This is a genomic window from Thermogemmatispora sp., from assembly GCF_042408735.1.
In the GTDB taxonomy this organism is placed as follows: domain Bacteria; phylum Chloroflexota; class Ktedonobacteria; order Ktedonobacterales; family Ktedonobacteraceae; genus Thermogemmatispora.
This window is the reverse complement of sequence record NZ_JBHOQV010000135.1, coordinates 1-57671: the sequence shown is the minus strand read 5'-3', so window position 1 is coordinate 57671 and position 57671 is coordinate 1. Positions and strand designations below refer to the sequence as shown.

Below are 57671 nucleotides of genomic sequence, written 5' to 3'. Positions count from 1 at the left end.
TCAAGCAGGACAATCTGCTCTCAGTGATCTCACAGGAAGAAATGGCCTGGGGCGACGCCGCGCTCTCCACGGCTATCCCCGGTCCCGGGCTGGCCGCGCCGCCCATTCTGGCCCAGGGCACTCCGGAGCAGCAGGCGCGCTTTCTGGGCCTCTATATGGATGGCCAGCTCCATTGGGGCGCCCTGGCGCTGACTGAGCCGGGCATCGGCTCCGACGTGGCTGGCATGTCTACCACGGCTGTGCTCGATGGCGATGAGTGGGTCATCAATGGCCATAAGCACTATATCACTAACGGAGCCCGCGCCGACCTGATCGTCACCTTCGCAACGATTGATAAGAATCTGGGTCGCGAGGGGATTCGCCCCTTCGTGGTTCCAAAGGGAACGCCTGGCCTGATCGTGGGACGCATCGAGCAGAAGATGGGCCTGCGTGCCTCGCAGACGGCAGAGCTGATCTTTGAGAATTGTCGCATTCCTAAAGATCATCTGCTGGCCGGGCGCGGCCAGTCGAAGAAAGAGGGCTTCAAGGCGGCCATGGGCACGCTCGACGCCACCCGGCCAATGGTGGGTTCGCTGGCGGTGGGCATCGCCCGCGCCGCCTACGAAACGACCTGCGAGTGGCTGCGCGAGGAACTCCCCGCTGGCTATCCGGCTCATAAACGCCGCGCTATGGAGGAGGAACTGGAGGAGATTCGTCAGGAGATCGAGATGGCTCGCTTTCTGGTCTGGCGTGCTGCCTGGATGGCCGATCGGCGCATCCCGAACTCGAAAGAGGCCTCGATGAGCAAAGCTTATGCTGGCGCCCTGGTCATGAAGGCCACGGCCACGGCTGTGCGCATCACTGCCCCTGGCGAGAACAGCGAACGCCGCCAGTTTCTCCAGAAATGGTTCCGTGACGCCAAGGTCTTTGATATCTTTGAGGGAACGGCACAGATCCAGCGTCTCGTGATCGCCCGCCGCCTCTTCCCGCAGATCGATATCCCCTGAGCGTCACTCGTCGCCCCCTGCGCTGCTGAGGGGAGCCTCGCCGGCGTCCAGATCATTCGGTCTGCCTGGTCTGGCTCCCCTCAATTACGTGGCAAGCAGCAGCCTAGCGCCCGGTCACCTTGCCGTCGAAGAGCTGATCGCTTTCGTCCGACAGGTCCAGGGTCCCGTCATCAAGCTGCTCGTCCAGCCACTCGCCCAGACCGCGCTGCTCGCGTCTGGGAAGGCGCCGCCGCCCTTCAAGCTCTCGCTTGAACTTGAAGCGGTCTCGCTTCATATCTGCACGCTTGTCCCGCAGCTTTCCTCGCACGTTCTCACCTCCTCTCTGCACGGGATTGAGATGCGGGGGTCCAGCCTCCTCTCCAGCACGGCGGGACGCCACACGATATGCAATCAATTTCATATACTGCACAAAATGCACCTTAGAACAGGATAGAGCTATTCCCCGGTCAGAGCGGGAGCCGAGGGATCGCTAAAGACGGCGCATGGTTGGCTGATATGGCTCATACAGTCCTCGCAAAACCAGGCCTGCGATACCTTCTGTATCTTGAGGAGATGGAGCGCAACGGGAGGAAAACATGGGGTAAAAGCCAGCGCCCGGAGCAAGCAAGATCCGGGCAGCAACGCCCAGCGGCATAGAACTAACCTCTACTATGCTCTCGTGTCGGGAACCAGGTGAGTCCTGCCACGCTGCGCCTTGCGCGCAATCTCTTTTCGCCTTTGCATGAGACTCACCTCCCTCTGATAGCATGTGTACAACTGTAGTGCACGGTTCCTGGAACCGCAACGGAAATCTGAGAATGAGTGTACCCACAGCGTTTCTAAAAGTCAAGAGCCTGTTATTAAAATTTCCTGCACAATAGTAGCTATTCAAAAAAACGCCACTCCGGTTGGATTGAGGCCGCGCACGTGGGGCTGCTCACCACCAAAAAGGAGAGCGTGCCGCTCTGCAGGTGGCGCAGACACACTCTCCGGGGATCTGGCAGCGAAGCGTTCTCAGGCACGGTAATTGCCAGCATCCGTCAAGAAAATCTTGAGCAATCCTCTGGCAATCAGGGCGGCAATCGCCACCTCAATCACAATCATGACGATCCAGAGCCAGCCCAGCGGAATACCCAGACGCGAGACGGCTGAGCTGGTATTGAGCGAGGTGGTGGCGAGTAAGGTGATGAGCAGGACCAGCGGCACGACAAAGAGGGCCGCTGAGGCCACAACCACAAAAGCCGGAATCACTATACGCCACCAGCCGGAGTCGCGCAGACTCTCCGTTTTGGCCGTGCCAAAGGCGCGTCGCTCCTCATTGGCCACAGCAGGCCGCTGGGCAACGCTCTCAGACTGCGCCCCGCTGGTGATAGATGACTGGGTATGGCTCTGCGTGTTGCTCTGTGTATCGCTCATGGGAACGACCCCTCTCTCCATAAGGCTTGATGATAACTAGCTTCAGTATACCATATAGAAGCCTCACGAAGGAGCTACCAGACATCACAGCGCCTGCCTCTTGCAAATCACCTCGATGCAGGGTATGCTGGGAAGACCCCAGTCGGGTAGAGAAAGCCAGGTGTGTGAAGCCACATGAAGCCATCGACAACCGTCGAGCATACTGCGGCGCCAGTGAGCTGGTGGAGCTGGCGGCCGGGGATCAGCCCACAGCGAGCCTTGCTGATTGCCTTGCCTCTGGTGCTGCTCGCTTCCCTGCTGATAGGAATCGGGCTGATCAGTCTGCTCGCCGCTCTGCTGGATAGCCAGACAGCTCCGCTAACGATCAACGGCACCGTGGTGGGGCATAGCACCGGCTCGCTGGACCGCCTACCACGTCTGGAGATCCGCCTCCAGGCCGCCGGGTTTCCCCCACTGGTGACGCCAGTGGTGCCCGCAGAGGCTTTTGCGCAGCTACACGATGGCGAACAGGTGCAGCTGCTCTTCTCGCCACACCTGCATGCCCTCCGTGCTCTGCGGACCACAGAACACTCCTATCAGCTCTCTGAAGGCTCTGCTGGCAGCAACCTGGCCGGGTCGCTCGCGCTGCTGGGTCTAGGGCTGCTGCTCATGCCCTATCCGGCGACTCTCCTCTTCTGGGGCTGGCGCGACCTCTACAGCCCACGCTGCCAGATGTACGCTCGCGTGGTGGCTCGACGCGCCGTCGAGCGGCAACGGAGCGGGCGGGCTGGGGCGACTCCTCATAGCAGCACGGCGCCCTGGTACGGTCTGGCGCTGCTGCCCGTGGAGGGGACGATGGGCACCACCGCGCGGCCACTGACCTTCAGTGTCAGCCCGACCCTCTACCAGCGGGCGTGCGCGGCTGAGAGTGTCCTGCTGACCTACTCGCCACACCTGCACTATGTCTATACTCTGGAGCCGCTTGCATGAAACGCAGTGCCAGCGAGCACTACAGGCAACGCCTGCTTGACCTGCTCTTTCCTCCACGCTGCGCCGGCTGCGGTGCCAGCGGCCATCTCCTCTGCCCGGCCTGCCTGGCGCAAATCCGCCGCCTGCAGCAGCCACGCTGTCCGAGCTGCGCTCTGCCTTTCGATGGCCAGATCTGCCGGAGCTGCTGCCAGCCGCCTCATCCGCAGCGCGCCCTGCATGCGTTCCAGGCCGTCGCTGCCTACAGGGAGCCTCTGCGCACCTGCATCCACCAGTTCAAATACCGCGGAGCGATCCGCCTCGCTGAGCCGCTCGGACTGCTGCTGGCCGAAACCTACCGCACCTGCAACCTGCGCAGTGAGATTCTCGTGGCGGTCCCCCTGCACACAGACCGGGAGCGGCAGCGCGGCTACAATCATGCCGCACTGCTGGCGCGCGTCTGCGCACGCACGCTGGGCCTCCCGCTCTGCGAGCAGTCCCTGGAGCGCCAGCGTCCGACAACAGCACAGGCGGGCCTGCAGCCAGCAGAACGCCGACAGAACGTCGCGGGAGCCTTCCGCTGTCGCCCAGATCCGACAGATGTTTCACTGCGGGGGCGCACCGTGCTGCTCATCGACGATGTCTGTACGACCGGCGCCACGCTGGAGGCCTGCGCGCTGGCGCTCCTGGCTGGCGGCGCAGCGACGGTGGGTGCCCTGGTGCTGGCACAACCGATCTAGGAGGTGATGGCGATCACAATTGCACCGGGATTCTCGACGCCGCTTGCTCCCACAGAGAAGATTGCGTAGGTCACCCCTTTCATGGAGTGCAGATTCTGAATCGCCTCGGGAGAGCTGTCCGTATAGGAGGTTGTCTTCACCATCGCCAGTGGCTGAAACTCCTGATCGTGATCAGAGATCTGGCGGTAGACCTCATAGGCTACGGCGTGCTGACCCGCCTCCCAGGAGAGAACAATTGCCCCGCTCCCCGTCAGATGATAGCTGCCCTGGCGAGGCGCAGCCGGAATCTCGCTGGCTGTGACCCAGCGGATCTGTGTCGTGAAGTCCGCCACCACATCTGTTGTTGTGGCATTGATAAAGGCCGAGGGGTTATACAGCTGCTCATAGTTCACTCGCAAGGTGTTCTTCGAGAGCAACCCCTCAAAGGTGATTGAGACAGTTCCGGCTTCTGAATCCACGTTCTGCGTATAGCTGAGCACCGTGCCCTGGTCCCCATCCAGACTGACGTGCGCGATCGTCGGCGTGACTCCCGGGCTGTAGACGTGAACGTTGCCACTGGCATCAATCACGAAGAGCATGTGTTTCAACTCTTGCTCAATCTGTGCCTCAATGGTGCCGCTATCGATCTGTGTGGTAGCTCCGCTATCATCCACCATGACCCCTCTGGCGCTGTCAAAGTGCAGGGGGAGGGTGAGCACAAAATTTCCAGGCACGCGCAGATCTGGCGAAGGCCGCAGCGCCGGCGCGGGGGTCAGCTCTGGCGTCGCCGTCGTTGGCGCGGCTGTGGGTGTCGTGGGAGCCGTCACCATCGCTGACGAGGGACTGTTCGCAGGCGCGTCACAGGCCGTGATCAGGGTCAGCAGACAGACAACGATGATCCAGCCAGCAATCCACTGTCGAGGGGAACAGGCGCGCTCTCTGCTACGCATGGCTTCTTACTCGCTCCTGAGTGAGTAGAACAACACAGGTTACTGTACTCACGTGCAGGATCTTCCACCAGAGCATCTGCTAGACAGTTAGCAGGCAGATGGCAGCGATCTCTCTGCGGGGAGGCCCTGGCTTTTCAGGAAGCAGGTGGGAGAGGAGCCTTCCAGGAGAGGCGCGCTTTCTACCTGCTCACAGGCTGCCTAGTAGCTGCCGTTGTCCCTGGCCCGCAGACCCCCTACAATACAGGTACTGCAAGTTCTTCCATTGTTTTGTTCTTTTTTATTACCCCTGGCCGTAACCGGTCACGTAAGCGGTTGCGGCCAGGCCTCAGGACAATGGGCAGAGAGCAAAGCAGAACAGAGCAGAGCAAAGCAGAGCAGACAGGCGGGAAACTCGTCCGTCAGCAGGCAGACCGGGCGACGATCTCCTGAAAGGAGGTGACGCAAGAGCAGGCATGCTGCTCGCGGCTTTAGAGAGGAATCCACAGCCGTTTTCTGCGCACGTGCGCATGTTTGTCGAAACGCTGACTCCGCGAGCAGAAGGGCAGCAGGCAGACCTGCATACCAATCACGTTTGAGGTTCGACAACAAGGAGGTTAGTGTGATCAGCAAGAGGAACGTTCGGCTGGCATCCCTGGGAGCCATCATCCTCGCGCTGGTGATCTCAGGAGCATTCGGCATTCAGCAGCTCTCGGTCACTCGCGCCAACCAGAGTGCCTCCCAGGCCACCACCGTCTATACCCAGCGCTTTCTGACGCTTTACAATAAGATTAAGAATCCGACCAACGGGTACTTTAGTTCGCTGGGCATTCCCTACCATTCCGTAGAGACTTTGATCGTCGAAGCCCCCGACTACGGGCACGAGACGACCTCAGAGACCTTCAGTTTCTGGATCTGGCTGGAGGCCACATACGGCGAGGTCACAGGCAACTGGCAGCCCTTCATTAACGCCTGGCAAACGATGGATAAGTACATGATCCCATCGCATGCCGACCAACCGACCAACAGTGGTTATAACCCCAACAGCCCAGCGCAGTATGCGCCAGAGTCGCCCAACATCACCGATTATCCCACGCAGCTTGATTCGAGCGTGGCGGTCGGTCAGGACCCGCTCTACAATGAGCTGGTACAGACCTACGGCACATCCGACATCTACGGCATGCCCTGGCTGCTGGACACGGATAACTGGTACGGCTATGGCCATTGCGGCGATGGCACCACCAAGCCTTCGTTCATCAATTCCTACCAGCGTGGCTCCTCGGAGTCGGTCTGGAAGACCGTGGTGCATCCAGAGTGCGAAACCTTTACCTGGGGCAGCAGCAATGGCACCGGTTTTCTGAGCCTCTTCAACAAGCCGGCCCCCGGCGGTAGCTACTCGCAGCAGTGGCGCTATACCGATGCCCCCGACGCCGATGCTCGCACCGTCCAGGCGGCCTTCTGGGCCTACACCTGGGCCACTGCGCAGGGCCAGCAGAGTACGATCGCTCCCGAAATTGCCGAAGCGGCCAAGCTGGGCGACTATCTGCGCTACGGCATGTACGATAAATACTTTAAGACGATGGGGTGTCAGAGTCCGAGCTGCCCTGCCGGCACCGGCAAGAACAGCGCAACCTATCTACTCGACTGGTACTACGCCTGGGGCGGTGCCCTGCCCTCCGCAGGGAGCTGGGCCTGGCGCATTGGGGCCAGCGCCGCTCATCAGGGCTACCAGAACCCGCTGGCAGCCTGGGCTCTGAGCAGCGTCCCTGCCCTTGAGCCAAAATCTCCGACCGCACCGAGCGACTGGGCGACCAGCCTGCAGCGGCAGCTTCAGTTCTACCAGTGGTTGCAATCAGCTGAGGGCGCCATTGCCGGAGGCGCGACCAACAGCTGGAACGGCCAGTACGGCACGCCACCGGCGGGTGATCCCACCTTCTACGGTATGTCCTACGACTGGGAGCCGGTCTACCATGATCCGCCGAGCAACAACTGGTTCGGCTTCCAGGCCTGGTCGATGGAGCGCGTCGCCGAGTACTACTACGAGACTGGCAACACCACCGCCAAGTCGATCCTCGACAAGTGGGTCGCCTGGGCCAAGTCGGTGACGACGGTCAACTCGAACGGCACCTATTCGATCCCCTCGACGCTGAACTGGAGCGGGCAGCCGTCGCAGAACTGGACCTCCAGCTCGACTCCTGTGACTAATAGCAACCTCCACGTGACAGTGGTGGACAAGACCAGCGACGTCGGCGTGACGGCGGCCCTGGCGAAGACCCTGCTCTTCTACGCCGCCAAGTCCGGTGACACGGCTTCACGCACGTTGGCACAGACCCTGCTGGACGACATGTGGAACGATTACTCGGACAGCATCGGCATCTCCAACCCGGAGACTCGCACCGATTACAACCAGTTCAACGATTCTGTGTACATTCCCGCTGGCTGGACTGGCAAGAATGCTCAGGGGGCGACACTGAATTCGTCGACGACCTTCATCACAGAGCGGCCCAAGTACCTCCAGGATCCCAACTGGTCCAAGGTGCAGGCCTATCTGAACGGCGGTGCGGCCCCGACCTTCAACTACCATCGCTTCTGGGCCCAGGCCGACATCGCTATGGCGATGGCCGATGTCGATATCCTCTTCCCCTCGTCCTCTGGGACGCCGACGCCAACAGCGACCGCGACGACGCCAACAGCCACCAGCACGCCAACAGCGACGCCGAGTCCGACACCGCGGCCGACGGTGACGCCAACAGCGACGCCGAGTCCGACACCGCGACCGACGGTGACGCCAACAGCGACGCCGAGTCCGACGCCCAGCCCGACGCCGGTGAGTGGAGCGAGCTGCCGGGTGCAGTACGTGATCACGGGCCAGTGGCCTGGCGGCTTTGGTGCGACGATCAACATCACGAACACGGGGTCGACCGCGATCAACGGCTGGACGCTGAAGTTTACCTTCCCCAACGGGCAGACGGTCTCGCAGGGGTGGAATGGGAGCTTCAGCCAGCAGGGGAGCACGGTGACGGTGACGAACCTGTCGTACAACGGATCGATCCCGCCGGGGACGACGCTGAGCAATGCGCCGGGCTTCAACGGGACGTGGACGGGGACGAATTCGCCGCCGACCAGCTTCACGCTCAACGGCGTTCCCTGCAGTACCAGTTGAGCCGGGACCGCTTGAGTCTGCTCGATGCTAACACAGTGAAGGCGGCGGAGCGCTCCGCCGCCTTCACCCATTTTTAAGGTCAACAATTCAAGACAGAAAAGGAGAGGACATTCGCCTATGATGGGAGAACAACGTCCGCCCTATACTTCTTCTGTTCCACAGACACCTCCGCCTTTCCCAGATAGCAGGCCGCCCAGCGAGAGCAAGGAGGAGCGACACCGCGGACTTCCAGGCCGCGTTAAGCTCCTCACCATCTTGCTTGTGGTCCTCTGTCTGCTCGCCGGGGGCGTCTTCTTTCTCCTGCAGAGCTGGCACGGCTCCAATTCTGGCTCCAGCTCCCAGGGCGCAGCTCAAGCTCCCTCCAAGCCGTGGTGTGCCGCCCCGCAAGGACTCTCGACCGACTTCTCAGGCTTTGGCATCGCGGGCCACTCCTCTCACGATGTTTGGAGTATCGGGGCCGGCATCATGCACTGGGACGGTCAAAAGTGGAGAGTGGCCTTCCGCCCTATCTCGTCTCAGCTCGTGCTGCGCGATATCGTCGAGATCGCGCCCGACAACGTTTGGGCCGTCGGTGAGCAACTGACAAATGGTTTCGCCTCCCATCCCCTGACGGTCCACTACGACGGTAAAAACTGGAGCGTTGTGTCCGCTCCCGATGGGACCGCTGGCGGCAAGAATACCCTCGTGGCCGTCTCAGGAAGCGCCAGCGATAACGTATGGGCCGTTGGCTTCCAGGTGCCTGCGCGCGGACCGCTCACCTCGCTGATCGAGCATTGGGATGGCCAGCACTGGACTATTGTGAAGCATCCTGAGCCACTGAGTGGCCTGCAGTTCACCAGCGTCAAAGCCTTCACGAGTAACGACGTCTGGGCTGTCGGCTATGGCAGCGTGATCCGCGGAGGCAAAAGCTTGAATCAGCCTGTGATCGAGCACTGGAACGGCCAAAGTTGGAGTCCCGTAGCCAGTCCCGACCTGACCCCTTCCGGCGGTGGCACGCTCTACGCCCTCGATGGCACCAGCAGTGACAACCTGTGGGCAGTCGGCAGCGCCAGCAACCGGCTGCTTAGCGAGCACTGGGACGGCCAGAGCTGGAAGATCATCGATACGCCAGCCGTTCCACCAGATAGCAGCAACTGGCTGGCCAGCGTGGCCGTCAGCAGCTCTGGTGGCGTCTGGGTCGTCGGGCGTGTCCGCGATGGCAGCAATGCCTTCCAGCCCTTCATCGCCCATTGGGACGGCCACCAATGGCAGGTGCTACAGGATAGCGCGGACAACGCCGGCGAACTTGACCAGATCACCTCAATCGATGGTCAATACTGGATCGTGGGTATCCCACGCAGCAGCGGCGGTCATGCCTTCATCCACGTGCTCTGCCCCTAGCCTGGGCAGAGAAGGGAGACCATACTCTGGCATCCCTTGCCGCGGAGAGCTACCAAGCTCTCCTTAGCTAGCTCCCTTCTGCTTCTGCCCCTTGCATGACTGGTCACAGACGGCCAGCGAAGGAAGAGAGAGGAGCTGAAGCGGAACAGGAAACCGAGCGAGGGAGAAGAAGATCACCCAGATTTTGGGAAAGGTACCTCGCCAGTCAGACAAGCAAAAGGAAGGGGGAGAGTAGCCCTTGGGCTACCTCCCCCTTCCTTTGCAGCTAGAGGCGACGGGATAGAAGAGAGGAGGTTTATCTGCTTCGCTTGTGATCACCACAGGCAGGGTGTCAGCGCTCGCTCACTCCCTCTGCGGCCCTCCATCCAGCGAGTACCTCTCATCTTCTTCCTCCTGGCAGAGCGGTCTCAAGGCCACCAGAACCTCTCTCCAGGCATAGCTAGCTAGGAGGTACTGCAGGGAACGCCATTGAGCGTGAAGCTGGTCGGCGGCGAGTTCGTCCCTGTCCAGGTCCCATTGAAGCCCGGTGCATTGCTCAGCGTCGTCCCCGGCGGGATCGTCCCGTTGTAAGACAGGTTCGTCACCGTCACCGTGCTCCCCGACTGGCTGAAGCTCCCGTTCCAGCCCTGCGTCACCGTCTGCCCGTTGGGGAAGGTGAACTTGAGCGTCCAGCCGTTGATCGTTGTCGTCCCCGTATTAGTGATGTTGATCATTGCTCCGAAGCCACCTGGCCACTGCCCCGTGATGACGTACTGCACCCGGCAGCTCAGACCCGCCACCGGCGTCGGACTCGGTGTCGGACTCGGCGTCGGGCTGGGCGTCGGGCTGGGCGTCGGCGTCACGGTCGGCCGCGGGGTCGGCGTCGGCGTCGGCGTGCTGGTAGCGGTAGCCGTCGGCGTCACAGTGGGCCGTGGGGTCGGCGTCGCTGTGGCCGTCGGCGTCACACCTGGAGTGCTGGTAGCGGTGGCCGTCGGTGTTGGTGTACCGGAGGACGAGGGTGGGAAGAGGATATCAACATCGGCCATCGCCATCGCGATGTCGGCCTGCGCCCAGAAGCGATGGTAATTGAAGGTCGGAGCGGGGCCGCCATTCAGGTAGGCCTGCACCTTGGGCCAGTTCGGGTCTTGTGTATACTTCGGGCGCTCCGTCAGGAAGGTCGTTGACGAGTTCAAGGTCGCGCCCTGGGCATTCTTACCGGTCCAGCCGGCAGGGATATACACAGAGTCGTTGAACTGGTTGTAATCGGTGCGCGTCTCGGGGTTGGAGATACCGATGCTATCCGAATAGTCGTTCCACATATCGTCTAGCAGCGTCTGGGCCAGCGTGCGCGAAGAGGTATCACCCGACTTCGCGGCGTAGAAGAGGAGGGTCTTGGCCAGAGCTGCCGTCACGCCCACATCCGAGGTCGTATCGACCACCGTCACATGCAAGTTGGTGTTGGGCACGGGGGTCGAATTGGCGGTCCAGTTCTGAGAGGGCTGGCCGCTCCAGTTCAGGGTTGAGGGGATCGAATAGGTGCCGTTCGAATTGACCGTAGTTACTGACTTGGCCCAGGCGACCCACTTATCGAGGATCGACTTGGCGGTCGCATTGCCGGTCACGTAGTAGTACTCGGCCAGGCGCTCCATCGACCAGGCCTGGAAGCCGAACCAGTTGTTGCTGGGAGGATCATGATAGACTGGCTCCCAGTCGTAGGCCATTCCATAGAAGGTTGGATCACCGGCGGGTGGTGTACCGTAATGGCCGTCCCAGCTATTGGTGGCGCCGCCGGCGATAGCGCCCTCGGCCGACTGCAGCCACTGGTAGAATTGTAGCTGGCGCTGCAGGCTGGTCGCCCAATCGCTGGGAGCGGTCGGCGATTTCGGCTCAAGCGCGGGGACGTTGCTCAAAGCCCAGGCGGCCAGGGGGTTCTGGTAGCCCTGATGAGCGGAGCTAGAGCCGATACGCCAGGCCCAGTTGCCAGCCGAAGGCAGCGCGCCGCCCCAGGCATAGTACCAGCCGAGCAGGTAGGTGGCGCTATTCTTGCCAGTGCCAGCCGGGCAGCTCGGGCTCTGGCAGCCCATCGTCTTAAAGTACTTATCGAAAAGGCTATAGCGCAGATAGTCGCCCATCTTGGCGGCCTCAGCGATCTGGGCCGAGATGGCGCTGGCCTGACCCTGAGCGCTGGCCCAGGTGTAGGCCCAGTAGGCGGCCTGGATCGTGCGCGCATCGGCATCAGGGGCATCGGTGTAGCGCCACTGCTGCTGATAGCTGCCGCCAGGTGCTGGCTTGTTGAAGAGGCTCAGGAAGCCGGTGCCGTCGTTGCTTCCCCAGGTGAAGGTCTCACACTCAGGATGGACCACCGTCTTCCAGACGGACTCGGATGAGCCGCGCTGGTAGGAGTTGATAAAGGATGGCTTGGTCGTGCCATCGCCGCAGTGGCCATAGCCGTACCAGTTATCGGTGTCCAACAGCCAGGGCATACCGTAGACGTCCGGCGTGCCATAGGTCTGCTGAAGCTCGTTGAAGAGGGGATCCTGTCCGACCGGCACGCTCGAATCGAGCTGGGTCGGATAGTCGGTAATATTGGGAGACTCCGGCGCATACTGAGCGGGGCTGCTGGGATTGTAGCCGCTGTTGGTCGGCTGATCAGCATGCGCTGGAATCATGTATTTGTCCATCGTCTGCCAGGCGTTGATGAAGGGCTGCCAGTTACCCGTCACCTCGCCGTAGGTCGCCTCCAGCCAGATCCAAAAGCTGAAGGTCTCCGAGGTCGTCTCGTGCCCGTAGTCGGGCGCCTCGACGATCAGCGTCTCAACTGAATGGTAGGGAATGCCCAGCGAGCTGAAGTAACCGTTCGCCGGGTTTTTGATCTCGTTGTAGAGCGTCAGAAAGCGTTGCGTGTAGACCGATGTGGCTTGGGCAGCACTGGCGCTCTGGTTGGCCGCTCGCGTCACTGCCAGCTGCTGGAGGCCAAGCACCCCTCCAACAAGCAGGGCGAGTAACACCAGCGCCAGCGACGCGGTGCGCAAAATCCTTTTACGATTCACACTAACCTCCTTGCTATCAGATCTGCACCGGAAATCTTCAATGGCAGGTCTTCTTGCTGCCCTCTTGCTCGCAAGTTACGGTGTGCATCGCTCGCTGCCTTCTGCTCGTTCTCCGAGACGAGAGCAGGCCGTTCCTTTCGGATCGGAAAAGCTCCGAGCAGCATACCTGCTCGCTCTCACCTCCTTTCGCACTCGAGACCCCCAGCCTCGCTGGTGGCCTCTCTGTTCCGTTGCTCCGTTTATCGGATCCTGCTGCTCTTCCCGCAACCGCTTACGTGACCGGTTACGGGAAGAGCGTATAAAAAAGGCAAACGACTACAGAGTGAACCTGTGGTACCCCTATTGTAGGAGAGTGGGCTGGTGGGGGACAACGGCAGCTACTAGGCAGCCTGTGAGCAGGTAGTAAGCGCCCCTGCTGCCGCGGCGGTTAGAGGGACGACCAGGGCCGTCGCCGGTGGTGAAGAAGGTCCCAATGGAGCAGGCAGTATGGAGGGAGCCGCTGCTATTCCCCATGTCTGGGGACAGGAACCTTTCTGGCACATAGGAGCTGGTTCTGTTCAGATCTGTTTAGTAGCTGTCTAGTAACTGCTCTGGTAGCGGAGGTCCCTGTCAGGTATAGTACTTTCTGTTCCCAAACTGTTCTATACAATACAAGGTCGGAAGGCGGCCCAGATCTCTCGCCGCCTATGGGCCGTGCCAGGGAGTGAACACGGCGTGCATGTTCAACACCAGTGGACTGTCCGATGAACGAAGAGTGACTGCTCCCCAGTTCTCTCACAGGCAGGTGCTCCGCTGCCTGGCGATGCTGGCGATCCTGAGCTGTCTGTTCATAACCGCGGCCTGTGGCGGTTCCGTCCAGGGGAGTACGGGAGGTTCGCAGGGCGCAGCCTCCGTCACGGCGACCAGCACCGCACCCGGTGCGACTCCGACCAGCGACGAGGCGACAGCGCCGCCTGCCCCGGCCTGGGATAGTGCTGACCTGCGTGTGCCTGGCAACTTTGTCCTGGTGCTTCCTCTTCAATTCACGCTCGCCCGAGGGGTGAGCATCAGCGATAGCGGCGTTACCCCCCTTGATGAGGGAACTATTCGCAATGAGATCACCGAGGAGCTGCGCCATCTGCTCTTTGTCATCGACAGTAGCAGCACCATGAAGATCTATAGTCCCGGGGTCACGCCGGTCACTGCCCACCTGGGGAGGGCCAGCAACGGTGGTCTGCAGATCAGCTACACGCAGAACGTCGATTCGCAGGCCGGTACTGTCTCCATTACCTTTGAGGGAACGCTGCTGAAAGACCAGCTCACCATTCACTACGAGCAATACTATAACCCCTCGGCCTTCATCAACGCCAATGCCAGCGACGTGGTTGTCACCCTCAGCGCGCACATCCGCTGGGTGGCGGCCTCCGAGATCCCAGCGGCTCCCAGAAATGGCGCCTATCATTTTGCCGCGGATGGGGCCATTGTTCTGACCTGGCAGAGTGGTCAACATGCGGTTGCCTACGAAATCTATCGCCAGATCTCCGATGTTGACCAGCAGTTCCGCCCCCTGGCGACTGTCAGCGCCACCTCCTACACTGATAGCTCCTCCCTGGCGCGCCAGAATCTCCATTCGATGAAAGGCATCGTCTATGCCATCTTCTCTGTTGGACCGACGGGCGTAGAGAATCCTGGTCCCATTGTGGTGGCCATTCCTGGCCAGGCTAGCCAGGGATAGCCAGGACCAGCGCCTGCACCTGCTTCGCCCCGGCCTGCAGAAGAGCCGAGGAGCAGGCTTCCAGCGTTGCTCCTGTCGTACAGACGTCGTCGATCAGCAGGACCGTGCGACCCCGCAGAACAGATTGGCTTTTCTGGGGCTGACAGCGGAAGGCGCCAGCCACATTCTGTTGGCGCTCGCTGGCCGAGAGCCTGGCCTGGGCGGCAGTGGCCCGTACGCGCTCTAGCAGTGAATGAGGAGAGGGCAAACCTAGCTCGCGGGCGCAGACGTCCGCCAGGAGACGAGCGTGATTGTAGCCTCGCTGGCACTCACGCTCGGCATGCAAAGGGACGGCGAGCACAAGGTCAGCCTGCAGATGGTGGCGACGATAGCTGGCGGCCAGCATCCTCCCGAGGAACGGGGCCAGGCGCGTGACCCCCTGATACTTCAGATGCTGGATGCAGGAGCGCAGCGGCTCCTCATAGAGTGCCACAGCCTGCAGCGCAAAGAGGCTGCTGGCGGAAGAACGGCAGTAACGGCAAAGGGAGATCCGGGAGGGAAGGGCACACCGGGCGCAGCGCTGCTCTTGCAGGTCGGCGATCGCTTGCAGACAGGCAGGGCAAAGAAGGCCCCCGCTGCGTCCGCAGCCGGCGCAGTCTGGCGGGAAAAGCAGATCGAGCAAGCGCTCTCTCCAATCAAGAAGGGACCATCGTTCTCGCAGGGGACCTCTCTCCTCTCCACAAAGGTGCCGACCGGTCGGGTCAGGCCGGGTTGCTGCCTGCCCTCCCTCTCCAGAGAGAGAAGGGCGCTGGCCACCTAGCCTCCAGAAAAGAGAGTAACCGCTCGGGCCGGATTGTGCAAGAAACGGGCGGCGTAAGAAGGTGGTGCTGGCGCTGCGATATGGTATACTGAAACCAGTCGTTATCATGCCTTATGGAAAGAGGGGTTTTGCTCGATGAGCGCACAGGAACAGCGGACTGCCACCACGGGCGCCGGCGCTCAGCCGACGTCAACGGCCGGGCAGCCGACGGAAGAGCGCCATGCTTTTGGCACGGCGAAGACCGAGAGCCTGCGAGATTCTGGCTGGTGGCGTCTTGCCATTCCGGCCTTTGTCATTCTGGCTTCTGTGGCCCTTTTCTTGGTGCCTCTCGTACTCTTGATCACCCTGTTGCTGACGACATCCTTCAGTTCAGACTCGGCGGCGGTGCACCAGGGGGTCCCTCTGGCCTGGCTCTGGATCACGATGATTGTGATCGAGGTTATAATCGCCGCCCTGATCGCCCGGGGACTGCTGAAGATCTTTCTCACCGATAGCTGGAACTATCGGGTCTGAAAGAGGGCGAACAACAATGGGCAGGAGCGTGTTCACTCGGCGCCCTGCCGGCGGTGGAGCGCCAGCCAGGAAGAAGCCGGAGTGCCCTCCTGCCCCGATGGTCCTCTTTGCCCTCCTGCCACCGTCCCACTGAGATCGGCGGGACTGCTTTCTTTCCCCCTTCGTCGCGCTCTGTGGCTGGGAGGGAGAAAGGTTCTCTTTTCTTCTCATTGCAGGAAAAGAAGGGCGAGGAGGCTCTTGACTTTTAGATGCGCTGTGGGTACACTCATTCTCAGACTTTCAGGCTTGCTGCAAAGGGTCAGGAAGCCCTGGCTCTTGAGGCTGGCCAGGTATGAATGGCCTGCACCTGCTCGACGTTGTGTCCTCCGCAATGAGGACATGATGTCTATTTGGCTAAGGTCGGCAGGCTGAAAGTCTCTTGGGGCGATTTGGACGCGCGGCTGAAATGCTCCCTCTGGGAAGCTGCCAGGAGGCGGGATATCCCGCTGCTCGGCTTGCAGCCTGTGATCTAGGTTCGATCGAGCGGACGCCCAGCCGCGCCGTCGATGGCGCCAGCAGAACCAGGCAGACATGCGCTGCAGGATCCGACGACTCTCGGCGGAGTAAGGTAGGTGGTAGCGGAGTGAACGAACGATCTGCAGGCCGTCTGAGTCGACTCGGCTTGTGAGTGCCTGCCCCTCTTTGGGAGCCGCGCCAGGTGAAGCGCAGGTGAAAGTCTCTGCCGCGGTGCCTGCCCTGAACCAAAACAGCAAGGTTCCAAGACAAGGATTGTATCGCCAGCTCGCTGGCGAAGAGTGTCGGCGCCTCCTGTTGGAGGCTGTCCCTGCCCTGAGTTGAACAGTATGGCCCAGACGCGGCCAGGCCCAAGGCGGCTGGAGCTAGCGGGTAAAGAAAACGCTCGATATGTCGGCTCAGGAGGCTTCTCACAGGAAGAGCCGCAGGCTCGCGGTTGAATCTGTCCCTGCGGCTATCTGCTCAGGGGGCCACGAGGCCAGCGAGCCGGATAAGCACAACAATGCAAAAGCTCCCTCCCTCGATGCGAGAGAGCGTCAATTTCAAGCCCAGTGCTGGAACCATGTACGGAAGTGACGCCTACGAGGAGGTCTACAGCAAGGAAGGCAACCCTCGTGAGGGTGCGCCAATGAGCAAGGTTCCCTCCTATCATCGATCACAGGGCCTGGCAGACCGGAAAACCCGGTGTCAGCTCTCTGTTTCCCCTGCTTTTTCTCCCGTTGTGACTTCTGTTTTTCTCCAGAAAGGCGAGGGTTCACTGTCTTGATGGTGTGAGGACGGTATGGGTCTGGCATTCACCATGCTGCTCGATTCCCCTGCCCCTATCTTTACTTTTACCAGGCTGGCTTTGGGTTCTGCTTTGAGAGGCGTTCTGTGCACAAGATGAAAGAGCCTGTGCTGACCGAGTGTCTTGTGTATTACACAGATAGCGTGCCAGGATCTCTAAGCGGCAGTCCCTGGCTCAATTCGTGCCAATCCCGTGTAGAGAGGAGGTGAGAGCGTGCGAGGAAAGCTGCGTGACAAGCGCGCTGACATGAAGCGCTCCCGCTTCAAATTCAAGCGGGAGCGCGAGCGCGAACTTGAGGGACGGCGTCGCCTCGTCAAGCGCGATTATCGCGATCTCGACGAGTGGCTGGACGAGGAGTTGGAAGAGGAGATGCTGGACCTGTCGGACGAAGAAGAGCAGTTCGACCAGGAAGGGGCCACGCGCTGAGATCGAAGAGGCGGCACTGGCCGGAATACAGCGACCTGTCTCTCCCCGAGGTGGAGTGCTGGCCGACTGACCTGACTGGAGGAAGAGAGAGAAACTGCCAGTGAGAAGGGAGAGGGATGAGCTGCATGCTGCTAAAGAGCATGAGGAACAGCTCTCTCTGCAAAGGCCTCTCCAGACAGACTCGGCTCGAGTCAGGCGGGGGCAGCGGCTCGCCCAGGATCGACTGCCGGCGGTGCCGTTTTTTTCTGGCTGTGCCGCGAGAGGGAGCGGGAACAAGCACAATCTGGCCGGCTGGTTGGCTGTGCTCCTGTCAGGCAGACGCCAAGGCGTCTTGATTGAAGCCAGGCTCGCTCAGGCGCTGACCAGCCTGTCCTGATCCCGCACAGTCCGCGCCCCTCTCGCGGCGGCTGAGGCTAGGGAATATCGATATTGGGGAAGAGACGCCGGGCGATGACCAGGCGCTGAATCTGGGCGGTACCCTCGAAGATGTCGAAGACCTTAGCGTCGCGGAACCATTTCTGAATCAGCAACTTCCGCTCGCTCTCCTCGCCCGGAGCCGTAATGCGCACCGCCGTGGCGGTGGCCTTCATCACCAGAGCGCCGGCGTAGGCCTTGCTCATGGAGGCCTCTTTTGAGTTAGGAATACGGCGGTCGGCCATCCAGGCAGCGCGCCAGACCAGGAAACGGGCCATCTCGATCTCCTGGCCCAGTTCCTGCAACTCTTCCTCCCAGGCGCGCCGTTTGTGGGCGGGATAGCCGGCAGGCAACTCCTCGCGGAGCCACTCGCAGGCCGCCTCGTAGGCAGCACGGGCGATGCCCACCGCCATAGCGCCCACCATTGGCCTGGTAGCGTCGAGGGTGCCCATCGCTGCTTTGAAGCCCTCCTTCTTTTCTCCACGTCCGGCGAGCAAGTTCTCCTTGGGAATACGACAGTTGTCGAAAATGAGTTCTGCCGTCTGGGAGGCGCGCAGACCCATCTTCTTCTCGATGCGACCCACGATCAGGCCCGGCGTACCTTTCGGGACCACGAAGGGGCGGATGCCTTCGCGCCCTAGCCGCTTATCGATTGTGGCGAAGGTCACGATCAGATCGGCGCGGGCACCGTTAGTAATGTAGTGCTTATGGCCGTTAATGACCCATTCATCGCCATCGAGGACGGCGGTGGTCGACATGCCGGCCACATCGGAACCGATGCCCGGCTCGGTCAGGGCCAGGGCGCCCCAGTGGAGCTGACCATCCAGATAGATGCCCAGGAAACGAGCCTGCTGTTCGGGTGTGCCCTGGGAGAGAATGGGGGGGGCTGCCAGGCCAGGTCCGGGGATAGCCGTGGCCAGAGCGGCATCGCCCCAGGCCATTTCCTCCTGCGAGATCACTGTCAGCAAGTTCTCCTGGCGAATGCCCTCATCCTGGCCGAAGGTCCGCGCCTGAGCTGCGGCGCCGCCCCAGTAACGGCGCTGCATATTCCAGAAAAACGACTCAGGAATCTCCTCGGTGCGGTCGCATTCCAGCGAGATCGGACGCATCTCCTCCAGAGCCACCTGGTGGGCGTAGTCGCGGGCCGCCTGTTGCGCTTTGCTCAGGGTAAAATCGATCATCGGGCATCACTCCATCGCGGCTGCATCGCGCATCCACATTTCGGCGGGGTGGTCCTGCATAAAGCCGGCGCCACCCATGACCTGAATCGCATCCGTTGTAGCTGCCTGAGCCATCTTAACAGCCTGTCTCTGAGCGCTCTCAGCCTCGCGGATCAGCCTCTCCTCGGCCTCCCCGCGGTCCCACGAGCAAGCGGCTCTCCAGGTGAGCAGGCGTGCGGCATCGAGCTTCATCGCCATCTCTGCAATGATAAAGGCGATGCCCTGGTAAGAGACGATGGGGCGGCCGAAGGCGATGCGTTCGCGAGCGTAGGCCGAGCAATATTCGAAGGCGGCGCGTGCTGTGCCGCAGGCGATAGCGGCGCGCAAGATCTGGTAGAGAGTCGCGGCGCGCACAACGCCTTGGCTGCCTGGCTCGCCAAGCAAGGAGCTGGCTGGTAGCTGGGCCTGATCGAAGCGATAGATGGCGCTGGGAGCGGCCTGGAGGCCAAGCTTCTCCTCTTCGGCCTGAGTACTCAGTCCCTCGAGAGAGCTGGGGAGCACGAAGGCGCAGAGCGTGCCCTCGGCGGCCCCCTCCTCATCCTCGCTCAGGCGGGCCAGCACCACGCGCAGATCGGCATGCTGGCCATGCACTACGTCGCGCTTGAGGCCGTTGAGAAGATAGCCCTCGTTGCTGCGGCGCGCTGGCAGGCGGACATCTGCCAGGGAATAGCCGCCGGTCTGCTCGGCGAAGGCCAGGCTGCCGCGCTGGAGGTAACCACTGGTGGCATCGCAGAAAGGAGGCAGGTAGCGCTCCTGTTGCTCGCGGTTGCCAGCCAGCCAGACCGTGAGCGGTCCCATCAGGGAGCCAATGATATTGAGCGCCAGCCCTGGATCGCCGTAAGCCAGCTCCTCGGCGATCAAGGTGTAGGTCACGGCTTCCAAAGGACCAGAGCCACCGTACTCTTCGGGAAAAGGTGAGGTCAGGCCAGTTTGCGCCAGGGCTAGCCGCAACTCTGTGCTACTGTCGTGCTCAGCCTCGGCCCGGCGGGCATGGGGCCGCAGGTAGTCGAGAGCGATGCTCTGTGCGAGCTTGCGAATCTCCTCCTGCTCTTCAGTTGGGGCGAAGTCGAGCATAGGCTAGATCCTTTCGATGATCGTGGCTGTCGCCATGCCATGACCAATGCACATGGTCTGCAGGCCGTAGCGTCCGCCGCGGCGCTGCAGCTCGTGAACGAGCGTGGTCATCAGGCGAGCGCCGCTGGCTCCCAGGGGATGACCCAGGGCGATGGCTCCGCCATTGACGTTGACGCGGCTCATATCGGGATCAAGCTCGCGGGCCCAGGCCAGTGGGACTGAGGCGAAGGCCTCGTTGATTTCCACGAGATCGATGTCGGCCAGGCGCAGACCAGCCTTCTTGAGGACCTTCTGAGTGGCAGGGATAGGGCCGCTGAGCATCAGCACAGGATCGACACCGGCTGTGGCCATAGCCACGATGCGCGCCAGGGGCTTGAGACCTAGCTCCTGAGCCTTGCTCTCGGACATCAGGAGGACAGCGGCGGCTCCATCGCTGATCTGGCTGGAGTTGCCGGCTGTGATGATGCCATCAGGCTTGAAGACGGTTTTTAGAGCGGCGAGCTGCTCTAGCGAGGTATTGGGGCGAATGCCCTGGTCGCTGGTCATGACCTCGCGGCTACCATCGGGCAGGGTCACCTCGATCGGCATGATCTCCTGCTTGAAGCGCCCCTCGGCCGTGGCGGCGGCGGCACGGCGATGGCTTTCCAGGGAGAAGGCGTCGGCCTCCTCGCGGGTGATGTGCCACTTCTCGGCCACCAGCTCGGCAGAAATGCCCTGGGGTACCAGCGGATAGCGCGAGATCAGCTTCTCGCTGAAGCTGGCGCCGGCTTTGTCTGAACCCATTGGGACGCGGCTCATGCTCTCGACGCCGGCAGCAATGGCGACATCGATCGTCCCCGCAATGATGGCCTGAGCGGCAAAGTGGATAGCCTGCTCGCTAGAACCGCACATGCGATTCACGCTGACGCCACAGGTCTCGACTGGGAAATCGGCGATGAGGGGAGCAACACGCCCAATGTTGAGGCCCTGCTCACCGATCTGGGTCACGCAGCCCATAATCACATCCTCGACAAGCCCTTTCTCTATCCCGGCTCGCCGCACAACCTCGGCCAGGGTCATTGCGGCCAGCTCGTCGGGACGAATGCCGGTGAGCTTCCCTCGGTCTGGCTTGCCGATGCCAATGGGCGTACGAACCGCTGCAACAATGACAGCTTCCTGGTGCTTCATGGTCCTTGCTCCTTTGCTTGCTGCCTCGTCTCTTGCCCGCTGCCCGCTGGGCAGTCGTCGCTGACGGTGGCAGTCGGGACAGACAATTACGCCTCCACTGGAGTTATTGTACGTGATCGGTGCGGATTTTTACTAGTAGCCAGCTAACAACAGCGCACCTGCTCTGGCCTGGCGCCCAAGAGCGGAGACGGAAGGGGGAGAGAGGAGCAGACAGGTGGCGGGACCTGGATGACTGATAGCGTGCTCTGGCCGGTCAGTCTGAGGCGAGCCTATTCCGAGAATGGCAGGCTCCACAGCCTTGCTGTCCGGGTCAGAAAAGGCTGCGGAGCCACTCCCTGCTCGGACTGGACTTTCTGCTGGCTGGCGGGCAGGCCCTGCAGTTGCAGTCAGAGGGCTGAGCTGCCCGCCTTGACCAGGCCTTCTTCGCTTGTGCCCTGGCCGGACGAGAGAGACCGCAGGCACGAAGGATGAAGAAGCCGGTTAGCTAAACTCGATCACGCCGCGGATGTTGCGCCCGGCAAGCAGATCCTCGTAAGCCTCGTTGATCTGGTCCAGCTTGTAAGTGCGCGTCACCAGCTCATCGAGCTTGATCTTGCCGCCCTCGTACATGCGCAGCAGCATAGGAATATCGTTGCGCGGCTGCGAATCCCCGAAGAGGGTTCCCATGAGGGTCTTCTGGTAGAGTACGAGGTTGAGGGGAGAGATGGGAATAGCCTGAGCCAGGAAGGGTGAGAGACCGGCCACAACCACGGTGCCGTTCTTGGCGGTGGCGTTGAATGCCTGGGCAATGGTCTCGGGCGTGGCAATGGCCTCGAAGGCGTAGTCGACGCCCACACCCCAGGTCAGTTCCAGAGCTTTATTGACGGGATCCTCCTGGCTGGCGTTGACGGTGTGGGTAGCGCCGAACTCCTTGGCCTTCTCCAGCTTGAAGTCGTGGATGTCGACCGCGATGATCATGCGGGCCCCGGCGATGGCCGCACCCTGGACGATGTTCATGCCAATACCGCCGCAGCCAATGACCATGACCGTGCTGCCGGGCCTGACGCGCGCCCGGTGGATGACGGAGCCGACCCCGGTGGGAACGCCGCAGCTCACAAGTACGGCCCTGTTCAAGGGATAGTAGTCGGCGATCTTGACCACCGACATGGCGGGCACAACGGTGTATTCGCTGAAGCTCCCGATGTAGCAGAATTGACCGATGTTGCCTTTCTCTCCATGCATGCGGAAGGTGCCGTCGAGCAAAGGCCCACTCAGCGTCCCCGCTCCCTTGTCGCAGAGGTTACTGTGGCCGGAAACGCAGGAAGGACAGCTACCACAGGCGGGAATGAAGCTCATCAGGACGTGGTCGCCCGGCTTCAGATCGCTGACACCAGGGCCGACTTGTTCGACGATGCCGGCCCCTTCATGGCCCAGGGCCATCGGCAGATAGGCTGGCAGGTCCCCTTTGACCACGTGGTAGTCAGAATGGCAGACGCCAGCGGCTACCATACGTATAAGCACTTCCTGCTCTTTGGGTGGGTCCAGTTCGATCTCTTCAACGCGAATGGGTGTCCCAGGTTCGTAGATGACGGCGGTTCTGGTTTTCATCGTTGAAGTCCTCTCCTCTCTTGGGAACGCTGAGAGCCTCGGGCCAGCACGACGCCCGGACTGGCTACCCAAGTCGGCAACAAATACAATCATCCATAAGTATACTGGAAAAGATGCTTGTTTCACAATGTAGCTTTGGCGCAATAGCTCGATAACTTTGGGCTTGCTCACAGCTGGCCCCTCTTTCTCGACTTGCACCCGGTCTCCGCATATTGTATACTGCTATGATCTCACTTGCTTTTATTTTGTAAGTAAGATAAGCCGGAAAGGAGAGAGGGGAGGGCGGGCCGAGCCGGGCCAGGATGCTACCGGCATGCTGATTGGTGCTCAAAAGACAGCGAGGCGGCAGTCTTATCTGGAGTTCAAGACAAGAGGAGAGAACGGCTCGAAAGGAGGAAAGGCACGGCGCAGCAGCTCGGGACCGTGCGCTAGTCATGAAGAAGCAAGAAGAGAATGGGCGCCCTGGCGGGCCTGTCCTGCCTGCCAGGACGCGCGTCGGTTTTTTGGCCTTGACGGTCGCTCATCTGGAGGAGGAAGAGCGCTTCTACGAAGAGGTGCTCGGTTTTCGCCTTCTCGACCGGAGCCAGCGGCGGGTCTGGCTGGGCGCTGCTGGCCCAGAGGATCAGGGGGAAAAGGCGAGGGTCCCCAGGCAGCCGCTGCTGCTCCTGATGGAACAGGCGGAGGCGCCACGGCCCCCCTCCTGGAGTACTGGTCTCTATCATTTCGCCATTCTGCTTCCCTCGCGACCGGCCCTCGCGCGCTCTCTGGCTCAGCTCGCGGCCAGCCGCTATCCCCTTGATGGCTATGCTGACCATCTCGTCAGTGAGGCTCTCTATCTCTCTGATCCCGAGGGCAATGGCATCGAGATCTATTGCGATCGCCCGCGCGAGACCTGGCGCTGGCAGAACGGACAGGTTGTGATGGCCAGCGATCCTATCGATCTGCGGGCCATGCTTACTGAGGGACAGAGGGAGCTGGAGCAGCATCCCTGGCAGGGCTTACCCGTGGGCACCACCCTGGGTCACGTGCACCTGCGGGTTGCCGATCTGCGTCAGGCTGAGAGCTTCTATCACCAGATACTTGGCTTTTCGATCACCGCCCGTATGCCGGGAGCGCTCTTTGTTGCGGCGGGCGGCTATCATCATCACCTTGGCCTGAATACCTGGGAGAGCCGCGGTGCTCCGCCACCATCCGAAGGCAGTCTTGGCCTGCGCCTCTTCTCGATTGAGTTGCCAACCCAGCAGGATGTTGAAAGGGTCGCTGAGCGGCTGGAAGATGCACGCTGGCCATTTGTGCGCCACGGTGAAGCGCTGGCGGTGCGTGATCCCTGGCGTCATCTGCTCCTGCTAGCGCGCCAGGGATGGTTCCGGCCCGAGAGGCTGGAGGGCTGGCTCTACTAGCAGCTCTGGGGGGCAAATCGATGGGAGAGAAAGCGCACATGCGCGTAGCCTACCCAGGCGTGGCGGAGCAGTCTATGAGATGGTCTGGCCTGTTACCGGTCCATATGCGGCCTGGCGCCTCGTCGAGACTCCCTGGCTCCTCTGCAACCAACGGTTAAACGTTAAACGAGCGGAGAGCACCTGGAAGGTCCCGCTTCCCGCTACCGGTCCACACTGGCGCACTTCGACCCAAGATGGGGGGAGTGCGCCTTGTGCTGTGGCAAGGCCTTAGAGCATCAAGGTCTATCCTGGGGCTTGACCTGATAGCTCTCTATGAGCTGCTGGTAAGGCTGCTGCGGTGACCGCCTTCGTGTTCGCTGTCTGCCCTGCCCGCGAGAAGGTCCCTCTCTGGAGAAGGGCAATAGCTGAGCTGATCGTGTCTAGCGAGTCAGATAGCCGGCGTCGACCGGTAGGGCGCAGCCCGTTAAATGCCGTGCCTCGTCGGAAGCCAACCAGAGCACGGCGGCACTGACATCCTCGGGTGGCAGCAAATTGCGGTCGCTAAAGAGATTCATCTGGTTCATCTGGCTCACCATGTGCTCGTACGTCGCCTGGGGACCGGGGCCGCCGGCGAAAAGATCATAGAGCGCCTGGTTGAGGCACATTGTGGTGGCAACGCTGGTGGGGCAGACTGCGTTGACATTGATATTGTAAGGAGCCAGCTCGCGGGCCAGGGTCTTCACCAGCCCGATCACGCCGTGCTTGGCGGCCACATAATGAGCCAGATGGTCCATGCCCCGAAAGCTGGCGGTTGAACCGATGCAGATAATCTTGCCCTGGCGGCGCTCCAACATCTGAGGGATAGCCACCTTGCAGGTAATCCAGACACCCTTGAGATCGACATTGATTGTCTCGTCCCACTGCTCTTCGGTCATCTGCCAGCTCAGAGCGAACGAATAGAGTCCGGCGTTGGCCACCACCACATCGATCGGTCCCAGCTCGCGGCGAGCGCGCTCGGCCAGGGCCTCCATCGCAGGGAGGTTCGTCACATCGACCTGAGCGGCAATGACAGGGCGTCCCAGGGCCTCGATCTCCCTTGCCAGGGCGCTCAGCTCCTCGGGGCTGGCCAGGGGGTAGGGGACTGTGCGATATTGCCGGCAGGCATCGCAGAGGACCAGGCGAGCCCCTTCACGCGCAAAGGCCAGAGCATGCGCGCGGCCCATACCGCGCGCCGCACCCGTGATCAGAACCACGCGCTCGGAGAAGCGCCTCCGGACTGCTGGGTTAGTAGACTCCGCAGATGCCATCGATCGTGAAGTCCTCGATGATCAGCTCTTCCTCAAACTCCTCCTCCTCTTCTCCCTCTGGCTCCATCTCCCTCTCGGCTGCAGTCTCCGCAGACCGCTCATGCTCATGGGAGAAAGCCAGGACTGGCTCCTCCTGCAGACCAGGGGCTTGCTCTGTCTGGAAGGGCCACCGATCATGCTCAAAAAGGGACTCCATAGTTGCTGTTGCTCCTTCCTGAGGTGGCTTGATGAGAGGTCGTAGTCCGAGGAAGATGAGAAGCGTCTGCTCGGTTGCCGAAGGCCACTGGCGACCTCTGTTTCTCCTTGTGGCCAGCCTGCTTCTCTCACCTCTGATAGTCAAGGATACCATCCTTGGGGGACGGCTGGCAAGGTCAGGCGGCCTCAAAAGTGCCGGCCACCGAGGCAGGTCTTCCGGCTTGCTGAAAGGAAGGCCCTGCGTCTGGTCGCGAGTTTTTCTCACCAGCCAGGCGCAGGGCCTCGCTGCGCTAGTCTACGTGCGGTGGGACCGCGGCCACGCGGCTAGGTCCACAACCCGTGCTGTGTGCAGTAGGGCACCGAAGGATCGGCGGGCGCCGGCTGTTGCAGCTTCAGGACGCTGGTATAGATGTCGTTGTACATGGCGGCCACCGCGGGACCATTAACGTTGGCTCCCTCGCCAGCGTTCTCGCGCATGCTCACGATTGTCAGGCGCGGGTCCTGATAAGGAGCCTGGGTCATGAGCCAGCCGTGGGCTCCCTTGCCGCCGCCTACCTGGCCGGTGCCGGTCTTGGCGATAATATTCCAGGGCGAGTTGTACAGCTCTGGGATAATCGAGCCGGAGCCGCAGCGCACCACCCCATACATCGCCTCGCGAGCGGCGCTGGCTGTCTGATCCGAAATCGGCGTTCCCAGCGTCTGAGACGACATAGATTTAATGATCGTGCCGTCCGGTGCCTGAATGCGCGAGACCAGCATCGGACGCATGAGCTGACCATTGTTAGCGATGGCGTCGTCGATCAGCGAAATGAGCATGGGCGTCACAAGGTCGACACCCTGGCCAAAGGAATTTTCCGCCAGCAAGTTTGGGGGCAGTTGCCCGTTGGCCGGAAGGACCGAGCTGCGGGCCACGGGCAGATCAAAGGGTATATCCTGGCCCACGTAGAAGCGTTTGTTGTATTCCAGCCAGGTGTCGGCCCCGAGCTTAGAGCCGATAACGGCGAACATCACGTTATCCGAGTGGGAGAAACCCATATTCATGCTCACCGGGAAGGTGCGCGCGTAGCTGGCATGGTAGATGTTGCTCAGCTGGGGGGCGAAAACCTCGCCACCGATGGTCACCGGGCCCACGGCGTGCTGGTAATCGAACGAAGGAGTATTGAGCTGGTAAGTGCCCGTGTCCAGGGCGGCCAGCAGGGTCAAGGCCTTATAGACCGAGCCAGGCACGTACTGACCCTGAATCGGGCGCTCTAGAAGCGGAGCATCGGGGTTGCGCAGCAACTGGTTATAGTAGGCCAGATCGCCAGCGGCCACACGGTTACTATCGTAGGTTGGGCGCGTCACCATGGCCAGGATCTCGCCCGTGTGCGGATCGGTGACAATCACGGCGCCGCGATTGGTGGCGAAGACATTCTCATTGTCGATCTTTAGCTCTGGCACCGCCGGGTTATAGCTTGGCGCATATTTGTCGAAATCGCGCTCGACGATCTTCTGAATGCGTGTATCGATTGTGAGGTAGATGTTGTCACCCACCGGGGGGCGGTGCAGGATCAGATTGAGATTATTGGTCAGCTCCGTTAAACCGGCCCGCCCACTCAAGTAGTCGTCAAAAGCGTGCTCGATTCCTGTCGAGTTGAAGAGGGGGCTGATGTAGAAGCCAATCAAATTGGCGAGCGAAGGCATGCCATCGAGGTAGTAATGGCGCTGGTAGCCGCAAAGCGCCCCCTTGTAGGGATTGTTGGGGTCGATCGGCTTGGACTCGGCCAGCAGCACCCCGTTGCGGTCATAGATCTTGCCACGAACCGGGGCGTGATCCTTCATGCACTGGCGAATGTTATGGATGTTGGCAGTGACCTGTTGAGCAACCGCCACCTGCCAATAGACAAGCCCCAGGCTCAGCCCGAGGAAGAGCACGATGAAGATCTGGTTGAGACGGCGTATGGCCGAATGGATATTCATGACGTTCGATCCTTGCGTCTATCTCGGAACAGTTTTTGTGCTCTCTTGCCTGTTGTGTCTCTTCTATCGATCCTTCTGGCCGTTGGTTAAGGTCCAGGCAAGTGTAGCACGCAGCGTCTTGCCTGCCAAGTGCTCTAGCTAACAAAGGGGGCTGTTGATAGGACTGCCAATCGGACAAGAGCCTTCGCGGTCCCCCTAGAGTATCTAACGCTTCGGACCCGTGGCCTTGACGCTGGGATAGATCTCTGAGTATGCTTCCTCTGTATACTATACTCGCTGCGTTGGCGCGCAGCAGGTTGGCTGGCCTGGGAACTGACTCTTGGTCCCTGGCCGCCAGGTAAGTGAGCAGGCAAGTTATCTGGTCTCCTGACCAGAGAGAAGGACAGCGATGACCACGACAGGGCCTTCCACAGGCTACCGCTATCGTCTGCCGCCCGAGGTAAAGGTTCGGCGCGAGGCCTTTGGCGGTATTCTCTACAAATACGGCTGCACCGAGCGAGGCGCGCTTTCGTTCATTAATTCTCCACGCCTCATCGACCTGCTGCTTGTAGCTCGAGAGCGCTTTGCCGGTGATCTCAGCGCGGCCATTGAGCGCGAGGTCTCCTCTGCCGGTGCCAAAGTCCGCCTCCTGGCGGCCCTCGATGAGCTGGTGAAGCGCGGCTATCTGGAGGCTGAGAGCGTGGCGACAACGGCAACGGCCCCTGAGAGAGCAGCGCCTGAGTAAGGCGAGCGCATCCAGACGACCGCTATCTCTTTCATCTGGGAGGGGCGGCAAGGATAGCCGCCGGCAGTTACAGCCAACCGGGCAGAGTACCTGTAAAGGAGCAGAGGGCATGACCCAGTTCGTACAGTTTCTTGGGCGGCGCCGTGAGTGGGCTGAGAGCCAGGAGCGGCCAGAGCCAGGCGCTCTTCATCCTCTGGCCAGAGCCGCTTTTGCCGAGACCGGCAATTCGCTCGCGCCGGCGCGGACCCGTGGCTCGCAGCGTTTCCTGCAGGGAGGACTCTCGGCGCCGATCACGGTGACCTGGGAGATCACGGCTGCCTGCAATCTGGCCTGTGTCCATTGCCTGTCGTCTTCGGGGAAGCGCCGTCCTCGTGAGCTGACGACAGAGCAGGCTCTATCTCTGGTTGATGAGTTAGCCGCCATGCAGGTTTTCCAGATCCACTTTGGGGGCGGCGAGCCGTTCATGTATCCGGGCATCTGGCGTGTATTGGAGCGCTGCCGTGAGCGTGAGCTGGTGATGTGTGTCAGCACGAATGGCACGCTGATCACGCCGGAGCGCGCCCGACGCCTGGCGGCCCTGGAGCCGATCTATTTTCAAGTCAGCCTGGATGGTGGCACTCCCGAGACCAATGATCGTATTCGAGGGCAGGATGCTTTCCGGCGAGCGATGCGGGGCCTGGAACGGCTGGCTGCTGAGGGCCTGAGCCTGACCGTCAATAGCGTTCTGACGCGCTATAGCTTCCCTGAGCTGGATCGCCTTTATGCCATTGCGCTCAGCTTTGGCGCCAGACTGCGTGTGACGCGCCTGCGTCCATCTGGCCGCGGTCAGACGGTCTGGGCAGAGTTGCATCCCACGCGCGAGCAGTATCGCGACTTCGTGGCCTGGCTGCATGAGCATCCCGACGTCCTGACTGCCGATTCGTTTTTCCACCTCAATGCCTTCGGGGAGCGCCTGGCGGGTCTGGATATGTGCGGTGCGGCCACTGCCACATGTTGTATCTGCCCCGAGGGGGAGGTTTACCCCTGCGCCTTCTTCCAGACGCCGGAGTTTGAGGCCGGCAATCTGCATGAGCAGAGCTTTCAGGAGATCTGGCGCCACTCCCCGGTCTTTGCTTTCTATCGCCAGATGGGGGCTGGTGCCTGCGGCGGCTGTGCGCGCTACGACCTCTGTCATGGCGGCTGTCCGGCCACCAAGTGGTTCGTCCAGCGCAGCCTGCGGGTGCCCGATCCCGAGTGCGTTCTGACTGACGACTCCGCTCGCTCGGAGCCTGGCCTGCGGCAGGTGCCCAGCGACTCAGTCCCCGCTGCTCCTCCGTGCTCAACGCTATCAACACGGGCCTGTGCTCTTCAGGAAGGGGTCTGATGAGCTGATCGCGGAGCGCGGTGGCTGCCGCTGGGCGACGAGGGGCGGCGAGGATAGGGGTCACCAGGGTCAGGCTGGGGAAACAGGTTGCTAGCCGGCAGCGGGCGGGTCAGGCACCGCCTTGGGGGAGCGGAGCGGTACCGGTTGAGAAAGCTTACAGGCTGGTTGCCATCTTTCCTCTTGCGCGGCTGGTCCAGGCCCGCCCCTGCCTGGCTAGCGGTGCTCCAGGCTCTGGAGAAAGGTCAGCACGGCGCGGTTGAAGGTCTCCGGGCGTTCGAGGTTCAGCATATGGCGTGCGCCCCGAATGACGACTTTCCTGGCATCGATAATGCCCGCCTCGAGCAGATCGGCCTGAGCCTGCAGCTCCAGCGAGTCGGCGTCTCCGATCAGGATCAGCGTCGGCTGGCGGATATCGGCCAGACGCCGCAAGGCGGGTGGATGAAGCTGCTGGCGGGGAGCGGGATCCAGATAGTGCACAAAGCTGTAGTCGCGCAGTAGCTCGCGGTAGCGCCGCGCCGCTTCAGGATACTCGTCCTCGTGCGGCATCGCCGGATCATTGGCCCATAGCTCGTAGAGCTGCTCCTTGTTCCCGGCGCGGGCGGCTGCGGCGATGCGCGCACCGCGCTCCAGCGTTTCGGGCGTATAGTTATCGTAGCCGCTGATGTCGGCGGCGGCCAGAATCAGAGCATCGACCATTTCGGGATGGGTGAGAGTGAAATCGATGGCCACCCTGCCGCCCAGGGAGAGGCCCAGCAAGTAGGCATGGTCGATGGCCAGATCGCTCAGGACGTCGTAGAGATCGCGGACATCCGAATACTCAACGTTGCCCATAGCTGAGCGACCGAAGCCGCGCAGGTCGTAGCGCACCACTTCGTAGTGGCGAGCGAACTCCATGAACTGCGGATCCCAGACGCGGTGGTCAAGCAGACCACCGTGGAGCAGAACCAGCGGATGCCCACGTCCTGCAACTTCGTAGTAGAGCCTGGTTCCACGAGCCTCGATGAAGCCCCATTCTGGTTGTAGTCTTCCTGTCATGGGCTGGTTGCTTCACCTCCTTTCACCGTCATTGTTGCTCCGCCAAGAGAAGGATGGGTGTCCCGGGGCGGGTGGCTGAGCATGTTGGGGAACTACAGCATTATTCCATTGTATCACGGCGAGCAATGGCTGCCAGGTACGTTGTCGCCAGCAGCCGAGCAGCAAGCCGAGATCGTAGGCGCAGTCCTCGAGCAGAGAATAGAAGACGAAAGCTGGTAGGCTCAGGCGGGGACGCAGGCGCACGTAATCGACGCCCGCCACGATGGCCTGCAGGAGGGCGACCAGCGCCAGGAGCGGCGGAAAGAGCAGACCCACGGCCAGTAGCGCGAGCGTGTAGTAGCGGGTCAAGTGGCGGCAGAGGTGATAGGTGTAGGCCAGATGGCTGCGCAGCGTTGCTCGCCACAGTTGCCAGGCTGTGAGCGGCAGCCGAGCCTGGCGCACAAGCTGACGGCGGCGCCAGGCACTGGCGCAGGGCAGCAGCAGAGCCAGCAGGACCAGCAAGAGCGAGCGACCCACACGCCCCTCACGGCCGGAGCGGCCCAGGTCCTGTTCTCTACCTGGAGAGGGACGGCTTTCCAGGCCAGCACTGAGCAGTTGCCAGAGACCAGCAAGGCTCAATGCGGCGAAACTCGCTTCCCGTGGCGGGAGCAGCAGGATCCGGCGCTGCTGTGGATGAAGTTTTTGGAGCGTGGCCTCGGCCGAGGCGTAGCGCACGCGCGTTCCCAGGAAGGTCGCCAGGTGCGTGCGATAGTCGTGATAGGCCAGGGCCTCGGGAGCGGGCCAATAGCGAATGCGCCAGCCCTGAGCCAGCAGTCGATAGCAGAAATCAACGTCTTCGCCGCACGTCAGGGAAGCGAAGCCGCCCAGGGCCTGCCAGGCCCTCCGACGCACGAGCAAGGAGGCTGTTGGAAGATAAGTCAACGGCCCGCTCAGGCGCACCTCCTGGGGCTGCAATCCCATGAAGAGCGAAGAACGCAGGTCCTCATAGCGTCCCAGGGCGCTCTTGGTCTCATAGGCACGGATCTGCCCGCCGACAGCAGCTACCCGCGCATCGCCAAAAAATGGCACCAGGGTGATGAGCCAGTCTGGCGTGAGGACACAGTCGTCATCGACGAAAGCCAGCAGCTCAGAGCGCGCCACGGCGGCGCCGCTATTGCGGGCGGCGGCAGGACCCTGGTGGAGGGGGTGGCGCAGGCAATGCAGTCTTAGACCTCGGCCGGCAAAGATGGGGGCGAGACGGGCCAGCAGGGCAGGAGTGTGATCCTGGGAGGCGTCGTCGACTACGATAATCTCCAGGGCCTCTGCAGGATAGTGTATTTCTAGCAGGGCCTGCAGACAGCGCTCAAGCTGGCGAGCGCGGTTGCGGGTGGGCACAATCACCGAGACATTCGGCCATGATGGGGGGGGAAGTGGAGGACCGGCCTCCAGCAGCCCCCTGGTGCTCAGGTGCTGGCAGAGGGCGACCACTCGCCTGGAAGGAAGCCCGGTCAGCCGCACCAGCTCCGCTACGCTGCGCTCCTGACGGCAAAGGTTGAGAAGCTGCCAGGCATGCTGACCAGGGCGCAGCACGCGCAATGGGTAAGTGGCGATGACCACCCCTTCTGGCTGGTTGCCTGCTCCCTCTAACAGGCGCAAGCCTGGGGCCAGGCGGTAGCAGCCTGGGGACGGATACTGGGAACTTCTCGCTCTCATGGCTGCTCTGCTTCTCCTTCTCCTCCCCGGGCGAGGAGCTGCAGAAGCTGACCTGGGGTGACAGGATAGACCGTCTCGTCCAGCGCCTGCAGGGCCTCTAGCAGAATGCTGGGTGTCAGCCGCCAGGCCAGCACGTAGAGCTGCAGGAAAAGCGGGCGGGCCCGGTGTAAGGTCTGCATGCCCTTGACGACTTGCACGAGCTGGGAGGCACTGCTAACGAGACCCAGGTTGTGGTAGACAGGCAGACCATGGATTTTCTTATAGTTTAGAGTGAGGCCGCCAGCGCCGGTGAGCAGGCCACGCAGTCCACTGGGCTGGAGAGCTTCGATAAAGGCGCGCTGTCGCTCGACGTTGTACATGCGCATGCTAGTTGGGAGCGGTAGGCCCAGCCGCTGGCACCAGCCGCCATCGAGGACCTGGAGCAGGGAGAGGCCCATTGCGGAGAGCAGGCGTTGACTATGCTCCAGAAAGGCGGGTAGCTCAGCGCTCGGCCAGCGCGATGGAAAGATATAGGCGGCGCCGCTGGGGCCGGCGATCAGCTCGTCCTGGGGACTGGCCGTTTCCAGATAATAAGCCGCCAGGGCGGGAGCTGCCTCTACAAGGGCGGGGGCGATCGTCCAGCCAAGTGGCAGCCTGCCGCGAGCCGGATCGCGCCACAGATGGAGCAGGCGATGCTGAGCATATTGCAGGTTATCGCCGTCGCTCATCGTCAGCGCCAGATAGACCCGCGGCTCCAGCGCTGGCAGCGGGTGCTGTGCGCGCCGACGCTGGTAGCGCTCGGCCAGGACCTGCAGGCGTTGGCCTGGCTCCGTGGGCTGCAGAGCGTTCCAGACCTCAAGATTGTTACAGTGGTCGCTGGCCAGCACCGCCACAGCCTGCTCTGAGGCCAGAGTTACTCCACTTCCCTCGTCTGGAAACCAGCCCAGGTGGACGCTGCCGGGCTGAAGATCGGCGAGCAGCTCCTTCAGGAGCTGGCGTTGCTGAGCGGCGGAAGGGTGCCAGGAGCGTGAATCTAGCCAGTGGACAAAGGTGCCTGTTGCCACCAGGAAGGAGCGCAAGCCACTGGGAATCTCGGGGCACATGCCGGCCAGAATGCGCTGTGAGCGCTGAGCCTGGGTGGTCTCTTTGGCCCAACGGTACGCAAAACTCTCGCTCGGCCAGCGTGCGAGACGCAGATCCATCAAGATGGGCTTCTCCGCTGCTGCCTGCAGCCGCGGCAACAGCTCAGGGGCCACTACCACTCCGGCATGGCTGCCGGCCAGGGTCGTCGCCACATTGATGCTGACAGGCCGCAGGGGATCATAAACGATCACGCCACGGAAGTGCTGTCGGAAGCGAGTCACAAGCTCGCCAAGAAGGGTCTCGCCACTTGGAGCCAGTTCTTCCAGAGCTACTGACCAGGGTACCAGGGCGCTACGCAGCCAGAAGAGGTCATCGTCGTGGGTTACCAGATAGAGCTGGGGTTGTGACCTGTTCACCAGGCCGGCCAGAGTGCTGGCTGCCAGCTTGACCGCGAAGGAGGTCTGACGCAGGTCGGCAACTAGCAGACGCTCTGGCAACCTGAAGCATGGAAAAAAAGAAGTTGCAGGCCAACTGGGAGGAGGCGGCGCTGTGCCCTGATCGGCAGCCATAAGTGGAAAAAAGATCCTTTCTGGCTGATGGAAGCCATCCTATGCCTTGCGGCGCGCTTGCGACGAGGCAGGCCGTGAGAGGCTTTCCGGCCTTCGAGGGGATTATAGGACAGGGAGCAGGCGCCGTCAAGGGCGCTGAGCTGAGCCAGGCCCGTCGGTCAAGCGGGCTGAAATGTTCGAAAACCAGAATGAATGCCGTATTGACCAGCTCAAAGGTCTGGAGTATGCTACTATACAAGCCTGCAAAAGCAGCGAAGCTGAGCAGAACCCAGCTACCGTCTGTCTTGTCTCGAGACCCGGTAGCTTCTCTTTCCACGTTACTGCTTGCCAGAGAATCGGCATTCTGCATTGCAGTTGAGACCCAGGGCCGGGTCCAGAAAGGATTGAAGCATGCCAGAGAAAATGTTTGCTCCCGAGCTGTTCAGGCCTCCCGTCGAGTTCCCGGAAGTTCCCTACGATCAGTTGCTGCGCAGAGCGGCGGAGCGCAACCCCGATGGGCGGGCGATCATTTATCACGACCTCAGCCTGACCTATCGTGAGGTTGTCTCGATGGTGAACTGTGTCGCCAACGGGCTATACAATTTGGGGCTGCGCAAGGGCGAGCGTCTCTGCATCTTTACCCTCAATCGTCCAGAATACACCATCACCTTTATTGCTGCCGCCTCCATTGGTCTGGTAGTCTCCCCCATGAATCCCTCCTACAAAGAGCGCGAGATCGCTTATCAGTTAGAGAACTCGGAGGCCAGCGCTATTCTGGTACAGCGTGAGCTGCTGCCGCTGCTGCAAGCTGTGCTGGCGCAGAAATCGCTGCCCCAATTGAAGCACGTGATTGTAACTGGCAGCCATGTTCCTGAGGGCCTGCCCCAGGCGATCCCCTTTGGGCGTCTGCTGCGCGAATCCTCGCCCAAAGCGCCGCCGGAGGTGCCAATCGATCCCGACGATCTGCTGGCTCTCCCCTATTCTTCGGGTACCACCGGCCTGCCCAAAGGAACCATGCTGACCCACCGCAATCTGGTCTCCAACAACCTGCAGTTCACCACCGCCCTCCAGACGACCTTTACCGATGTGGCCCTCCTCTTTCTGCCCTTCTACCACATCTATGGCGTCATGCTGACAGGTGGCTTTCTGGCCTGTGGCGCAACGCAGATCGTCATGGAGCGCTTCGATATGCTTCAGTCTCTGGAGCTATGCGAAAAATATAATGTGACCTACTATTTTGCTGTTCCTCCAATTATCCTGGCACTCGCGAATGCCCCCATCGATCTAAGTAAGCTCAAGAGCGTCAAATATATCTTCTCCGGCGCGGCTCCCCTGGCACCGGAGCCGGCGCGCAAGGTGCAGGAGAAGACTGGCATTCAAGTCGTCCAGGGCTACGGCCTGACCGAGGCCTCTCCGCTCACCCACGCTCAGCCAAAGGACCCGGCTCTGGTGCGCCTGGAGAGCGTCGGCCTGCCGGTGCACAATACCGAGCAGAAGATTGTCGATCTTGAGACTGGCACGCGCGAGCTGCCGGTTGGCGAGGATGGTGAGATTATCATCCGTGGTCCCCAGGTGATGAAAGGCTACTGGAAGGCCCCCGAAGAGACAGCCCAGACGCTGCGCGACGGCTGGCTCTACACAGGCGATATCGGCCATGTCGACGAGGACGGCTACACCTACATCGTGGATCGCAAGAAGGAGATGATCAAGTACAAGGGCTTTGGCATTGCGCCCGCGGAGATCGAGGCCCTGCTGCTGGAGCATCCGGCGGTCATGGATGCGGCGGTGATCCCTGTGCCTGATCCCGAGGCTGGCGAGGTGCCTAAAGGCTTTGTCGTCCTGCGTCCAGGCCAGAGCGTGACACCCGATGAGCTGATCGCCTTTGTCAACGGACGGCTGGCCGGCTACAAGCGCCTGGGCTTTGTGGAATTCATCGATTCCATTCCCAAGGTAGCCTCTGGCAAGATCCTGCGCCGCGAACTGAAAGAGCGTGAGCGGGCGCGCCGCGCCGCCGAACAGCAGACCCTCTAGCGGGGAAGCAGAGGATCTCAGGCTTCCAGGCTAGCCCGCATCGCCTGCGCTTACTCTGTTGGCCGGGTTGCCCGATAGGCAGGGACCCCTGGCAAGGCCAGGCGGACAGCGGCCAACAGCCTCCCTGGCTACCCACGCCAGGGAAGGCAAACGACGGCCTCGAAAGTAACGTGGGGTGAGAGCAGCAGCCGGCGTAAGCCGGCGGCGTTCTCACCCCGCTCTCTCTTCTCGGAGGCACTCGCCGATCACTGGTGACTTCCCTGGTCCCTGGCTCGCCCTCGCTTGTCAGCTTAATCAGGGCGAGTCGCCCGGACTCGTCCGAGAGCAGGCTCCGCCGAAGGCTCCTTCAGATGCTCCCTCTACTCCTAGAGCGCGCTCAGGAACATGCCGCGAGCCAGAACCTCGCCGGCCAGGGTCATGACAACGATCAGGTAAAGCATGCCTGTTGCCGATTGGAAAGAGCGCTCACGTGCCAGCTTCCAGGTGAGGGCCCCCAGGACGAGCGGGAAGGCGAAGCCAAGCAGGATGCGTAGCCAGCCGAGGACATCCATGCTCAAAGGGCTAACCGTGGGGACGCCGGCCGGCTTGACTGCTGCGGATGTGCCGGGAGTGGCTGGAACAGGCGTCGGGGTGGGCGTGACCGTGACCGTGTTCTGGGCTGCATGGCTGAGGGCCGTCGAGGCGGCAGAGCCGGCCAGCGTGGCACTGGCCAGCGTCAGAACGATCTGCAACACAATGGCGATCAGAACTACTGCCGTGCTGAAGAGCAGCGGGCGCTCGCTCAGGGCTGGTGTGACCAGGTACCAGTGACCGAGCCACATGGAGGTCATGACGCCCCCAACGGCCAGGGCTGCGATGAAGAAGCTCAGCACCGTCAGTGCTCCCCCGAGCGGAGAAGGGGCCAGCGGACGATAGATCATCCCAAGCACAAAGAGCATGAGCAAACCGGCCACTGAGGCCAGAGCGCCACTAATCAGGCGCAAGGCCCGAACCACTGAAAGCCTCCCTTCCCCAGCCTGAGCCGCTTTCTCTTTGCCATCTACTCCGGCTCGCCTGTCTACGATCAGGAACAGCAAATAGGGTATCAAGAGAATTAAAAATGCCAGGAGCACTGGACCTGCGTAACCGGTCCATTGTTTATCGAGACGCTCGAAGCTATCCAGCAGAGGTTGAGAGGCAAAGCTTTGTTGGAACAGATAGGTGAGCGCGGTAAAGAGCAGGTAGATGATTGTAAAGAAAAGAAGAAAGCTCCGCCGCACCTCACTGCGCCAGTCCAGTACGTAGAGCAGCAGGAACGAGCCGATGGCCAGCTCGCTCATGACAATCGAAAGCACCAGTGGGAGTGTCTGTATCATGCCGGGAACATATCCTTTGAGATCGCATCTTCCATCGAGGTGACAGCGGCAGCCTGGCCAGCCAAGAGCAGGTGCTGCCTTCACCCTGACAGATTATACTCCTCCTTCGCCAGCCGGGACAATCCGGCAGTTGGCAGATCATCGGTGGCTCGGGGCGGGGGTTGGCCGATTGCCTGCCCTGGTCCTATCGGTCGATCGTCGCGGGGCCTTTGTGCTCGCCTACTGGCATTGCAACTTTTCTCTCAGTTTCGCGTAATCGCTACGGCAGCGGCAGAGTCAAGACCTGCCGGCGAAGGGGCAGAGACCTTCGATTCTCTGACGGCTAGCCACTCTGGCGGCTCTTAAGCGAGAGCGCAAACAGAAGACGGAGGCATGGGGAGAAAGCAACTATGAGCCAGCAGCACATGATGTTTCCACCGGCTGAGGAGCCGGAGTCGGCAGCGACCGAAGAGCGAGCGCGGGCCGAGGGGGAGCCGGCCTATAGCAGGCGCTCTTTTTTTGAGGAAGGCTACGAAGGCCACGCGGCCTTTGGCAAAATCCAGCCAGGTCCCTCCTCTCCTCCTGCCTGGCAGCTTGTTCTGATCGTTGTTGTTCTGGTGATCGTAGGCAGCCTGTTTGTAAGCTATCTGAACAATCTCCTGGGCCTGCTGCTGGCGCTGGTCGCCCTGCTTGTTCTGGGGGGCATCGTCGCCTTCTGGGGCTTCAGCCGGGCGATCACCCTGCCGGCCAATCGCTTCGAGGTTACCGGTCGTCCGACGCTCATCATTCGCAATCCTGCTGGTCCTATCGCTATCCGGCGTGGAGAGGGCCAGGCTATCGAGATTCTGGCAACCAAGTACCTGAGCGGCCTCTTTGGCGGACGCGACGAGCTGGTTGTTGACTGCCGACAGCAAGGAGAGACGGTCAGTGTCGATGTCTCGGGCCTCTACCAGCGGCCCTTCTCGCCTGGCAGCCTGGGCTATGTTCGGCTGGATGTCAGTGTTCCGGCGGTTTGCGATCTGCAGATCGAGGGTCAGGCTGGTTCAGTCAACGTGCTCGGTGGACAGGGGCGGCTGATGATCCGAACAGGGGCTGGCACGATCACTGTGCTGCAAGCGACCCTCGAAGATCGGTCGAGCCTGGTCACTGAGGCCGGCACCATTACCGTGCAGCAGAGCCAGCTCTGTGGGCAGGTCTCCTTTCATACCAATGCCGGGTCTATCTCTTTTGGCGGGTCCCTGCAAGCGGGCGGCCACTATCAGATGACGACCAACGCCGGCACAATCGACGCCACTCTGTCGCCTGAGACGCCACTTCTGCTGACAGCCTCCTCCAATCTAGGGAGCGTCTGGAACGAATTCGGACAACCGCTGGTTGGGACGGGAGGTTCACCCCAGGCGCAGCTCCAGCTCCATACCAATCTTGGCAGCGTAAGGGTTCGTCGCGCGGACTCCCTCGCCCGTTGACGTAAGAGGCCCGAGCCTGATATACAAAGCCCTGGAAGCGCGACCGCTCCTTGGTGAGCAGCGGTAGCCAATCGCCCAGAGAAAGATACAAGAGGAGTCAAAAGGCTGTATGAAGCATTCCGAGCGTCAGACTGTCTCCTCCGGCTCGCCCTACGAGGGAGTCATTGGCTTTGCGCGGGCTGTGCGCGTGGGGAACGTTATCGCCGTTTCCGGAACGGCGCCCCTTGGTCCCGATGGCAAAACGGTAGCCCCTGGCGATCCCGCCGCACAGACCAGGCGCTGCCTGGAGATCATTCAGGCGGCGCTTGAGCAGCTTGGGGCTGACCTTTCGGCGGTGATCCGGACGCGTATTTTCCTGGCCCGGGCTGAAGACTGGGAGCAGGTGGGCCGTGTTCATGGCGAGTTCTTTGGCGCCGTTCGCCCTGCTGCTACAATGGTGCAGGTGGCGCGCCTGCTCGATCCCCAGTGGCTGGTAGAGATCGAGGCCGATGCCCTTCTCCCCGAAGGAGCAGCCTAGGAGCAAACGTCAGCGCACTGGCGCACTGAGAGCTGCGGCTCAGCTCAGATTGGGCTGGATAAGCCAAGCCAGCGATTGACAGCGAGTCGCTCGCTCTCCTACACTATAGCGCGAGAGCCGGAGGCCAGAGGTCGTGTCCCTGCTCTCGCGCTTGCTCTCCGTGCTCCCAGCCAACCATTGCCGCTCTCCCAGGGAGCGCAATCCGCTTGAGGGGACCGAAATGATGCTTCGTTGTCCGAATCCACGTTGTCAGGCCAGCTATCCTGAAGGCACCTTCCAGTGCAGCAAGCCCTTCTGTCAGTGTCTGCTTCCTGGGGCTGTAGTTGCTGGCCGCTACATCGTTGAGCAGCTTCTCGGTCTGGGGGGTATGGGGGCGGTCTATCGCGCCAGAGACAGCTTCGACGAGCAGGATGTTGCGCTCAAGATTCTCTCGCTTCATATCGCCAACATGGACAGTGCCACGGCGGCGGAGCGCTTCAAACGCGAGGCTCGCTATGCCCATCAACTGAGGCACAAGAACATCGTGCCGGTGCTCAACTTTGGTCAAGACGGTCGGCTGCTCTACCTGGTGATGCCTCTGGTGACTGGGGGGACGCTCAAAGCCCTGCTCAAGGATGAGAAGCCGTTATCGCCAGAGCTGGCTCTGCGCTACCTCTCCGATCTTGCCGCGGCTCTGGACGCGGTGCATGCCCATCCGCAGCGGATTGTTCATCGCGATGTCAAACCCTCCAATCTCCTCATCCATCAAGACGATGGGCGGCTGGTTCTGACGGACTTTGGCATCGCGCGCGCAATGGAGAGAGAGCCGCCCCTGACCCAACGCGGTTGGGCCCTTGGAACCCAGCACTATATTGCGCCCGAGCAAGAGAAAGGGCATGCTGAGCCGGCAAGCGATATTTACTCAATGGGGGTCGTGGCCTATCAAATGTTCACGGGCCTGCTTCCCTTCCAGGCCATTGTGCGCAGCCACTCAGCCGAGCTACCCCCGCCGAGCCAGCTCAATCCAGCTCTCAATCCCGAAGTCGACGCTGCTATTCTCCGGGCCATGCACATTGATCCCGCGCAGCGCTGGCCGAGCGCGCGCGCCTTTGCCGATGCCGTCGAAGTGGCCCTCTCCCTGGCTCCGACCGTGATTATGCCGCCTCCAGGGGCTGGCACCGCTCTGCGCAGCGGTGCCAATCTCCTGGTGCGTACCCTCGTTCCCGAAAACCCCTGCGGGGTCTGTGGCCGAGAGAATCGTCCTGGCTCGCACTACTGTCGCCATTGCGGCCAGGCACTCAAGGGAACCTCGCCGCTGACCATTGACCTCTGCCAGGTTGGCTACATAAGCGATGTGGGGAGGCGCTATGTGGCGCAGGACAACGAAGACATGCTGCTCATTGTCCAGGGTCTAGGTCTCGGCCTTGGGCTGCCGCCGCGCCCGTTCGGCCTTTTTGGGGTCGCCGATGGCCTGCGTGGCCCAGAAGGACGCTTTAGCGGTGGGCATGAAGCCAGCCATCTGGCCATTGCCACCGTGGCTGATGTCCTGATCCCACGCCTGACCGCTGCGCCGGCTGGCTCGCAGAACAGAACCAGGACCCAGGCCCCTCAGCTCGCCGAGTCATGGCTGCGCGAGAGCGTTCTGCGCTCCAATCAGGTCATCTACCATTCCAACGCCGACTATAACACCACTATGGCCAGTACACTCACCGTGGCTCTACTGCACAGCCACCAGCTCTATGTGGCCAGCGTCGGCGATAGCCGAGCCTATCACTTTGTTCCCGGCAAGGGACTGGAGCGCATCACCTGCGATCACTCGTTGGCCGCTAACCTGGTCGAAGTAAAGCTATTGGCCCCCGACGATCTCTACAGTAGCGCCCGACGCCATCGTCTCTACCGCTATCTGGGCCAGGCGCACCATCTGCAGGTCGACTTTTTCAGCCGACAGGTAGCAGTAGGCGATCTGATTCTCCTCTGTAGCGATGGTCTCTGGCATATGCTTCGCGATGAAAGCCTGAGCGAGCTGCTGGCGCGCGGCGGCGACCTTCAGCAACTGGCCCGCTCCCTGGTCGATGAGGCCAATCGGGCCGGTGGTGAGGGCAACATCAGCGTCATTCTGGTGCGCGTCCAGTAAAGAGCTGGCTCCACTGACGTTTCCTTCCGCCCGCTGCGCGGGGAGAGCGTGGATGGCCCCTTCTCTTCCTCTCGGGGTTGAGGCAAACGCCTGGTGTCCAGCCCGAGAGGAGAGGAGGCCCAAAGCAAAAAAGCCAGGCTCGCGGGCCTGGATGCAAGACAGACAGAGACCTGCCCTCTCTTTTCTGGGAGAAACTGATTGCAGGCGTCGCTCTCACCGGAAGTGCAGGCCCCAGGCATTGCGACTGACAGGTCAGCCGCCCACAGGACCGCTATCGGCTCTAGCAGCCTGCTCGCGAGAGTCACTTTTCCCCACGGTCCTCCCTTACTACGGTCTTTCTGGTCCAGAGCCGCTTCCGGTGAGAGCGCACGATACGGGCGGAGGAGTAGCCCGTTGAAGCGATCCGCTCCGTGCGAACTGCCCGCACGCCTCAGCGGACGCCGGCGGCTGCCAGCTCCTTCTGAGGCTCAGGCTGAGCGACTGTGATCGCGATGCGCTTTGGCCGGCTGGCCTCGCTCACCGGAACCTTAATTGTCAGCAGACCATGCTCGTAGTGCGTCTCGATCTGGTCGGCCACAATTGGCTTAGCAAAGGTGACGCTGCGCAGGCACTCGCCGGAACCGATCTCGTGCAGCAACCAGCTCACCTGCTTCCCCTCGTCCACCAGGGCCGGATAGCGCGCCTTAATCGTCAGGGTATTCTCCTGGACCGTCAGATCGATGTCCTCCGGCTTCACGCCCGGCAACAGCGCCTGTACCTGATAGCCCTCCTCCGTCTCATAGACATTCAGGGGCAGGGCAGGGCTGAAGGGCGTGCCGAAGAACGGACGCACAACGGTCTGCTCGAACAGCCGGTCCATCGCCTCGCGCAGGCTCATCATCTCACGCCAGGGATCAAAGCGAACCATTGTCGTCATGGTCCGTCACCTCCTTCCGTGATCTGACTCACCCGGTCACGCAGCGATGTCAGACCATTCCCGACCATAGAGGCAGGCATGTAGGAACAAGATCCTATAGGCAGCCTCGCTGCCAGCCAGTCCCGCCACCTTCGTCTGCCGGAACCACCCGCTCTAGAGGCAGGTAGGGCGGTCAGTCACAGGCTCGATCAGGCGGGCGGGCTGGCTGGTCTCCTTCCAGCCTTTCCACCCCAAAGAAACAAGAGTGAGGGGGAGTTTATTCCCGTTCTGGGGGAGAAATTTCCCCCGGTGACCCGTCTTGCCTGCCCTCTTCTCCTGGCGTCTGCGGTCCAAGACCAACTCAACTACTCTGTAACCAATGTCCAGCAGCGGAGAACCTCGGCCACGCTCCAGGCCTGGGCAAAACAGCCGGCTGGCGTAAATGGTGGCTCTGGCTCAGCTACCTCGCTGATCGTACCCAGACAGGCCTCCCATAGGTGGCGGATCAGCGGCTCCAGCAGAGGCAGGATAGCCTGACTATCCTTGTAGACATGCAGATAGGCATCGATGTACGGGCCAATCAGCCAGGGCCAGACTGTTCCCTGATGGTAAGCGCTATCGCGCTGGCGCTGATCGCCATTGAAGCGTGATCGATAGCGAGGATCGTGAGGGCTAAGCGTACGCAGGCCAAGAGGAGTCAGGAGCTCGGCTTTCACCCGCTCGACAACGCTGCGCGCCTGCTCATCGCTGAGCAAGCGACGCGGCAAAGCGACTGCCAGGAGCTGGTTAGGGCGGAGGGCCGCATCGCTCTCGCCTTCCTGCCCATCGACATCCACCACATCGTAGAGGTAGCCTCCCTCGGGGTACCAGAAGCGCTCGGCAAAATGCTTACGCACCTGAATACGTAGCTGGCTATAGCGGGTAGCATCGACGGCCAGGCGCACCGCCCAGCTCTCCATACAGGCCAGAGCATTGTACCAGAGCGCATTGATCTCCACGGGCTTACCACGGCGCGGCGTCACCGGGCAGCCATCGATACGCGCATCCATCCAGGTGAGCTGCACGTCGGTCGTGCCCAACCCCACAAACAGCAGACCATCGCGCGCATCCATCCCGATGCCGTAGCGTGTTCCGCGGATGTACCACTGCAGGATCTCCTCCAGAGCTGGGAACAGCTCCTTAAGCAAGGTCCAATCGCCGGTAGCGGCCAGATAGCGATCGAGGGCCCGGAAGAGCCAGAGCGAAGCATCGACGGTATTGTACTCGGGGGTTGAAGCATTCTCGGGGAGGCGGTTCGGCAGCAAACCCTGATTGGCAGAAGCGGCGAAAGCCTTAAGCAAGCCGCGGGCCTCGCTGTAGCGCCCGGTGCTCAGGAGCAGGCCGGGCAAGGCGATCAAGGCATCGCGCCCCCAAACCTCGAACCAGGGATAGCCAGCGATAATCGTCTTGTGGTCGGGCGAGAGCTGCAAATAACGCTTGCCAGCGGGGGTAAGCACGTACTGAGGGCGGGCCACAATAAACTGGTCGGCGGCCACCACCAGGCGAGCGCGGACAGGGTCGCTCTGGGCCAAATCGTCAACGCTGCGGTCAGCAACGGCGAGAAGCTGCTTCAGACGGCGGCGATGGTGGGCATAAGCCTGGGCGACGTGCTCCTCGTGCTGTGGGCTGCCGAGCGCGGCGGGTAGCTCCTGCTCCGCGCTCAGCACGAGCGTCACTCGTTCGCCTGGGGACAGAGGGAGGTGAAAGACACCCGGCAGATAGACATCTTCCTCACAAGGCAAGCCGCGATCGCGATCATGACGATGAAGTACCCGCCAATACCACAGTCGGCGCGGCTCAAAGTGGGCTGAAGGCCCAACGATCAGCTGATAGAGAGGCGCCTCGGCACTGGCGCGGATGCGGTAGCGATTCCCATCCTGCTCGACCTGAAAATGCCAGCCGGGGTCTCCGTGCATCGTGCTGTGATGGCTACGGGCCACACAAAAAGGGAGCAACGTCAGTTGCGAAGGTGCGCGTTCATGCTCCCCCCCCTCGTCGTAGCTGCCGTGCAAAACATACTGGACGTAGGTCGTATTCTGGCCGTACTCCATCCAGATGCGCTTCTCCAGGGTCAGAGTGCTTCCCAGCCGATAACGAAAGCAGGGAATGTCGCCTTCGAGACAGACGCTGTCGAGGTACGACATTCCCTGAGGATCAAGCGTGCCATCGTGGTACTCGTTGACCCCCAGTTTGAGAACCTGACCCTGGGGGAGACGAAGCTCCTCATCGACCTTCGTCACGAGCACCCAACGCTCAACCGGCGGGCGAAGGGCAGCAACCAGCAGGCCGTGGTAGCTGCGCGTGGTGGCTCCTAGCAGCGAGCCTGCAGCATAGCCGCCGAGGCCGTTGGTGACCAACCATTCGCGCTCCAGGCCCGCCTGAACATCGCCGCAGATGGCGCGACCAAGTGAGAGATTCCATGCATTCAGCGAAGTGCGCTTCATTGCGCTGGTCTCAAACTGTTGCATCATGGCCCTCGTTCCCCTGGCGCTAAGATGGAGGCGTCAGCGCCGTTGGAGCGCCTGCCTCTCCGATCCTGCTGTTGATCTCTCCATCCATCGCTCTCGCCGCTGCGCAAGCCCTGGCCAGGCAAGGCAGCGGATGAAGAAGGATGCATCCATCCATCAACCTACCCGCGAATGCCGAAGCGCGCCCGACCAGGCCTTGCCTCACCGGGGGGCAGAAAGCTGCCAGCTCTGCTTGCCCAATCGAGCGCTCGACCCAAGGAGATGGCTTTATTGTGCCGGACGTGGCAGCTCGCGCAGGGCGGCCTTCATCCGTTGCAAAGCGGTCTCGATGCGCTCCTCGGGAGCTGTCATGGAGATACGCAGATACCCCTCGCCGGCGGCCCCGAAGTTTGATCCTGGGGTCAGCAGCACACCGGTCTGGTCAAAGAGCCAGCTTGCGAACTCGCGGGCCTTGAAGCCTTCGGGCACTGCTGCCCAGACATAGAGGCCAGCCTCTGTCTGGCGCGCGCGTAAGCCCAAGGAGTTGCAGCCCGCCACAAGCAGATCACGGCGGCGGCGGTAGATCGCGTTTCGCTCCTCTATCCAGGATTCGGGCAGTTGTAGGGCGGCAATGGCCGCCTGCTGGATTGGACGGAACATGCCGCTGTCAACGTTGCTCTTGAGCCGCCCCACCGCGTCCACGATCTCCCGATTGCCGACCAGCCAGCCGACGCGGAAGCCCGCCATATTGTAGGTCTTGCTGAGCGAGTGCAGCTCGACGGCTACCTCGCGCGCGCCCGGAATCTCCAGAATGCTGGGCGGGCGCTGTTCGAAATAGACCTCGGCGTAGGCCATGTCGTGGACGATGACCAGGTCGTGTCGGCGCGCGAAGGCGACAGCTCGCTCGAAAAAGGCGCGATCGGCGCAGGCGGCTGTCGGATTATTCGGATAGTTCAGCCAGAGAAGGCGGGCCTTCTGCAGCACCGAGGAAGGGATGCTTTCCAGATCGGGCAGATAGTCATGGCTTTCGCGCAGCGGCAACAGATAGGGATGGGCGCCGGTGCTGGTTGTGCCCGTCACATAGACGGTATAGTTGGGATCGGGCACAAGGGCCACATCGCCCGGATTCAGCACCGCCGCCGCCGTATAGGCCAGGCCCTCTTTTGATCCCAGGAGCGGCAGGGTCTCCTCCTCTGGCGTCAAATTCACGCCAAAGCGGCGCTGGAACCAGGCCACAAAGGCCTCATGGAGGGCGCGCGTGCCGCGATACTCGGGGTAGCGGTGGTTCTCTGGCTCGTGGGCCGCCTGGCAGAGGCGTTCAATGACAGCGGCGGGCGCCGGCAAGTCGGGATCGCCCATTGAGAGATTGATCACATCAACGCCCGCCGCCTGGCGGGCGGCCAACTTCTTCTGAGTTTCAGCAAAGTGATAGGGGGGTAAACTCTGAACAAGGCGTGATAGCTGCACGGATAGCTCTCCTTTTGCATTCGCAAGCAAGGTTAAGCCGCCAGCATCCCTGTGGCGGCAGCGGCTCAACGGAACAGGAGGGGCGCCACGCTACTCGGCAGGAGCAGCCTCGTACCAGTTCCGTCCCACTTTAGTTTCCACCCTGAGCGGAACCTTCTTCGCGATCTCAGGGATGTCCTCCATGATCGTCCGCACCAGGCGGCGAGTCCTCTCCAGCTCTTCCACTGGCACCTCGAAGACCAGCTCATCGTGGACCTGGAGAATCATCCGCGCCTTCAAGCCCTGCTCCTGGAGAGCGTGCTGGATGCGGATCATAGCAATCTTGATCACATCGGCGTTGGTCCCCTGGATGGGCATATTGATGGCCTCGCGCTCCAGAGCCTGGCGTTCTGGCCCGCTTAGAGTGCGCAAGTCCGGCAGGAAGCGCTTGCGCCCAAAGAGCGTATTCACGTAGCCCTGCTTGTAGGCCTGGTTCAGGGTGGCATCCACGTAGCGCCGCACCTCTGGAAAGGTCTCGTGGTAGCGCTTGATAAACTCGCTGGCCTGGGCGTTGCTCATGCCAGTCACCTGGGCCAGCCCGAAAGCGGACTGGCCGTAGAGGATGGCGTAAACCACGGTTTTGGCCAGGCGGCGCTGCTCGGACGTCACCTGGCTCACCGGTACATGGAAGAGGGAAGAGGCGGTGATCGTATGGATGTCCTCGCCCCGCTGGAAGGCCTCTACCAGCCGCTTCTCGCCCGTGATACACGCCAGAATACGCAGTTCGATCTGCGAATAATCGGCGGTGAGCAGCAGGTAGCTCGGATCAGCAATGAAGGCGCGCCGGATCTGGCGTCCGATCTCGGTGCGCACAGGAATATTCTGCAAGTTAGGGTTGCTGGACGAGAGCCGCCCACTAGAGGTCACGGCCTGATTGAACGAGGTATGCACACGCCCAGTCACGGGGTCCATCAGCGTCAACAGGCCATCGACGTAGGTTGACTTCAACTTGGTGAGCTGGCGGTATTCCAGCAGGGCATCGACGACGGGGTGGTGGCCTTTAAGGCTCTCGATAACCTCGGCGCTAACGGAATAGCCAGTGCGCGTCTTGCGTCCCGTCGGTAGTTTCAGCTCGACGAAGAGCACCTCCGCCAGTTGCCGCGTTGAATTGATATTGAAGCGATGTCCGACGGCGTCGTAGATTTGTTGCTCCAAGACACGGATCTGCTCATTGAGGCGCTCGCCGAAGTCGCGAAGAAAGTCGGCGTCCAGCGCTACGCCGTGTAGCTCCATCTGTACCAGTACGTCGACAAGCGGCATCTCTATGCGCTCGAAGAGCTTCCACAGACCGTGGCGCTGGAGGTCGCGGCGCAGAGGCGCGACCAGGCGCAGGGTCATATCGGCATCGGCTCCGGCGTAGTCGGCGGCGCGGGTGGCAGGAACCTGGGCCATGCTAATGGCCTTGCTGCCACTGCCAATGAGCTGGCTGATCGGGGTCATCACGTAGCCCAGGCGCTGGAAAACTTGCTCTTTCAGTCCCAAACCGCGCCGGCCCGGATCGAGCAGGTAGGCCGCCAGCAGCGTATCGAAGGTTAGCCCCCGGATACGCAGGCCATAACGGGCCATCACCAGCAGATCGTATTTGGCATTATGCATGTATTTGGCAATATGAGGATCTTCCAGCACTGGGCGCAGACGCTCCAGGACGACAGGCAGCGGAAGCTGGGGCGGCGGCTCTTCGCCGTCAAGCGTGCGCTGATGCCCGACGGGAATGTAGTAAGCTTCGCCAGGGGCCATGCTGAAGGCCAGTCCGACCAGCTCAGCCCGCCATTGATCCTCAGAAGAGGTCTCGATATCAAAGGCAAAGGCCCTGGCCTGATGCAGGCTGTGGACCAGCACCGCGAGCGCCTCCTCACTGGTGATCAGCAGTGTGTTGGTGGTTTTCTCGCTGACCGGCTCCAGCAGCGTAAGGCTCTCACCGATCGGGGGCAGGCGCAGATGGCGCACCTCTGCCACTGGTTGAGCTGGCACCTCAAAGAGGGTCAGCTGCTCTACCTGATCATGGTCCCTGGTCGGAGAGGACGATTGGCCGGTCGTTGCCTGACTGGGAAAGGCGGGTTCGGCGGCAGTCGCCGGCTCGCCCATCTGAGTGCTCTGAGCGGGCGGCAGAGGAGGCTCCAGAATGGGAACAAGGCCCAACGGAGCGCTTTCCTCTATCTGGGCGCCCTCCTCTTGTCCGGTCTGGACGGGCGGCCCGGCAAGACCAGTTCCGGATCTCTGCGGCGCCTCATCGAGGGCGTTGGCCTGACCCAAACTGCCGGCCTGGCCTCCTCTGGCGTCGCCAAAGGCTCCGCCAGGACCAGGCAGCCGATCGACCAGCGAATGAAATTCCAGCCTGCGGAAAAGGGCCAGCGTCCTCTCGCGATTGAAGCGTCCGACATCACAGGCGGCCAGATCGAGCTGCACGGGCGCATCGCGTACAATCGTGGCCAGATACTTGCTCTGGAGAGCCTGCTCGCGTGCCTCGCTCAGGGCCTTCCGCTCCTTGGGCTTCAGCTCGGCCAGATGCTCCAGGACGGCCTCTAGACTGCCATAGGTCGCGATTAGGCGGCTAGCCGTCTTCTCTCCAATGCCCGGCACCCCGGGAATATTGTCCGATGAATCGCCGACCAGCCCCTTGAAATCTGGAAGCTGGCCTGGTTCAATCCCATAGCGCCCCTGAACCGCGGCCCGATCGTAGATGGTCACCTCGCTGATGCCACGCTTGGCCACCATCACCCGGACACACTCGTCGACCAGTTGCAGCGTGTCCATATCGCCGGTCAGAATAATGGTCTCCAGGCCCTGCTCTGTGGCCTGACGGGCCAGTGTCCCGAGCAGGTCGTCGGCCTCAAAGCCGTCCAGCTCGTAGACGGGGAAATTGAAAGCCTGCACCAGCTCACGGATGAGCCCGAACTGCGAGCGCATCACTGGGGGCAGCGCAGGACGCTGCGCCTTGTAAGTCGGAAGTGCCTTGTGGCGAAAGGTCTCCACCGAACGATCGAAGGTCACGGCTACATAGGCCGGACGTACTTCGGCCAGAGCCTTCAGCAGCATACTGGCGAAGCCGAAGACCGCGTTCACAGCCTCTCCACTGCTGGTCGTCAGCATCTCCGGCAGCGCGTGGAAAGCGCGATGGATCAAGGCATGTCCATCGACCAGGAGCAGCTTTTTGCCGCTCTCGCCGCATCGAGATTTTTCTTGTGCTCTCGAGATGTCGCTTTGACTCATACTTCTTTAAACCCTCAGGCCCCACAAACTCCTCACGGCGTACTTGCTGACTCTCCAGGGGTGTAGCCTGACCCTCGCGCGAGCGCCTCAAGCGGGAGCCGTTGCCAGGACGCGATAACCTGGCTGGGGCTGGCTCTCCCAGGCGCAAAGGCTGGCCGTGACCTGGGTCCCATCGTCGGGCGCCTGGAGAAGCGCGAACGTATACTGCGTCACCTCACGCAGCGGCGAAGTGGCCGGCGTGGGTGGCCAGCCCGGGGAGCGCAGCCAGGCCAGCATGGCTGGCGTCATCTCCTCAGGTGCAGGCCTGGCCAGGCGCCGCGTCCACGTTCCGGTATTCAGGTAGCACCGGCGGCCATCGCTCAGAGGCTGAACGCGCCACGAATGGGTATGGCCGGCCAGAGCATAGCGCAGATGTGGCTCGCGCTGCAGGAGCGCACACATGCCGGTGCCGGTCCCGTCCACCGGGCCTGCCGTGGGATTCCCGAAGATGCGGCCCACCGTCTCCAGCAGAGTCCGCTCGCTGGCAGCAGGCCCACTGGCCTGGGCCAGCGCTTCCCGCAGCAGCTGATACTCGGCCATCAAGGCACGTGTGGCCTGCTGCTCATCCCAGCCTGGCACCGGCTGCCAGTCACTTTTCTGACGCGCCATGTCTTGCTGGAAGGCGGCCAAATCCTGCATGGCCGCCTCGAAGAGGCGAAGGGCCACCCCTTCCTCTCCTGCCCTCAAGCCGGCCAGTGGCTGATATGGGTGGCTGATCAGGCCGACGAGATTGACCACCACCTCACGTAGCAGCTCGGGTGCGAACAGGCTCAGCAGAGCCATCTGACGCGGATAGCTCAACGACGGTTCCAGATGGTCGAAGTAAGGGAAGCGCTGATGGATCAACGCCCCTGCCTCTTGATAATACCACGAACCGGCGGACAGGAGAATCTCCTCCGCAGGGGGCAGCGGCTCGCCGGCCGCGGTCCACAGCCCAGCGCTGCGATGATTCCAAAAATCATAGAGGTTGCCATGTTCTATGGCTACCGTTGGCAGCGGCTGATAGCGCGGACATGGCCAGAAGCGCAGCCGCTCCTCTGAGGAAGCGGGCCAGCCGATGGCCTGGCGTAGGCGCTGCTGCACCGCAGGCAAAAGCAGCTCGATATCATGATTGCCGGGAACAAAGGTCACGCGCCGTCCCGGCTGGCGCAGGAAGCGTGCCAGGGCCTCAAAGAAAGGCTGGTGGGTGGCGATCAGCCGCTCTAGCTTCTCCAGGGCCTGGGCCACCGTTCGGCTACGAGCATGCAGGAAAGGAGCAGTGGCCAAAAAATCAAAGCAGTCGCCATTGATCACCAGCTCGACCGTGTCCTCTCCCCGGCCTTCGCCGAAGACGCCCCCAGGAGAGGCGGCCTGCAGCAGCTCCTCCCAGGCCCGTTGCTGCTCCGCGGTGAAGCCTTCAAAAGGCTGTTGACCATCAGCCAGGTGGAGATCGCTGACGACCAGAATAGTCACGGACATCAAAAAAGACCCCTTCCAGTCCGCAGGACTGCTGCAAAGACGATCAGGAGATCGTCACACAGCTTCAGTGGAGCTTTCCTGTTGATGGCTCACGAATCGGCAGCCGTAACGACCGCTCGCTTTCCAGGGAAGAAAGCGGCCATCAACCTGACATCTGCTCCATTTTAGTACGTTTGTGCGTAGTTGTATAGTGTAGTTAACTGGCAGACAGCGTTCAACTGTTCTGGCCTCACGAGAGGATGCTACCCCCAGGGCTATACTCTCGTATAGAGGGACCGAAAAAACGTCTGCTCGTGAATCGCCAGATGGCACCTCTTCCGGGGCAGCCCGGGAGGCGATCCGGCTCTCTCCACTCAGCGAGGAGAAGACGGCGCGCTTGGGGTGTCAGAAGCGCTGGTGATTGTGCCTGTTACAAGCTAATCCCAAAGAGTAGGAGAGCATGCTATGGCTGAGGATCTGGAAGAACTGCTCACAGTACGTGAAGTTGCGCGCCGTCTGCGCGTGGACGATACAACGGTGCGTCGTTGGATTAAGAGCGGGGCGCTGGAGGCCATTACCCTCCCCCATCGTGGCAAGCGCCAGGCCTATCGGATCAAGAAGTCCACGCTGGATGCGCTCATGAGAGGCACAGCCCCTGCATCGTAGAGGACCAGCCGCTGCCGGGCCGCGGTCCTTCTCTCGCCCTACCGGTGGCGGCTGCCCCTACTTGCTTGCGGGGCCAGGGCTCCCAGGCTGCGCCCATTGAGAAGAGGCGCAGCCTCTCCCTCCTCTATGGACCTTGTGGCCAGGCCCGGTCATCTTCCCGGCTCCGGCAGCACCCGTCAGATGAGCCTGCCGCTGGCAGCCGCGGAGGCGGCGAGCCTCTTCTGCCCACCGCCGTCCTCCGTCTCGCTTCCCCCTCACCCTCTTCTGTCTACCCCTATTCTTGCTCTATCAATCTGCATTTTTAATACGACCAATCCTTATTCATGGCTCTATTATCATAGATAGATTCAAATCTATACAATAGAGAACAGAGCTACACTAGAGGTAGCGGAGAGCCATCGATTGAGACAGCGGCAAGCCAAGCAAGCACAGAAGGGAGAGAGACACTTGGTCAAGATCGCCATTACTGGCGGAGCAGGCTTCATTGGGGCGCATCTGGTCCGTGCCTGTCTGGATGCGGGTCATCAGGTCATCGTCATCGACTCGCTGGCCAGCGGCGGGCGGGAGCGCCTTGATCCGCGGGCGCGCTTTTACCATCTAGACATTCGTGATCCACGACTGCACGCGGTGCTCCAGATGGAGCGTCCAGAAGTTGTCAGCCATCACGCGGCCTGTCGAGCGGCGTCCCTGCCAGGTCAGCGTCCCCTGACCGATGCTGACATCAACCTTCACGGACTGCTCAACCTGCTTGACGGCTGCGTCGCGGCCAACGTCGGTCGCATTATCTTTGCCTCTGGCGGCAACGATCTCTATAGCGGAGAAGGCCAGGCGCTTCCCCTGAGCGAGGAAGCTCCGCTCTGTCCACGGCGTCCTCTCGACATTAGTAAGCTCGCCGGAGAATGGTATATTCGCTATTACAGCCGCTACTATGGAATAGAGCATATTATTCTACGCTATGCCGACGTCTATGGAGAAACCGACAGACAGACTGCCCAACATCCCTTAACTGAATTCATCTACAGCCTACTGGAACAGAAGCGGGTAGTCATTCGGGCGCCGCAGGGAGAGAGGCGCGATCACATCTACATCGCCGATGTCGTACAAGCCCATCTACTGGCTCTAGAGCGTGGTGGCAACCGGACCATCCACATCAGCAGCGGAGTCAGCACCAGCCTGGAAGAATTCTATCAGCGGGCTGCCGCCCTGCTCGCCAGCGACGCGCCTCCGCTCTATCTCAGCGAGCGCGGACGGACGGGGGGCGCCGTTGCTCTGGACAACAGCCGGGCGAAGCAGCTGCTTGGCTGGCAGCCGACCATTGATCTCGAGGAAGGCATCCGGCGCACCGCGCAGAGCATCTGCGCCAGCCTGGGCCGCAGCCTGCCGCTGGTTGCGCTGCAGCCCGTCCAGGCGCGCCCACTTGAAGTCATGCCCGCCTCGCGCCTGGCCGCCTCGGCCTCAGCCTGACAGCCAGAGGTGGGCCGGGTCGAGACAGCTCAGAGAGGGGACCGGACCAACTTCACAGAACGGCTCACTCTCTCGCTGGTCGGCGACTCAGGTAGACGGTTGAGAGATGGCCCAGCGGGCCGCAAACAGACAACTATCTCTACCGCTCTGCGATGCCTGGACAAATGCCCAAATGGTCAGCCCCGGAGGCTGGCGGTTGAACCAAGGTGGGTAAGGTTGCCCTGGCGGCGCTCCAGCATCTGAGGGATAGCCAGCTTGCAGGAAATCCAGACCTCTCATGCTGATGCAGCGACAGCGGCGACAGCGGACCGGACACCGAACTCGAAGGCCCCGTTGCGGCCACTCCCTCCACCGCAGCGGGGCCTCTTGTGCATCGGCAGACGGACCGTCAGCCGGTGCTGTTTTCCTGCTGTCCGTCTGCTGGGGGTGATCATCTCGCGAGCCTGGCAGAGCGGCAGATCCGCCCCCAGCTCCAAAGCTACTCTACTGCTGGAGGCCGCTCACCACGCGCGCATACTTCTCGGCCAGAGCCTGGGCCTGCTCGCTCGATTCCGACTCGGCCACCACATGGAAGAGCGGGCGATCGGCATCGGGCAAGACCAGGACCCACTCCTTGCTTCCCAGGTCGATCTTGATGCCGTCGATCGGCTTGGCGCGTCTCTCACGATACTGCTCGCTCAGGATACGCATCACCTTGCCCTTATGCTCCCAGGGGCAGGCCACGCGCGTGCGACTCAGGTAGTAGCTTGGCAGATCATCCACCACCTCAGAGAGCTTCACCTCAAAGTAAGCCAGCAACTCCAGCAGCTTAGCCACGGCCATCATCCCATCGAAAGCTGGCAGAAACTCCGGGAAAATGAAGCCGCCCTCGCCATCGCCGACCAGCACCACCCCCTCGCGACTGGCGGTCGCCATCAGAGCCTGTGGCAGAACGCGCGTATGCAGAATATAGCCATCGTAGCGCTTAGCGATATGCTGAAGGGCGCTGGGGGCAGTGACCGGAGCCGCCACCGTGGCCTGGTGGAAGCGGCGCAGCATCAAGCTGGTCATCACAGCCAGCATTTTCATCCCGTCCAGAATGCGCCCGCGGTCGTCCACCACCGCGATCCGCTCGCCAGCCGGATCGATGCGGACACCGAGATCCGTGTGTAGGGCCGCCGTAATTGTTGCCAGGCGCTGCAGATCGCGCTCCACCTCATCTTTGGTACGGGTCACCAGCGACTCATCGGCGCTTGTATTCAGGATAATCACATCCACGCCGAGACGGTTAAAGATGCCAGGCAGGAGTTGGGTGGTGCTTCCGTGAGCGTAGTCCATCACGATCTGGAACTTGCGCTGGCGGATCAGGCCCTCATCGACCCCCTTATGAAAGCCCTCCAGATAGAGGTTGAGCACGCGCTCATTCTCCTGGACCTCGATCGACCCCAGATCATCGATATAGACGCGGCGGAAATCCTCGCGGAAATAGAGGTTCTCCACCTTACGCTCCGTGGCCTTATTGATGTCGAGGCCGTACTGGTCAAAGAACTTAATGTCGACGATGCGTGGATCGTGAGGAGAGAGGCGCACATGGATGCCGCCAACGGCCTCCGTATTGCGCACATAGTAGCGAGCGACCGGAATCGGCACCTGATTAATATCGTGGACATTGATCCCAGCCGAAGGGAGGCCAGCCACAATGGCGCGTTTAATCATGCGCGAGGTGCGATGAGACGAATCGCGATTCACCGCGACAACGCTGCCCTTGGGAAGGATGGCGCCATAAGCCGCGCCAAGGCTGGCAGCAAACTCGGGGGTAAGATCGATATTCACCAGGCCCGTCACCCCATAGCGCCCGAAGAGACCGCGTCTTCCCTGCGAGCCCCAGATAATGCTATTATTGACCACGGCGCCGGTCTCGATCTCCTTATCGGGCCAGATCTTCACGTTGGGCTGGATAATAGCCCCCTCCTGAACGATCGAATTATCGCCGATCACCGAGCCCTCGAACATCACCGCTTTGCTCTTGATGCTGGTCGAGGACCCCACGAGAGCGCCCCGCAACTCGGCTCGCTCGCCGATGTACGAATTATTCCAGATGATGCTGCGGTCCACCTGGGCCCGTTCATCGACGATCGTATAGTGGCCGATAATGCTGGGACCGTGGATAATGGCGCCCGACTTAATTTTGCAGTCGTGTCCCAGGTAAACCGGCCCGTAGAGCTGGGCGTCCTCGGCGATCTCGACGCCTTCCTCGCACCAGACACTGTTGCCGATATGGCGGCCGGGAATATCGATCTGAACGCGCCCCTGCAAAGCATCGGCATTGGCGCGCATATACTCGCTCAGGTTCCCCACATCGCACCAGTAGCCGCTGGCAATATAGCCGTAGATGGGATCACCCTTCTTGAGCATCAGAGGAAAGAGGTCCTGGCTGAAATCGAAGGGCTTATTCTTCTCAAAGTAGGTCAGGACGCGGGGGTCGAGCACGTAGATGCCCGTGTTGATCGTATCGCTGAAGACCTCGCCCCAGCTAGGCTTTTCCAGGAACTGCGTGATATGGCCGTCCTCGTTGGTAATGATGACCCCGTACTCGAGTGGATTGTGAACGTGAGCGAGCGTCAGCGTCGCCAGCGCTTGCTTTTCCTGATGAAAGCGGATGATATCGCTCAGGTTATAGTCAGTGAGCGCATCACCGCTGATCACCAGGAACGGCTCGGTCAGGTGCTCCTCAGCGTTTTTCACGCTGCCGGCGGTCCCCAGGGGGACATCCTCGCGGGAGTAAGTGATGCGCATACCGAACTGCGAGCCATTGCCGAAGTAGTCCTCGATATTGCTCGCCAGGTACTGGACCGTCACGATGACCTCGGTGATGCCATGTCGCTTCAGGAGGTTCAGGATATGCTCCATGACGGGCTTGCCCACGATCGGCACCATTGGCTTGGGGCGCTTAATGGTTAGGGGACGTAGGCGAGATCCTTCCCCTCCGGCCATAACAACCGCTTTCATGACTTCTCTCTCCTTGGCGCGGGGTTGCTCATCTGGTCATGGAAACTGCAACGGCGCAGCAGGGGGCTGCGCCGTGATCTACTGCCTGCCTCATTGCTATTGTACCTCACGGCAAAAGGCAGGGACAAGGATCTTCTTCCCTGGCTTGCTCGACAGGCACGTCTGCTAGAGATAATCGCTCAGGCGGCCATCTTCAATCAGCCAGTGCATACAGCGCTGAGAAGGATTCTCCTCGCGGGCCAGCCGCTCTTCGTAGGCTTCGCGCAGCTCGATCAGGCGACTGGCCTCCTCGACTGTGAAACCCTCATCCAGGAGGGCATCGATCAGCAGATCACTATAGTGCTGCATCTAGCAGGTCCTCCTTTCTTCTCTTCGTCTTTCGTCGCTTTCTTGAAGAACTGGCAGGCCCGACCGACCGGGGAAGGCGGGCGTCGCGAGGAACGGAGGGGCCATCCTGCCCCTTTCGAAGGGATGGGTGGACGCTAGGACAAAGCAGCCAGACAAGCACATCTCAGCCTCGCCGTCTGGTCTCCGCTGGCTCGCTAACGAGGGAAGGCGAGGCTGGCAGTCCCTTCTCTCCAGAGACAGCGCCAGGGGGTGCTGCTAAAGACATGCGGGCCGTCCCCGGCCGGAGAGGAAGGTCCCGTCAAGTGCAGCGGCCTGGGCCTGGAACGCGAGAGAAGAGAGCTGGACCACCAGGCAGCAAGGCGTTGGCCTCGGCCTGGAGAATCGGGACAGCGCCAGGAAGGCGGTCGAACGGTCATACGCCAGGACAGCCTGTGGAAGAAAGAAGAGCGCGGAGAGAGCGGCAGCCCCGCGCCACTTGCTTTCAGCTCCACCAGGCCGGCGTTCACCTGCGTACTCTGGTATACCGTTACTCTGGTACTCTGTACAGTGTACAGTATAACGCGCGCAGCAGGGTCCTGGCCAGGCGCGCTGAACGTCTTTCAGTGGCCTTGAGCGCCATTCCCGGACGGCGCCGGGAGGGCCGGAGTCGGAAGGCACCTCCCTGATTGCGACTGGGAAGAGGCCGCCGGACCCCAGGTTCCGCTCAGTCGCCTTCCCAGGACTGATTGCGAATGTAGTGCTCTATTTCCTCTTCGTGATCGTAAAAATAGCTGATGGCATCGTAGACCTGAGCCAAGCTCAGGCGGTGGATGCGAGCAATCTCTTCGGGGTCCTTGCCCGATTGAAAGAGCAGGATCACATGGCGTACCCCGGTGCGCGTGCCTTCAATGATCGGCTCGCCGCCGTAGATAGCGGGGTCTCGAACAATATAAGGATGGGCGGTACGCTCGATAGCCATAGCGGAACTCCTCCTTTCCTGGACCAATCTTATTGTATATTATTTCAAGCATTGAGAACCTGCGCATGGGCATGAAAGAACCCTTAAAATCCGCACGGTTGATCGTTCCTGTTGACGTTGGCGTTCTGGTCGAAAAGCTCAAGGAAAAAGTGTTCAAGTAAATTTCAACGAAAAGCTTGACAGCACCTGAAA

General features: G+C 61.4%; 41 protein-coding genes (1 of these 41 running past the window's edge). 17 read left to right on the top strand and 24 right to left on the bottom strand.

From position 1 onward, the window contains the following. Positions 1 to 986, top strand: the 3' portion of a protein-coding gene (locus ACFMO7_RS14065) for an acyl-CoA dehydrogenase family protein (RefSeq protein WP_376796120.1). It extends 199 nt beyond the left edge of the window; the window shows 986 of its 1185 coding nt (coding positions 200-1185); the start codon falls outside the window, past its left edge; it ends in the stop codon at positions 984 to 986. 103 nt (positions 987 to 1089) lie between these two features. On the opposite strand, the gene ACFMO7_RS14060 is transcribed toward ACFMO7_RS14065, so the two are convergent. Together ACFMO7_RS14060 and ACFMO7_RS14055 are read right to left on the bottom strand one after the other, a co-directional pair. Further along, on the bottom strand, positions 1090 to 1293 hold the full coding sequence (locus tag ACFMO7_RS14060) for a hypothetical protein (protein ID WP_376796119.1): 204 nt from the start codon (positions 1291 to 1293) through the stop codon (positions 1090 to 1092). 686 nt (positions 1294 to 1979) lie between these two features. Further along, positions 1980 to 2381 (bottom strand): hypothetical protein, encoded by a 402-nt coding sequence (locus ACFMO7_RS14055; RefSeq protein WP_376796118.1) that lies wholly within the window; start codon positions 2379 to 2381, stop codon positions 1980 to 1982. A gap of 174 nt (positions 2382 to 2555) precedes the next feature. Here ACFMO7_RS14055 and ACFMO7_RS14050 point away from each other — a divergent pair, with 174 nt between their 5' ends. Together ACFMO7_RS14050 and ACFMO7_RS14045 are read left to right on the top strand one after the other, a co-directional pair. Continuing rightward, positions 2556 to 3350: a hypothetical protein gene (locus tag ACFMO7_RS14050; RefSeq protein ID WP_376796117.1), complete on the top strand. Its 795-nt coding sequence runs from the start codon at positions 2556 to 2558 to the stop codon at positions 3348 to 3350. Then, positions 3347 to 4066 (top strand): ComF family protein, encoded by a 720-nt coding sequence (locus ACFMO7_RS14045; protein ID WP_376796116.1) that lies wholly within the window; start codon positions 3347 to 3349, stop codon positions 4064 to 4066. The genes ACFMO7_RS14050 and ACFMO7_RS14045 overlap by 4 nt, the downstream gene beginning before the upstream one ends. On the opposite strand, the gene ACFMO7_RS14040 is transcribed toward ACFMO7_RS14045, so the two are convergent. Then, positions 4063 to 4995: a hypothetical protein gene (locus tag ACFMO7_RS14040; protein WP_376796115.1), complete on the bottom strand. Its 933-nt coding sequence runs from the start codon at positions 4993 to 4995 to the stop codon at positions 4063 to 4065. The genes ACFMO7_RS14045 and ACFMO7_RS14040 overlap by 4 nt on opposite strands. Positions 4996 to 5593: 598 nt before the next feature. Here ACFMO7_RS14040 and ACFMO7_RS14035 point away from each other — a divergent pair. Then, a complete protein-coding gene (locus ACFMO7_RS14035) occupies positions 5594 to 8134 on the top strand; it encodes a glycoside hydrolase family 48 protein (protein WP_376796114.1) in 2541 nt (846 codons plus the stop codon). Positions 8135 to 8251: 117 nt separating this feature from the next. Beyond that, a complete protein-coding gene (locus ACFMO7_RS14030; RefSeq protein ID WP_376796113.1) occupies positions 8252 to 9514 on the top strand; it encodes a hypothetical protein in 1263 nt (420 codons plus the stop codon). Positions 9515 to 9957: 443 nt separating this feature from the next. Here ACFMO7_RS14030 and ACFMO7_RS14025 read toward each other — a convergent pair whose 3' ends face one another. Continuing rightward, complete coding sequence (locus ACFMO7_RS14025; protein WP_376796112.1) at positions 9958 to 12543, bottom strand: glycoside hydrolase family 48 protein; 2586 nt, start codon at positions 12541 to 12543, stop codon at positions 9958 to 9960. Between the two features lie 718 nt (positions 12544 to 13261). Here ACFMO7_RS14025 and ACFMO7_RS14020 point away from each other — a divergent pair. Continuing rightward, the gene (locus tag ACFMO7_RS14020) at positions 13262 to 14257 is read left to right on the top strand and encodes a hypothetical protein (RefSeq protein ID WP_376796111.1); all 996 of its coding nucleotides are present in this window, start codon (positions 13262 to 13264) and stop codon (positions 14255 to 14257) included. On the opposite strand, the gene ACFMO7_RS14015 is transcribed toward ACFMO7_RS14020, so the two are convergent. Next, positions 14244 to 14918, bottom strand: coding sequence for a ComF family protein (locus ACFMO7_RS14015; RefSeq protein WP_376796110.1), 675 nt, complete (start codon positions 14916 to 14918; stop codon positions 14244 to 14246). The genes ACFMO7_RS14020 and ACFMO7_RS14015 overlap by 14 nt on opposite strands. 273 nt (positions 14919 to 15191) lie before the next feature. Between ACFMO7_RS14015 and ACFMO7_RS14010 the strand changes: the two genes are divergently transcribed. Together ACFMO7_RS14010 and ACFMO7_RS14005 are read left to right on the top strand one after the other, a co-directional pair. After that, positions 15192 to 15569 (top strand): hypothetical protein, encoded by a 378-nt coding sequence (locus ACFMO7_RS14010; protein ID WP_376796109.1) that lies wholly within the window; start codon positions 15192 to 15194, stop codon positions 15567 to 15569. Positions 15570 to 17082: 1513 nt separating this feature from the next. Then, positions 17083 to 17295, top strand: coding sequence for a hypothetical protein (locus ACFMO7_RS14005; RefSeq protein ID WP_376796108.1), 213 nt, complete (start codon positions 17083 to 17085; stop codon positions 17293 to 17295). Between the two features lie 413 nt (positions 17296 to 17708). On the opposite strand, the gene ACFMO7_RS14000 is transcribed toward ACFMO7_RS14005, so the two are convergent. The 4 genes from ACFMO7_RS14000 to ACFMO7_RS13985 all read right to left on the bottom strand — a co-directional run bounded on the left by ACFMO7_RS14000 (position 17709) and on the right by ACFMO7_RS13985 (position 22757). Next, on the bottom strand, positions 17709 to 18890 hold the full coding sequence (locus tag ACFMO7_RS14000; RefSeq protein ID WP_376796107.1) for an acyl-CoA dehydrogenase family protein: 1182 nt from the start codon (positions 18888 to 18890) through the stop codon (positions 17709 to 17711). 6 nt (positions 18891 to 18896) lie between these two features. After that, entirely contained in the window at positions 18897 to 20003 is a 1107-nt protein-coding gene (locus ACFMO7_RS13995) for an acyl-CoA dehydrogenase family protein (protein WP_376796106.1), read from the bottom strand. A gap of 3 nt (positions 20004 to 20006) precedes the next feature. Next, positions 20007 to 21170: a thiolase family protein gene (locus tag ACFMO7_RS13990; RefSeq protein WP_376796105.1), complete on the bottom strand. Its 1164-nt coding sequence runs from the start codon at positions 21168 to 21170 to the stop codon at positions 20007 to 20009. Positions 21171 to 21650: 480 nt separating this feature from the next. Then, a complete protein-coding gene (locus ACFMO7_RS13985; protein WP_376796104.1) occupies positions 21651 to 22757 on the bottom strand; it encodes a Zn-dependent alcohol dehydrogenase in 1107 nt (368 codons plus the stop codon). A gap of 434 nt (positions 22758 to 23191) precedes the next feature. Between ACFMO7_RS13985 and ACFMO7_RS13980 the strand changes: the two genes are divergently transcribed. After that, positions 23192 to 24157 carry a VOC family protein gene (locus ACFMO7_RS13980; protein WP_376796103.1) on the top strand — a complete coding sequence of 322 codons (966 nt, stop codon included), beginning with the start codon at positions 23192 to 23194 and terminating at the stop codon, positions 24155 to 24157. A 419-nt stretch (positions 24158 to 24576) separates the two neighbouring features. Here the strand turns inward: ACFMO7_RS13980 and ACFMO7_RS13975 are convergent, their stop codons facing one another. The 3 genes from ACFMO7_RS13975 to ACFMO7_RS13965 all read right to left on the bottom strand — a co-directional run bounded on the left by ACFMO7_RS13975 (position 24577) and on the right by ACFMO7_RS13965 (position 27597). After that, positions 24577 to 25443 carry a mycofactocin-coupled SDR family oxidoreductase gene (locus ACFMO7_RS13975; protein WP_376796102.1) on the bottom strand — a complete coding sequence of 289 codons (867 nt, stop codon included), beginning with the start codon at positions 25441 to 25443 and terminating at the stop codon, positions 24577 to 24579. Beyond that, the gene (mftA, locus tag ACFMO7_RS13970) at positions 25421 to 25639 is read right to left on the bottom strand and encodes a mycofactocin precursor MftA (RefSeq protein ID WP_376796101.1); all 219 of its coding nucleotides are present in this window, start codon (positions 25637 to 25639) and stop codon (positions 25421 to 25423) included. Before mftA ends, ACFMO7_RS13975 begins: the two co-directional genes overlap by 23 nt. 323 nt (positions 25640 to 25962) lie before the next feature. Then, positions 25963 to 27597, bottom strand: a complete 1635-nt coding sequence (locus ACFMO7_RS13965) for a penicillin-binding transpeptidase domain-containing protein (RefSeq protein WP_376796100.1) — start codon at positions 27595 to 27597, stop codon at positions 25963 to 25965. A 388-nt stretch (positions 27598 to 27985) separates the two neighbouring features. On the opposite strand from ACFMO7_RS13965, the gene mftB reads away from it, so the two are divergent. After that, on the top strand, positions 27986 to 28321 hold the full coding sequence (mftB, locus tag ACFMO7_RS13960) for a mycofactocin biosynthesis chaperone MftB (RefSeq protein WP_376796099.1): 336 nt from the start codon (positions 27986 to 27988) through the stop codon (positions 28319 to 28321). Between the two features lie 109 nt (positions 28322 to 28430). Continuing rightward, positions 28431 to 29684 (top strand): mycofactocin radical SAM maturase, encoded by a 1254-nt coding sequence (gene mftC, locus ACFMO7_RS13955; RefSeq protein WP_376796098.1) that lies wholly within the window; start codon positions 28431 to 28433, stop codon positions 29682 to 29684. A 213-nt stretch (positions 29685 to 29897) separates the two neighbouring features. Here mftC and ACFMO7_RS13950 read toward each other — a convergent pair whose 3' ends face one another. Genes ACFMO7_RS13950 through ACFMO7_RS13940 form a run of 3 tightly spaced genes read right to left on the bottom strand, consistent with a single transcriptional unit; the run spans position 29898 to position 34042 of the window. Continuing rightward, a complete protein-coding gene (locus tag ACFMO7_RS13950; protein WP_376796097.1) occupies positions 29898 to 30719 on the bottom strand; it encodes an alpha/beta fold hydrolase in 822 nt (273 codons plus the stop codon). 12 nt (positions 30720 to 30731) lie between these two features. Next, on the bottom strand, positions 30732 to 32411 hold the full coding sequence (mftF, locus tag ACFMO7_RS13945; RefSeq protein ID WP_376796096.1) for a mycofactocin biosynthesis glycosyltransferase MftF: 1680 nt from the start codon (positions 32409 to 32411) through the stop codon (positions 30732 to 30734). Continuing rightward, complete coding sequence (locus ACFMO7_RS13940; protein ID WP_376796095.1) at positions 32408 to 34042, bottom strand: GxGYxYP domain-containing protein; 1635 nt, start codon at positions 34040 to 34042, stop codon at positions 32408 to 32410. The genes mftF and ACFMO7_RS13940 overlap by 4 nt, the downstream gene beginning before the upstream one ends. A gap of 390 nt (positions 34043 to 34432) precedes the next feature. Between ACFMO7_RS13940 and ACFMO7_RS13935 the strand changes: the two genes are divergently transcribed. Next, a complete protein-coding gene (locus ACFMO7_RS13935) occupies positions 34433 to 36052 on the top strand; it encodes an AMP-binding protein (RefSeq protein ID WP_376796094.1) in 1620 nt (539 codons plus the stop codon). 365 nt (positions 36053 to 36417) lie between these two features. On the opposite strand, the gene ACFMO7_RS13930 is transcribed toward ACFMO7_RS13935, so the two are convergent. Continuing rightward, complete coding sequence (locus tag ACFMO7_RS13930; protein ID WP_376796093.1) at positions 36418 to 37407, bottom strand: hypothetical protein; 990 nt, start codon at positions 37405 to 37407, stop codon at positions 36418 to 36420. A 389-nt stretch (positions 37408 to 37796) separates the two neighbouring features. Here ACFMO7_RS13930 and ACFMO7_RS13925 point away from each other — a divergent pair, with 389 nt between their 5' ends. The 3 genes from ACFMO7_RS13925 (at position 37797) to ACFMO7_RS13915 (ending at position 41482) form a co-directional block, all read left to right on the top strand. After that, the gene (locus ACFMO7_RS13925) at positions 37797 to 38852 is read left to right on the top strand and encodes a hypothetical protein (RefSeq protein ID WP_376796092.1); all 1056 of its coding nucleotides are present in this window, start codon (positions 37797 to 37799) and stop codon (positions 38850 to 38852) included. A gap of 109 nt (positions 38853 to 38961) precedes the next feature. Continuing rightward, on the top strand, positions 38962 to 39369 hold the full coding sequence (locus ACFMO7_RS13920) for a RidA family protein (protein WP_376796091.1): 408 nt from the start codon (positions 38962 to 38964) through the stop codon (positions 39367 to 39369). Between the two features lie 220 nt (positions 39370 to 39589). Continuing rightward, a complete protein-coding gene (locus tag ACFMO7_RS13915) occupies positions 39590 to 41482 on the top strand; it encodes a protein kinase (protein ID WP_376796090.1) in 1893 nt (630 codons plus the stop codon). 430 nt (positions 41483 to 41912) lie between these two features. Here the strand turns inward: ACFMO7_RS13915 and ACFMO7_RS13910 are convergent, their stop codons facing one another. The 5 genes from ACFMO7_RS13910 to ACFMO7_RS13890 form a co-directional block, all read right to left on the bottom strand. Beyond that, positions 41913 to 42398, bottom strand: a complete 486-nt coding sequence (locus ACFMO7_RS13910) for an Hsp20/alpha crystallin family protein (RefSeq protein WP_376796089.1) — start codon at positions 42396 to 42398, stop codon at positions 41913 to 41915. Positions 42399 to 42742: 344 nt separating this feature from the next. After that, a complete protein-coding gene (locus ACFMO7_RS13905; protein WP_376796088.1) occupies positions 42743 to 44887 on the bottom strand; it encodes an amylo-alpha-1,6-glucosidase in 2145 nt (714 codons plus the stop codon). A 264-nt stretch (positions 44888 to 45151) separates the two neighbouring features. Beyond that, the gene (locus tag ACFMO7_RS13900) at positions 45152 to 46330 is read right to left on the bottom strand and encodes an LL-diaminopimelate aminotransferase (protein ID WP_376796087.1); all 1179 of its coding nucleotides are present in this window, start codon (positions 46328 to 46330) and stop codon (positions 45152 to 45154) included. Positions 46331 to 46420: 90 nt separating this feature from the next. Continuing rightward, on the bottom strand, positions 46421 to 49579 hold the full coding sequence (polA, locus tag ACFMO7_RS13895; protein ID WP_376796086.1) for a DNA polymerase I: 3159 nt from the start codon (positions 49577 to 49579) through the stop codon (positions 46421 to 46423). An 87-nt stretch (positions 49580 to 49666) separates the two neighbouring features. Further along, the gene (locus ACFMO7_RS13890; RefSeq protein ID WP_376796085.1) at positions 49667 to 51076 is read right to left on the bottom strand and encodes a metallophosphoesterase; all 1410 of its coding nucleotides are present in this window, start codon (positions 51074 to 51076) and stop codon (positions 49667 to 49669) included. A 444-nt stretch (positions 51077 to 51520) separates the two neighbouring features. Here ACFMO7_RS13890 and ACFMO7_RS13885 point away from each other — a divergent pair, with 444 nt between their 5' ends. Both ACFMO7_RS13885 and ACFMO7_RS13880 read left to right on the top strand, forming a co-directional pair. Beyond that, positions 51521 to 51721, top strand: a complete 201-nt coding sequence (locus ACFMO7_RS13885) for a helix-turn-helix domain-containing protein (RefSeq protein WP_376796084.1) — start codon at positions 51521 to 51523, stop codon at positions 51719 to 51721. A gap of 447 nt (positions 51722 to 52168) precedes the next feature. Continuing rightward, positions 52169 to 53185 carry an NAD-dependent epimerase/dehydratase family protein gene (locus ACFMO7_RS13880; RefSeq protein WP_376796083.1) on the top strand — a complete coding sequence of 339 codons (1017 nt, stop codon included), beginning with the start codon at positions 52169 to 52171 and terminating at the stop codon, positions 53183 to 53185. Positions 53186 to 53668: 483 nt separating this feature from the next. On the opposite strand, the gene ACFMO7_RS13875 is transcribed toward ACFMO7_RS13880, so the two are convergent. The 3 genes from ACFMO7_RS13875 to ACFMO7_RS13865 all read right to left on the bottom strand — a co-directional run bounded on the left by ACFMO7_RS13875 (position 53669) and on the right by ACFMO7_RS13865 (position 57479). Beyond that, a complete protein-coding gene (locus ACFMO7_RS13875) occupies positions 53669 to 56173 on the bottom strand; it encodes a sugar phosphate nucleotidyltransferase (protein WP_376796082.1) in 2505 nt (834 codons plus the stop codon). 165 nt (positions 56174 to 56338) lie between these two features. Continuing rightward, positions 56339 to 56521, bottom strand: coding sequence for a hypothetical protein (locus ACFMO7_RS13870; protein ID WP_376796081.1), 183 nt, complete (start codon positions 56519 to 56521; stop codon positions 56339 to 56341). A 703-nt stretch (positions 56522 to 57224) separates the two neighbouring features. Continuing rightward, positions 57225 to 57479 carry a DUF433 domain-containing protein gene (locus tag ACFMO7_RS13865; protein ID WP_376796080.1) on the bottom strand — a complete coding sequence of 85 codons (255 nt, stop codon included), beginning with the start codon at positions 57477 to 57479 and terminating at the stop codon, positions 57225 to 57227. Positions 57480 to 57671 lie beyond the last annotated feature (192 nt).

Bases quoted from the DNA above. Each gene is read 5' to 3' on its own strand.
- ACFMO7_RS14055 (WP_376796118.1), bottom strand. From the start codon at position 2,381: ATGAGCGATACACAGAGCAACACGCAGAGCCATACCCAGTCATCTATC.
- ACFMO7_RS14050 (WP_376796117.1), top strand. From the start codon at position 2,556: ATGAAGCCATCGACAACCGTCGAGCATACTGCGGCGCCAGTGAGCTGG.
- ACFMO7_RS14045 (WP_376796116.1), top strand. From the start codon at position 3,347: ATGAAACGCAGTGCCAGCGAGCACTACAGGCAACGCCTGCTTGACCTG.
- ACFMO7_RS14040 (WP_376796115.1), bottom strand. From the start codon at position 4,995: ATGCGTAGCAGAGAGCGCGCCTGTTCCCCTCGACAGTGGATTGCTGGC.
- ACFMO7_RS14030 (WP_376796113.1), top strand. From the start codon at position 8,252: ATGATGGGAGAACAACGTCCGCCCTATACTTCTTCTGTTCCACAGACA.
- ACFMO7_RS14020 (WP_376796111.1), top strand. From the start codon at position 13,262: ATGTTCAACACCAGTGGACTGTCCGATGAACGAAGAGTGACTGCTCCC.
- ACFMO7_RS14010 (WP_376796109.1), top strand. From the start codon at position 15,192: ATGAGCGCACAGGAACAGCGGACTGCCACCACGGGCGCCGGCGCTCAG.
- ACFMO7_RS14000 (WP_376796107.1), bottom strand. From the start codon at position 18,890: ATGATCGATTTTACCCTGAGCAAAGCGCAACAGGCGGCCCGCGACTAC.
- ACFMO7_RS13995 (WP_376796106.1), bottom strand. From the start codon at position 20,003: ATGCTCGACTTCGCCCCAACTGAAGAGCAGGAGGAGATTCGCAAGCTC.
- ACFMO7_RS13990 (WP_376796105.1), bottom strand. From the start codon at position 21,170: ATGAAGCACCAGGAAGCTGTCATTGTTGCAGCGGTTCGTACGCCCATT.
- ACFMO7_RS13985 (WP_376796104.1), bottom strand. From the start codon at position 22,757: ATGAAAACCAGAACCGCCGTCATCTACGAACCTGGGACACCCATTCGC.
- ACFMO7_RS13980 (WP_376796103.1), top strand. From the start codon at position 23,192: ATGAAGAAGCAAGAAGAGAATGGGCGCCCTGGCGGGCCTGTCCTGCCT.
- ACFMO7_RS13975 (WP_376796102.1), bottom strand. From the start codon at position 25,443: ATGGCATCTGCGGAGTCTACTAACCCAGCAGTCCGGAGGCGCTTCTCC.
- mftA (WP_376796101.1), bottom strand. From the start codon at position 25,639: ATGGAGTCCCTTTTTGAGCATGATCGGTGGCCCTTCCAGACAGAGCAA.
- ACFMO7_RS13965 (WP_376796100.1), bottom strand. From the start codon at position 27,597: ATGAATATCCATTCGGCCATACGCCGTCTCAACCAGATCTTCATCGTG.
- mftB (WP_376796099.1), top strand. From the start codon at position 27,986: ATGACCACGACAGGGCCTTCCACAGGCTACCGCTATCGTCTGCCGCCC.
- mftC (WP_376796098.1), top strand. From the start codon at position 28,431: ATGACCCAGTTCGTACAGTTTCTTGGGCGGCGCCGTGAGTGGGCTGAG.
- ACFMO7_RS13950 (WP_376796097.1), bottom strand. From the start codon at position 30,719: ATGACAGGAAGACTACAACCAGAATGGGGCTTCATCGAGGCTCGTGGA.
- mftF (WP_376796096.1), bottom strand. From the start codon at position 32,411: ATGAGAGCGAGAAGTTCCCAGTATCCGTCCCCAGGCTGCTACCGCCTG.
- ACFMO7_RS13940 (WP_376796095.1), bottom strand. From the start codon at position 34,042: ATGGCTGCCGATCAGGGCACAGCGCCGCCTCCTCCCAGTTGGCCTGCA.
- ACFMO7_RS13935 (WP_376796094.1), top strand. From the start codon at position 34,433: ATGCCAGAGAAAATGTTTGCTCCCGAGCTGTTCAGGCCTCCCGTCGAG.
- ACFMO7_RS13930 (WP_376796093.1), bottom strand. From the start codon at position 37,407: ATGATACAGACACTCCCACTGGTGCTTTCGATTGTCATGAGCGAGCTG.
- ACFMO7_RS13925 (WP_376796092.1), top strand. From the start codon at position 37,797: ATGAGCCAGCAGCACATGATGTTTCCACCGGCTGAGGAGCCGGAGTCG.
- ACFMO7_RS13920 (WP_376796091.1), top strand. From the start codon at position 38,962: ATGAAGCATTCCGAGCGTCAGACTGTCTCCTCCGGCTCGCCCTACGAG.
- ACFMO7_RS13915 (WP_376796090.1), top strand. From the start codon at position 39,590: ATGATGCTTCGTTGTCCGAATCCACGTTGTCAGGCCAGCTATCCTGAA.
- ACFMO7_RS13910 (WP_376796089.1), bottom strand. From the start codon at position 42,398: ATGACGACAATGGTTCGCTTTGATCCCTGGCGTGAGATGATGAGCCTG.
- ACFMO7_RS13905 (WP_376796088.1), bottom strand. From the start codon at position 44,887: ATGATGCAACAGTTTGAGACCAGCGCAATGAAGCGCACTTCGCTGAAT.
- polA (WP_376796086.1), bottom strand. From the start codon at position 49,579: ATGAGTCAAAGCGACATCTCGAGAGCACAAGAAAAATCTCGATGCGGC.
- ACFMO7_RS13890 (WP_376796085.1), bottom strand. From the start codon at position 51,076: ATGTCCGTGACTATTCTGGTCGTCAGCGATCTCCACCTGGCTGATGGT.
- ACFMO7_RS13885 (WP_376796084.1), top strand. From the start codon at position 51,521: ATGGCTGAGGATCTGGAAGAACTGCTCACAGTACGTGAAGTTGCGCGC.
- ACFMO7_RS13875 (WP_376796082.1), bottom strand. From the start codon at position 56,173: ATGAAAGCGGTTGTTATGGCCGGAGGGGAAGGATCTCGCCTACGTCCC.
- ACFMO7_RS13870 (WP_376796081.1), bottom strand. From the start codon at position 56,521: ATGCAGCACTATAGTGATCTGCTGATCGATGCCCTCCTGGATGAGGGT.
- ACFMO7_RS13865 (WP_376796080.1), bottom strand. From the start codon at position 57,479: ATGGCTATCGAGCGTACCGCCCATCCTTATATTGTTCGAGACCCCGCT.